This is a genomic window from Petroclostridium xylanilyticum (assembly GCF_002252565.1).
Classification (GTDB): domain Bacteria; phylum Bacillota; class Clostridia; order SK-Y3; family SK-Y3; genus Petroclostridium; species Petroclostridium xylanilyticum.
The window spans coordinates 1-57,671 of record NZ_NPML01000022.1 but is presented as its reverse complement, the minus strand read 5'-3'; the positions used below and the strand labels follow the sequence as shown (position 1 = coordinate 57,671).

56 protein-coding genes, 2 pseudogenes and 1 other annotated feature are annotated in these 57,671 nt (G+C 36.6%); of the genes and pseudogenes, 39 read left to right on the top strand and 19 right to left on the bottom strand.

Annotated features, from left to right (window positions below):
* Positions 1-273: 273 nt before the first annotated feature.
* Positions 274-1,638 carry a DDE-type integrase/transposase/recombinase gene (locus tag CIB29_RS15450; protein ID WP_207653086.1) on the bottom strand — a complete coding sequence of 455 codons (1,365 nt, stop codon included), beginning with the start codon at positions 1,636-1,638 and terminating at the stop codon, positions 274-276.
* Between the two features lie 282 nt (positions 1,639-1,920).
* Here CIB29_RS15450 and CIB29_RS15445 point away from each other — a divergent pair, with 282 nt between their 5' ends.
* The 17 genes and pseudogenes from CIB29_RS15445 to CIB29_RS18645 all read left to right on the top strand — a co-directional run bounded on the left by CIB29_RS15445 (position 1,921) and on the right by CIB29_RS18645 (position 10,076).
* Positions 1,921-2,130, top strand: coding sequence for a hypothetical protein (locus tag CIB29_RS15445; protein ID WP_094551260.1), 210 nt, complete (start codon positions 1,921-1,923; stop codon positions 2,128-2,130).
* 319 nt (positions 2,131-2,449) lie between these two features.
* Positions 2,450-2,761 carry a TIGR04104 family putative zinc finger protein gene (locus CIB29_RS15440; RefSeq protein ID WP_094551258.1) on the top strand — a complete coding sequence of 104 codons (312 nt, stop codon included), beginning with the start codon at positions 2,450-2,452 and terminating at the stop codon, positions 2,759-2,761.
* Between the two features lie 40 nt (positions 2,762-2,801).
* Positions 2,802-2,954, top strand: a complete 153-nt coding sequence (locus CIB29_RS18990; protein ID WP_198543923.1) for a hypothetical protein — start codon at positions 2,802-2,804, stop codon at positions 2,952-2,954.
* 30 nt (positions 2,955-2,984) lie between these two features.
* The gene (locus CIB29_RS18985) at positions 2,985-3,134 is read left to right on the top strand and encodes a hypothetical protein (protein ID WP_198543922.1); all 150 of its coding nucleotides are present in this window, start codon (positions 2,985-2,987) and stop codon (positions 3,132-3,134) included.
* Positions 3,109-3,537 carry a toprim domain-containing protein gene (locus CIB29_RS15430; RefSeq protein WP_094551256.1) on the top strand — a complete coding sequence of 143 codons (429 nt, stop codon included), beginning with the start codon at positions 3,109-3,111 and terminating at the stop codon, positions 3,535-3,537. Before CIB29_RS18985 ends, CIB29_RS15430 begins: the two co-directional genes overlap by 26 nt.
* Positions 3,538-3,685: 148 nt before the next feature.
* On the top strand, positions 3,686-4,450 hold the full coding sequence (locus CIB29_RS15425; protein WP_094551254.1) for a type IV toxin-antitoxin system AbiEi family antitoxin domain-containing protein: 765 nt from the start codon (positions 3,686-3,688) through the stop codon (positions 4,448-4,450).
* Positions 4,443-5,387, top strand: coding sequence for a nucleotidyl transferase AbiEii/AbiGii toxin family protein (locus CIB29_RS15420; protein ID WP_094551252.1), 945 nt, complete (start codon positions 4,443-4,445; stop codon positions 5,385-5,387). The genes CIB29_RS15425 and CIB29_RS15420 overlap by 8 nt, the downstream gene beginning before the upstream one ends.
* 108 nt (positions 5,388-5,495) lie before the next feature.
* Positions 5,496-5,786, top strand: a complete 291-nt coding sequence (locus CIB29_RS15415) for a type II toxin-antitoxin system prevent-host-death family antitoxin (protein ID WP_094551250.1) — start codon at positions 5,496-5,498, stop codon at positions 5,784-5,786.
* Positions 5,764-6,081 (top strand): annotated as a pseudogene (locus CIB29_RS15410) (type II toxin-antitoxin system RelE/ParE family toxin). Before CIB29_RS15415 ends, CIB29_RS15410 begins: the two are co-directional and overlap by 23 nt.
* Positions 6,082-6,369: 288 nt before the next feature.
* The gene (locus CIB29_RS18650; RefSeq protein ID WP_157910329.1) at positions 6,370-6,519 is read left to right on the top strand and encodes a hypothetical protein; all 150 of its coding nucleotides are present in this window, start codon (positions 6,370-6,372) and stop codon (positions 6,517-6,519) included.
* Positions 6,520-6,821: 302 nt separating this feature from the next.
* On the top strand, positions 6,822-7,043 hold the full coding sequence (locus CIB29_RS15400; protein WP_094551249.1) for a Blp family class II bacteriocin: 222 nt from the start codon (positions 6,822-6,824) through the stop codon (positions 7,041-7,043).
* A 16-nt stretch (positions 7,044-7,059) separates the two neighbouring features.
* Positions 7,060-7,281 carry a hypothetical protein gene (locus CIB29_RS15395; RefSeq protein ID WP_094551247.1) on the top strand — a complete coding sequence of 74 codons (222 nt, stop codon included), beginning with the start codon at positions 7,060-7,062 and terminating at the stop codon, positions 7,279-7,281.
* 107 nt (positions 7,282-7,388) lie between these two features.
* Positions 7,389-7,811 carry a hypothetical protein gene (locus tag CIB29_RS15390; RefSeq protein WP_094551245.1) on the top strand — a complete coding sequence of 141 codons (423 nt, stop codon included), beginning with the start codon at positions 7,389-7,391 and terminating at the stop codon, positions 7,809-7,811.
* A gap of 313 nt (positions 7,812-8,124) precedes the next feature.
* Positions 8,125-8,370: a hypothetical protein gene (locus CIB29_RS15385; RefSeq protein WP_094551243.1), complete on the top strand. Its 246-nt coding sequence runs from the start codon at positions 8,125-8,127 to the stop codon at positions 8,368-8,370.
* Positions 8,371-8,512: 142 nt separating this feature from the next.
* Positions 8,513-8,728 carry a Blp family class II bacteriocin gene (locus CIB29_RS15380; protein ID WP_094551241.1) on the top strand — a complete coding sequence of 72 codons (216 nt, stop codon included), beginning with the start codon at positions 8,513-8,515 and terminating at the stop codon, positions 8,726-8,728.
* A gap of 423 nt (positions 8,729-9,151) precedes the next feature.
* Complete coding sequence (locus CIB29_RS15375; protein WP_094551239.1) at positions 9,152-9,739, top strand: hypothetical protein; 588 nt, start codon at positions 9,152-9,154, stop codon at positions 9,737-9,739.
* A 172-nt stretch (positions 9,740-9,911) separates the two neighbouring features.
* Positions 9,912-10,076, top strand: a complete 165-nt coding sequence (locus tag CIB29_RS18645; protein ID WP_157910328.1) for a hypothetical protein — start codon at positions 9,912-9,914, stop codon at positions 10,074-10,076.
* Between the two features lie 92 nt (positions 10,077-10,168).
* On the opposite strand, the gene CIB29_RS15365 is transcribed toward CIB29_RS18645, so the two are convergent.
* A complete protein-coding gene (locus CIB29_RS15365; protein ID WP_094551237.1) occupies positions 10,169-10,666 on the bottom strand; it encodes a general stress protein in 498 nt (165 codons plus the stop codon).
* Between the two features lie 158 nt (positions 10,667-10,824).
* On the opposite strand from CIB29_RS15365, the gene CIB29_RS15360 reads away from it, so the two are divergent.
* The 12 genes from CIB29_RS15360 to cimA all read left to right on the top strand — a co-directional run bounded on the left by CIB29_RS15360 (position 10,825) and on the right by cimA (position 25,942).
* The gene (locus tag CIB29_RS15360) at positions 10,825-11,409 is read left to right on the top strand and encodes an S-layer homology domain-containing protein (RefSeq protein ID WP_094551235.1); all 585 of its coding nucleotides are present in this window, start codon (positions 10,825-10,827) and stop codon (positions 11,407-11,409) included.
* Positions 11,410-11,424: 15 nt separating this feature from the next.
* The gene (locus CIB29_RS15355; protein WP_094551233.1) at positions 11,425-11,973 is read left to right on the top strand and encodes a hypothetical protein; all 549 of its coding nucleotides are present in this window, start codon (positions 11,425-11,427) and stop codon (positions 11,971-11,973) included.
* Between the two features lie 208 nt (positions 11,974-12,181).
* Positions 12,182-13,054 (top strand): mechanosensitive ion channel family protein, encoded by an 873-nt coding sequence (locus tag CIB29_RS15350; RefSeq protein WP_094551231.1) that lies wholly within the window; start codon positions 12,182-12,184, stop codon positions 13,052-13,054.
* Positions 13,055-13,082: 28 nt separating this feature from the next.
* Positions 13,083-13,283 (top strand): DUF951 domain-containing protein, encoded by a 201-nt coding sequence (locus tag CIB29_RS15345; protein ID WP_094551229.1) that lies wholly within the window; start codon positions 13,083-13,085, stop codon positions 13,281-13,283.
* 179 nt (positions 13,284-13,462) lie between these two features.
* Positions 13,463-14,485, top strand: coding sequence for a LacI family DNA-binding transcriptional regulator (locus tag CIB29_RS15340; protein ID WP_094551227.1), 1,023 nt, complete (start codon positions 13,463-13,465; stop codon positions 14,483-14,485).
* Positions 14,486-14,553: 68 nt separating this feature from the next.
* Positions 14,554-16,236, top strand: a complete 1,683-nt coding sequence (locus CIB29_RS15335) for a glycoside hydrolase family 13 protein (protein WP_094551225.1) — start codon at positions 14,554-14,556, stop codon at positions 16,234-16,236.
* 24 nt (positions 16,237-16,260) lie between these two features.
* A complete protein-coding gene (locus CIB29_RS15330) occupies positions 16,261-18,648 on the top strand; it encodes a glycoside hydrolase family 31 protein (RefSeq protein ID WP_094551223.1) in 2,388 nt (795 codons plus the stop codon).
* 136 nt (positions 18,649-18,784) lie between these two features.
* Positions 18,785-19,021, top strand: a binding site (T-box leader).
* A 106-nt stretch (positions 19,022-19,127) separates the two neighbouring features.
* Positions 19,128-20,762 carry a biosynthetic-type acetolactate synthase large subunit gene (gene ilvB, locus CIB29_RS15325; protein WP_094551221.1) on the top strand — a complete coding sequence of 545 codons (1,635 nt, stop codon included), beginning with the start codon at positions 19,128-19,130 and terminating at the stop codon, positions 20,760-20,762.
* Positions 20,763-20,779: 17 nt separating this feature from the next.
* Positions 20,780-21,310 carry an acetolactate synthase small subunit gene (ilvN, locus tag CIB29_RS15320; RefSeq protein WP_094551219.1) on the top strand — a complete coding sequence of 177 codons (531 nt, stop codon included), beginning with the start codon at positions 20,780-20,782 and terminating at the stop codon, positions 21,308-21,310.
* Positions 21,311-21,448: 138 nt separating this feature from the next.
* Positions 21,449-22,441, top strand: a complete 993-nt coding sequence (ilvC, locus tag CIB29_RS15315; RefSeq protein WP_094551218.1) for a ketol-acid reductoisomerase — start codon at positions 21,449-21,451, stop codon at positions 22,439-22,441.
* Between the two features lie 396 nt (positions 22,442-22,837).
* Entirely contained in the window at positions 22,838-24,352 is a 1,515-nt protein-coding gene (locus CIB29_RS15310) for a 2-isopropylmalate synthase (RefSeq protein WP_094551216.1), read from the top strand.
* Between the two features lie 24 nt (positions 24,353-24,376).
* Positions 24,377-25,942: a citramalate synthase gene (cimA, locus tag CIB29_RS15305; RefSeq protein WP_094551214.1), complete on the top strand. Its 1,566-nt coding sequence runs from the start codon at positions 24,377-24,379 to the stop codon at positions 25,940-25,942.
* Between the two features lie 59 nt (positions 25,943-26,001).
* On the opposite strand, the gene CIB29_RS15300 is transcribed toward cimA, so the two are convergent.
* The 4 genes from CIB29_RS15300 to CIB29_RS15285 all read right to left on the bottom strand — a co-directional run bounded on the left by CIB29_RS15300 (position 26,002) and on the right by CIB29_RS15285 (position 31,388).
* The gene (locus CIB29_RS15300) at positions 26,002-26,823 is read right to left on the bottom strand and encodes a carbohydrate ABC transporter permease (RefSeq protein WP_094551212.1); all 822 of its coding nucleotides are present in this window, start codon (positions 26,821-26,823) and stop codon (positions 26,002-26,004) included.
* A 14-nt stretch (positions 26,824-26,837) separates the two neighbouring features.
* Positions 26,838-28,166, bottom strand: a complete 1,329-nt coding sequence (locus CIB29_RS15295; RefSeq protein WP_094551210.1) for a carbohydrate ABC transporter permease — start codon at positions 28,164-28,166, stop codon at positions 26,838-26,840.
* A 70-nt stretch (positions 28,167-28,236) separates the two neighbouring features.
* Positions 28,237-29,583, bottom strand: a complete 1,347-nt coding sequence (locus CIB29_RS15290) for an ABC transporter substrate-binding protein (protein WP_094551208.1) — start codon at positions 29,581-29,583, stop codon at positions 28,237-28,239.
* 161 nt (positions 29,584-29,744) lie between these two features.
* The gene (locus tag CIB29_RS15285) at positions 29,745-31,388 is read right to left on the bottom strand and encodes a response regulator (RefSeq protein ID WP_094551206.1); all 1,644 of its coding nucleotides are present in this window, start codon (positions 31,386-31,388) and stop codon (positions 29,745-29,747) included.
* Between the two features lie 205 nt (positions 31,389-31,593).
* On the opposite strand from CIB29_RS15285, the gene CIB29_RS15280 reads away from it, so the two are divergent.
* From CIB29_RS15280 to CIB29_RS15245, 8 genes are all read left to right on the top strand, one after another.
* On the top strand, positions 31,594-32,916 hold the full coding sequence (locus CIB29_RS15280; RefSeq protein WP_094551204.1) for an ABC transporter substrate-binding protein: 1,323 nt from the start codon (positions 31,594-31,596) through the stop codon (positions 32,914-32,916).
* A gap of 31 nt (positions 32,917-32,947) precedes the next feature.
* Positions 32,948-34,864 (top strand): sensor histidine kinase, encoded by a 1,917-nt coding sequence (locus tag CIB29_RS15275; protein WP_198543921.1) that lies wholly within the window; start codon positions 32,948-32,950, stop codon positions 34,862-34,864.
* A 95-nt stretch (positions 34,865-34,959) separates the two neighbouring features.
* Positions 34,960-35,394 carry a Fur family transcriptional regulator gene (locus CIB29_RS15270; RefSeq protein WP_094551200.1) on the top strand — a complete coding sequence of 145 codons (435 nt, stop codon included), beginning with the start codon at positions 34,960-34,962 and terminating at the stop codon, positions 35,392-35,394.
* 145 nt (positions 35,395-35,539) lie between these two features.
* A complete protein-coding gene (locus CIB29_RS15265; RefSeq protein ID WP_094551198.1) occupies positions 35,540-36,277 on the top strand; it encodes an energy-coupling factor ABC transporter permease in 738 nt (245 codons plus the stop codon).
* Between the two features lie 14 nt (positions 36,278-36,291).
* Positions 36,292-36,996 carry an energy-coupling factor transporter transmembrane component T family protein gene (locus CIB29_RS15260; protein WP_157910326.1) on the top strand — a complete coding sequence of 235 codons (705 nt, stop codon included), beginning with the start codon at positions 36,292-36,294 and terminating at the stop codon, positions 36,994-36,996.
* Complete coding sequence (locus tag CIB29_RS15255) at positions 36,993-37,829, top strand: energy-coupling factor ABC transporter ATP-binding protein (protein ID WP_094551194.1); 837 nt, start codon at positions 36,993-36,995, stop codon at positions 37,827-37,829. Before CIB29_RS15260 ends, CIB29_RS15255 begins: the two co-directional genes overlap by 4 nt.
* A gap of 87 nt (positions 37,830-37,916) precedes the next feature.
* Complete coding sequence (gene zupT / locus CIB29_RS15250) at positions 37,917-38,729, top strand: zinc transporter ZupT (protein ID WP_094551192.1); 813 nt, start codon at positions 37,917-37,919, stop codon at positions 38,727-38,729.
* Positions 38,730-39,035: 306 nt separating this feature from the next.
* The gene (locus CIB29_RS15245) at positions 39,036-40,151 is read left to right on the top strand and encodes a YibE/F family protein (protein ID WP_094551190.1); all 1,116 of its coding nucleotides are present in this window, start codon (positions 39,036-39,038) and stop codon (positions 40,149-40,151) included.
* A 36-nt stretch (positions 40,152-40,187) separates the two neighbouring features.
* On the opposite strand, the gene CIB29_RS15240 is transcribed toward CIB29_RS15245, so the two are convergent.
* From CIB29_RS15240 to CIB29_RS15195, 11 genes are all read right to left on the bottom strand, one after another.
* Positions 40,188-40,895 carry a rhamnogalacturonan acetylesterase gene (locus CIB29_RS15240; RefSeq protein WP_094551188.1) on the bottom strand — a complete coding sequence of 236 codons (708 nt, stop codon included), beginning with the start codon at positions 40,893-40,895 and terminating at the stop codon, positions 40,188-40,190.
* 2 nt (positions 40,896-40,897) lie between these two features.
* Complete coding sequence (locus CIB29_RS18640) at positions 40,898-41,050, bottom strand: hypothetical protein (protein WP_157910325.1); 153 nt, start codon at positions 41,048-41,050, stop codon at positions 40,898-40,900.
* 102 nt (positions 41,051-41,152) lie between these two features.
* A complete protein-coding gene (locus CIB29_RS15235; RefSeq protein ID WP_278335868.1) occupies positions 41,153-41,440 on the bottom strand; it encodes a beta-xylosidase family glycoside hydrolase in 288 nt (95 codons plus the stop codon).
* A 35-nt stretch (positions 41,441-41,475) separates the two neighbouring features.
* On the bottom strand, positions 41,476-43,701 hold the full coding sequence (locus CIB29_RS15230) for an exo-rhamnogalacturonan lyase family protein (RefSeq protein WP_094551184.1): 2,226 nt from the start codon (positions 43,699-43,701) through the stop codon (positions 41,476-41,478).
* A gap of 11 nt (positions 43,702-43,712) precedes the next feature.
* A complete protein-coding gene (locus CIB29_RS15225) occupies positions 43,713-44,687 on the bottom strand; it encodes a pectinesterase family protein (protein WP_094551182.1) in 975 nt (324 codons plus the stop codon).
* Between the two features lie 69 nt (positions 44,688-44,756).
* Positions 44,757-45,842 (bottom strand): alpha/beta hydrolase family protein, encoded by a 1,086-nt coding sequence (locus CIB29_RS15220; protein WP_094551180.1) that lies wholly within the window; start codon positions 45,840-45,842, stop codon positions 44,757-44,759.
* 102 nt (positions 45,843-45,944) lie between these two features.
* Positions 45,945-47,078: a glycoside hydrolase family 88/105 protein gene (locus CIB29_RS15215; protein ID WP_242965259.1), complete on the bottom strand. Its 1,134-nt coding sequence runs from the start codon at positions 47,076-47,078 to the stop codon at positions 45,945-45,947.
* Between the two features lie 40 nt (positions 47,079-47,118).
* Entirely contained in the window at positions 47,119-48,468 is a 1,350-nt protein-coding gene (locus CIB29_RS15210) for a glycoside hydrolase family 28 protein (protein ID WP_094551176.1), read from the bottom strand.
* Positions 48,469-48,520: 52 nt separating this feature from the next.
* On the bottom strand, positions 48,521-49,387 hold the full coding sequence (locus CIB29_RS15205; protein ID WP_094551174.1) for a carbohydrate ABC transporter permease: 867 nt from the start codon (positions 49,385-49,387) through the stop codon (positions 48,521-48,523).
* 18 nt (positions 49,388-49,405) lie between these two features.
* Positions 49,406-50,356 carry an ABC transporter permease gene (locus CIB29_RS15200; RefSeq protein WP_242965257.1) on the bottom strand — a complete coding sequence of 317 codons (951 nt, stop codon included), beginning with the start codon at positions 50,354-50,356 and terminating at the stop codon, positions 49,406-49,408.
* Between the two features lie 94 nt (positions 50,357-50,450).
* On the bottom strand, positions 50,451-51,941 hold the full coding sequence (locus CIB29_RS15195) for an extracellular solute-binding protein (RefSeq protein WP_094551170.1): 1,491 nt from the start codon (positions 51,939-51,941) through the stop codon (positions 50,451-50,453).
* A gap of 475 nt (positions 51,942-52,416) precedes the next feature.
* Here CIB29_RS15195 and CIB29_RS15190 point away from each other — a divergent pair, with 475 nt between their 5' ends.
* A complete protein-coding gene (locus CIB29_RS15190) occupies positions 52,417-54,732 on the top strand; it encodes a helix-turn-helix domain-containing protein (protein ID WP_094551168.1) in 2,316 nt (771 codons plus the stop codon).
* 23 nt (positions 54,733-54,755) lie between these two features.
* On the opposite strand, the gene CIB29_RS15185 is transcribed toward CIB29_RS15190, so the two are convergent.
* Positions 54,756-55,400 (bottom strand): HAD family hydrolase, encoded by a 645-nt coding sequence (locus tag CIB29_RS15185; RefSeq protein WP_094551076.1) that lies wholly within the window; start codon positions 55,398-55,400, stop codon positions 54,756-54,758.
* Positions 55,401-55,775: 375 nt separating this feature from the next.
* Positions 55,776-55,889, bottom strand: a pseudogene (locus CIB29_RS15180) (SDR family oxidoreductase); the annotation flags it as partial.
* Positions 55,890-56,037: 148 nt separating this feature from the next.
* Here CIB29_RS15180 and CIB29_RS15175 point away from each other — a divergent pair.
* Positions 56,038-57,671, top strand: a 1,634-nt coding sequence (locus tag CIB29_RS15175; protein ID WP_094551166.1) for an IS1634 family transposase, incomplete at its 3' end; no start/stop codon positions are given.

Genomic DNA, 57,671 nt, shown 5'->3' with positions numbered 1-57,671 from the left:
GAGATTTAAATACTGAAGATTTGCACGAAGAAGGAATGTGCCATGGCATGTTCCTGAATGGCGAGGTACTATCTAATAGACCTATGGAGTTTATGGATAACCCGCCCGGGGCATGGATAACCTGTGCACAAAGCATTGACAACGAAAAGCATGTTGCCAACACTTTGCACACAGGTTACCCACACCCCTAAAAGCAGCGGGTTACCCACAAACTCCACAGGTCCGGTGACTACTGCTATATCATTTTTTGATTTATTTATATAGAGAAAATGATTAAGCTGATTGTTGTGTTTTAATATAGGCCTGTGACATCTTAATAAGTATCTGCCATCTGGCAGGCATATTGGGAAGTGCAGATAGTTCTTCCAATACTACTGGAACTTTACCTTCCAATGTTGAGTGTGGCCTTAGAAAATTAAAATAGGCAACAAATAGGGTTAAGAACGACACAGAACCATCAAAACTATTGAAACCATTGGTAGGCCTGTAATCACGTTTGAAGGTGCGGTTGAGTCTCTCAATAATTTGTTTGAGAGGGCGGTATTCCTCAGAGACAGGATCATCATTAGAAAGGCCGATAACCTGCTTGATATCAAAGTGAATACCGTATTGGGCGAAGTAATGCTGAGCTAGTATATAGATGGGGTTACCATCAAAGATTAGAGTAAGATCATCAGGTATGTTTTCAAATTTGGATAGGGTATCGTCCAATGCCTTGATAGCAGTAACAGTATCTCGATTAGGAGATACCGGATAAGAGAGAATAATCTTTTTTACCGCATCAAAGATGAAGAACACATAATGCCATTTACCATTAACCTTGATATACGTCTCGTCGCCACAGATGGAGCCAGACGGGCTATACTTGTAGTTGTCGATAAAAGGCTTAATATTACGGGCAACAGCATCTGCGTAGTTTAGTACCGATTGGTGGGAAACACTTACACCATGGACTTCACGCATCAATGCAGCAGTCTGCCTTGAAGACATACCGAAGTTTACGTAGTAGGTAAGGATAAGACCAAGAATGTGAGGAGAAACAGATAATCTTGATAAATTCACAGTATTGGGCTGCGAGGCTTTCTTTGCAAGAGGTTCAAAATCAATATTAAACTCTCTATAGATGTAGTGCAGCTTAAAGTCATGGGGATTAGCTTCATAACGTAGCTTTTCTTCAGCAGACATTGAGTTAAGTTTGTTAAGGTAATATGGACATTTAGGATTCTTACACTTATGGATATTAAAGTCCTTACGCTGCTTTTGTTGAGTAAGAACCTTACCACAGTGAGGGCAGCAGAATAAAAGGTTTTTGAGATAGTAGTTCTTCTTATTGAAGGTACACTCACAAACCTTGCATAAATACTGACCTCTGCCACCTGTATTATCGTACAGGTAATCATGAGGGGCATTACATCTGGGGCAGGTTATAGTTTCAGGGACAGTAGAAGGTTTCCTTCTCTTCACTGGGGTAATGAGTTTGCCAGTAGCTTTAAGCTGATCAGCAATAAGCTTTTTGTAATCAAGTTTCTCAAGGGTTTTAATAATAGGCATTTCATCTACCACAAGCTTACGGTAGGGTTTTTTAACAGGCTCATCGTAATACTTGCGGGGAGAGTGTTTGCCAAGAACGCAACACATAAGATATATAATAATTTGATATTGTAATTGAATGTATAGTAGTAAAACTGATATAATGTTGTTCAAAGGTACTTATCTCCTTTCTGGGGTGTTAGTCTTCACAACAACATTATACCAGATAAAAGGGGGAAAGTACCTTTCTCTTTTCAAATCTATACATTCTCAATTTCCAATTTTATAGGGGTAAGATAAATTTTAAATAAAAGTCAATAAAATCAAAGGGTACAGGTCAAAAGTTGATAAAATTTTTGACACTACCGTATACGGAGGTATAGTTGAATTATGATAGCAAATAATTCTATGGTAGAATTAAATGATGTAGAATTGATGTCACTTAACGGTGGTAGTATTAATGATGTGGATTGGGTAGAGTATGGCGTGGGGATCGCTGTAACAGTTGCTGCAATAAGTGTTAATCCAGTTTTTGGAGCAGTGGCAGGTATAGCAGTAGCTACTGCTATAGTAATTGATACTGTTTATGACAATAATTAAGTTTCTAAATTTCTAAAATAATAAATGCTGATTGTTTTTAATATTGTAAGATAGATTAGAAATGGTGATATCAAGATTCTTGATGATATTTCACCATTTCTAATACCTGTTTTGTAAACCATAATGTTATGAGCTAGGAGAGGACAGAGTGTATAAAAATTCAATAATGGAAAGATTAGTAGTATTTTAGTTAATTGTAACCTTCTATAGATAAAAAAGGACAAATTCTTACACGACCTGTTGTCCTCAAATCCGTGTTACATGTTAATATTTTTTATTGAAATTGTTTATTCTGAGATAAAAACCGAGGTGGTATCCTATGTGTATTCAAAAATGTGAAAAATGTTTTGCTAAATTTAAATGGTCTCAAATTGAAATTTCATTATTAAAAAGTTATTCACCTATTGTATGTCATTATTGTGGTAGTAAATATATTATTAAAAGAACATCACGAGTATTAGTGCTGCTAAGTTTAGCTTTTCCCTTTCCCTTAACTTTATTTATACACCAATATTTTGATTTAGGACTTATTTCAATTGGTATTTATTTATTATTATCAGGCTTTATATTTTGTGTAGCACCTTTTTTTGTAAGATATAATTCTGACCCATATTCAGCAGGTGTAAGATAGGGAAAAATTGTTTATTACTTCTCACTTAAGGCATACTATAATGAAAGCATCTCTTAAGGGAGGTAAGGATATCAAGGGGACGGGGTTGTTGACACCTTTATTTCGAGATGATATTCTTCGAAATGGAGGTGTTTTGGCATGGCAAGACATGCATGAGAAAAAAGCAGCAGTGGGATATATCATATTATGCTAAAAGGGATCAATCAACAAGACATTTTTGAAGATGATAGGGATAGACGCATCGGACATACAAAGATTAGATAGCGAAAAAAGAAATAGTATTTTGAAGAAAGCCGCAGGGTGTTCCCAAATATGCGACACTTCAGGGTACAACCAACAAGCGGTATATGGGAGAAGTCAACGGAAGCAATAAGCACTTCTCCTTCTCCATACCGGCACGGCAGGAAAGCCACAAGCTCCATCTGTTTGAAAGCGCCATTGACCTGCTTTCCTACGGCACGTTGGAACTGCTTTCTGGCAGGGACTGGCTGCGGGAAAACTGCCTGTCCCTTGCGGGAATTTACAAGCCGAAAAAGAATGTAGAGGAAAGCACCCCGCCTGCCGCACTCATGCAATACTTAAAAGATTTCCCGCAAATCAATGAAATTGCTTTGCATCTGGATAACGACACGGCCGGACGGCTGGCAGCAAAAACCATCCAGACCATCCTCCCGCCCTCCTACGCCGTGTCCGATGAGCCACCCGAACGCGGAAAGGATTATAACGACTATCTGAAAATTGTATTAAGAATACGGCAGCCGCGGGAGCGCGAATAAGCTGAAAGTAAAGTTTTATTTACGGCATGTTATCGTTGAAATAAAGGTGATAGCAAGAATAAAATAAAAAATATTTTATTTTGCACTCTGCATGGTTGATTTTTCAGCGACATCATACTAAAATTAAAACAATGGAGGTGGTAAAGCCATGAAATACTACGAACAACTTCTGGAAAAAGGTTGTTTTACATGGGATGATGTTACTGAAATGGTCGGCAATAGAAACAGTGCAAGCAGTCTGATACAGAACTACCTGAAAAAAGGTTATATAAAAAGCGTAAAAAGAAATTTGTATGTTGCCATAAACCTTGCGGACGGCGAGCCGGTTGTCAACCGATATGTGATAGCCAGCAATTTGACGGAAAGCGCATATATATCCCACCATACCGCTTTAGAATATTACGGATGCACCAATCAAGTGTTTTATGATGTGTATGTATCCTCAAAGACAAAGTTTAATACGTTTGAATTCAACGGTTTAACCTATCGTTATCAAATGTCCCGTATCAACGAGGGTATTGTAAAAAAACCGGACGGCACCCGTGTAACTGATTTGGAACGCACTGTCATAGACAGCATTAATGATTTTGAGAAAATCGGTGGGTTGGAAGAACTGCTTCGAAGCCTTGAAATGATGCCGTATACGGATGAAACAAAGCTACTTTGCTATCTGAAAAGCTACGATAAACAAATCCTGTTTCAGAAAACAGGATATATCCTGGAGCACTTCAAGGATTCCCTGAAAATATCGGATACGTTTTTTAAAGCCTGCGAAGCCGAAATATCAAAAAGTGTACGATACCTGTACCATGGTTTGGAAAAGGAAAAATCCATATATAACAAAAAGTGGAGGCTGTTTGTGCCGGAGAAGCTTTTAGCCCTCACATCGGAAGGAGGCAATGAATTTGTCTGATTATGATAAGCGCAAGCTTGGAAAACAGGCGCGGGAATTAGGGTTTATCCGCGATACATTAGAAAAAGTGTTCCGGTTGTCGGAAATACTGAAATATATAAACAACGATCCGTTACTGCGTGAAAGCCTTGCTTTAAAAGGCGGAACGGCAATCAATATGACTATTTTCAACCTGCCGAGGTTATCTGTAGACATTGACCTTGATTACACGCACAATGGTTCACGGGAAGAAATGTTTGAGGAACGCCGAAAAATCTCGGACAGCATCATCAAATATATGGCGATGAGCGGATACGAAGTAAGCCCTAAATCAAAATCCTCCCACAGTCTTGATTCTTATGTGTTTTCCTATGTAAATGCTGCGGGCATGAAAGATAATATCAAGGTGGAAATCAATTATTCCCTGCGTTCCCATATTCTTCCCCTGGAACAAAAGTCAATTGAAACGCTTGGCATACTGGATTCTTTTAAGGTGAATTCTTTGGCTTCCATTGAGATATTTGCAAGCAAGATTGTTGCTCTGCTCACAAGAGCAGCAGCTCGTGATTTGTATGATATCAACAATATGATCTACTTTGGATTGTTTGATGAATCGGAGCTCCCTCTGCTGAAAAAATGTGCCATATTCTATTATGTTATCAGCGGTGAAGCGGTTTCTGAAACCTTCAATTTAGAAAAGATTGATGAGTTGACGGAGCATAAGATCCGGACAGATTTATACCCTGTAATCCGAAAAAAAGAGCGGTTTGATCTGACAGCGGCAAAGCAGCGGGTTATTGACTTTCTATCCATGTTTTCTGAACTCGATGATAACGAAGCAGAGTTTTTAAGAACATTTAAAAACGGTGAATATCATCCAGAATTGCTTTTTCAGGACGCACAGATTTTAGAACGCATCCGTAATCATCCGATGGCAATATGGAAAACACGAGGATAAACAGTGAAACCACAGGAACAGGAACTGCTGTAATGAGAAGTATTCATTGATTTAATAGCATGAAAAAAGTATAATATGGTCAGAATGTTGCTACAAGGAGCTGATACCGTGCAAATTAAGCCGTCCGCAAGCATCCGGCAGAATTACAACGAGATTGCGGCGTTGTGCAAGTCCACCGGGGAGCCTGTGTATCTCACCAAAAATGGTGAGGGCGATCTTGTGGTCATGGATATAGAGGCGTTTACTCGCCGCGAAAAAATGCTGAAGCTGCGCGAAGAACTGCTGGCCGTTGAGGAAGACCGTTTGGCTGGACGCACCGGAGTGACACCGGATGAACTGGACAGCTATCTGGAAAGCATTATTGACGAGGTGGAGCATGGAAAAGATGCCTCAAAATAAGGTGATTGTTTCCGACCGTACCCGTCAAATGTTGGCGGGCCATGTTCGGTTTCTGGTACAGAAAAATCCATCTGCTGCCCGCAAGGTGAAAAACGACCTGATGGATGCTATCTGTTCCCTGCATCAAATGCCGGAGCGTTTTCCATTTCAGGAGGCAGAATTTATCCCTCCGAATAAATATCACAAGATGTGCGTAGAGAAATGATATTTGATTTTGTATCAGATTAAGGATCAGACGGTATATGTTGATTATATCGTGGATTGCAGGCAGGATTATGGGTGGTTGATACGATAGATTATCATATATCACAAGTAAGTAATAGCGAAAATTTAAATAAACAAAGGTAAGAGGGTGTATAGTGTATGGAAATACTGATGCTGGTTTTAACTGTTATTGGAACCATTGGAACTGTAATATCTACTATGGACGTATCAAGGGGACGGGGTTGTTGACACCTTTATTTCGAGATGATATTCTTCGAAATGGAGGTGTTTGGCATGGCAAGACATGCATGAGAAAAAAGCAGCAGTGGGATATATCATATTATGCTAAAAGGGATCAATCAACAAGACATTTTTGAAGATGATAGGGATAGACGCATCGGACATACAAAGATTAGATAGCGAAAAAAGAAGTAGTATTTTGAAGAAATCCAAGGAAATAGAGGAATTTTCTGTTCTACAGATATCAAGAGTAACGGGTATTAATAGGATTGCTGTCAGTAAAGCTTGACAGTGAGAACCGTCCCCGTTGCTACCCGTTAAATAGAGGAATAACAACTATTAACCAAACAATGAAATGCATTGCATACAATACCTGATAAAATAAATGTCAATGTAAAGGAACCCAGGTCTGCACAGGAACTTGACGATATATAAGTTTATGTATATGTTGGAGTTAATCCGTCTGTTCTGTGATATTAACCATAAAGGCTTCATTTGCGGCATAAAACAGTCTTTATGGTTGATATATATTCTGAAGTTACCCGGGGAATGGAAGAGAAATAAAAACAAATGAATTGGAGGTTGATTTTGATGACAAATGCAATGGCTTTACACAATATAAATTTTGTAGAATTGACAAGTGATGAGTTGATGGTAATTGATGGTGGAGTTGGTTGGGATGACTTGGGATTGTGGACAGCAACAGGCGGAGGAGCACTTATTGGAACTGCAGTTGGTGGTCCAATAGGTGGATTTATAGGTGGAGGTATAGCTTGTGTAGGCTATATATTAATAGATAAGGCATTTAAGTAATAGGAAGGTGAAGTTTATGAATGACAATTTTATTGAACTAGAAGATTTAGATTCTGTTAATGGTGGAGGCTTAGCTGGTGCTATAATTGGTGGAATTGCAGGTGCTGCTGTTGGAGTTGTAGGTGGAACAATTGCTTCTATAGCTACTAGAGAATACTCTGGTGAAACTCTTGTGAAATGGACTTATTCTTGCACTCTAGGGGGAGCAGGAATAGGAGCAATGATACCTACACCCTAAAAAATAATAAATTATTTTTTGAATTGTAAACTTTTGATAGCTTTACCTATTCTATAGTTGTAGAGTGTGTAAAGTTATCCGAACGAATATTTTAAAATGGTGATTTTATGTTTAACAATACGTTTATTAGGTTTTTTTTGTATTCACTTACATTTTCTTTAGGGATAGCGTTAACTATTTTAATTATTTCACGATTCTTAAAATTAGAGTTAAAATTAATTTTTATACCTACGGTAATAGGAATGTGTTTATTTTATAGTTTGATTATGGGTTTTTTTGGCAGCTTATATGCATCACCTTTAACTATTTCAATTGAACCCAAGAATATTGATAATACTCTCCAGAATATTTCAAGTAGCTTAAAAAAAGCAAAATATGAAAAAATTGAAAGTAGTAATCAACAGATTGTTTTTTCAACTAACAAATTTTCAGAATGGTTTTATGGTAAAGTGTTTATTAATATAAATAATGATAGAATCACAATCAGTGCTTCTCGATATTTGATTGACAAGTATTTAAAAAATTATTAGCAGTTTATTTTACTATACTATAGTTTTGCACTTTTGGCTGAAAGTCTTGAAAATAGCCATTTTTACATTAAGACACAAATGGCTTAAAATCAACACAGATAGGGGCACAGGTACGTTGTCTACTATCTCTATAAATTTTAGGGGAAGATTGGCAGATAATTCACCTGTCCTTCTGTCTACGCGTTTGTTCTGTGATATTAACCATAAAGGCTTCATTTGCCGGCATAAAACAGTCTTTATGGTTGATACATATTCTGAAGTTACCCGGGGAATGGAAGAAAAATAAAAACAAATGAATTGGAGGTTGATTGAAATGACAAATATAATGATTTTGAAAAACATGAATTTTATTGAGTTAACAAAGGATGAGTTGTTTTTGGTTGATGGTGGGGGTAAAAATAGCATTGATAATGCTATGGATGCTTTTGTGGGTATAGTTGCAGCCGGAGGTGCATTTGTTGCTGTTGCTTCAATACCTTTAACAGGTCCAGCAGGTGTTTACACAGCTATAGGGTTAGCCGGTACAGCTATATATAATCTTTCCTCTGCTTTAGAATAGTAATTTAATTCATTGTGTTACTATGCATTTAGTTTTTAGAGTAGTAAAAAAGATTAGGTTTAACGATGAATTTTGTGGTTTTATGGTAATTCCATAAAGTACCTTGGAAAACTGCTATTAATATTTTAGGGGGTTAAAAGTAATGGCTATTTATGCATATAATAACATGAACTCTTTAACTTTAGATGAATTAATGTACATTGAAGGTGGAGTACATTGGGGCAAAGTTACTGGTGGAGTATTAACCTTTGTAGGTTCTATTGGTGTTGCTTCTACTACTGGTGGAATAGGAGTGGTAGCGGGAATTGTTGGTGCTATATCAGGAACAGCAATGATAATTGATGGATTAAATGATTAAAAATAATTTTTTATACTAAAAGAGTGCATGTAATTTAGTTGAAGAATATTATGGAAAGGAAATTGCGGAAAGTTTAGAACCTGTTAGCGCAGCGGAGGAGAAGCCGCATCACTTGTTTGAGTATTAGCGAATTTGATACGGCTCGCAGCAAGTTTACAGGCTCTAAGCCTTGTAGCTCAGTCATTAGAATAATATTCTTCAACTAAAAATATACACCCATACTACAATATGTGTTTACATTATGTGAATTGATTAATTTGGCATAATACTTTGATTGTTATAAACCTTATATCTAAAATAGGTAAAGATAGCCAATGTTAAAACTATAATAATGTTTTGAATTTTTGTTTAAATTTGAGCTTAAATTCGATTGTATAATGAAGTAATCTATATATGCAAATATTTTTTAAAGGGATGATTTGTATGCGAAATTCAATACGAAAAAAAACGACAATAATAATTTTATCCTTTTTAGTTTTTATACTTCCTTACTTTATACGTATTTTAGGTTTAAAGCAACTTGGTAATATTTTTGCTTTTATTTGCTTTGGGACTATTCTTTTGTTGTTTATAAATGAAATTTTACTTAGATTATATGCTAAACAATTTGATAATGCGCAAGAAATTTACTATTGTTTTTCAAAATTTCTCAACTTGCTTATGCCCTCATTAGCACTAATAATATATATTGCTTTTATTTTTTTTATAGATATAACTTTTTTTTGGAATCGTATTTTAGGCATAATTGTTATTCTATCTATGAGTGTTTCTCTACTTATGTCCAATACTCTCTTGATAGGAGAACATTATATTGTTTATAAAGACAAAATATATAAGATAAAATCTATAGCATCCTATAAGATACAAGATGAGAAAATATCGTATCAATCAATAAAAAGGATTATTATTAAATTCAAACACCATGAACAAATAGAAATAAGAAGAGATCCTAAAAATGCAGATATTTTCATTAAATTGTTAAATGAAAAAATGGATGAATTCAAATTCTAGAAATGTCAGCCTGAGACGTATCAAGGGGACGGGGTTGTTGACACCTTTATTTCGAGATGATATTCTTCGAAATGGAGGTGTTTTGGCATGGCAAGACATGCATGAGAAAAAAGCAGCAGTGGGATATATCATATTATGCTAAAAGGGATCAATCAACAAGACATTTTTGAAGATGATAGGGATAGACGCATCGGACATACAAAGATTAGATAGCGAAAAAAGAAATAGTATTTTGAAGAAAGCCAAGGAAATAGAGGAATTTTCTGTTCTACAGATATCAAGAGTAACGGGTATTAATAGGGTTGCTGTCAGGAGAACCGTCCCCGTTGCTCCGTGAGAACCGTCCCCGTTGCTCTATTCCCGTTGCTCTATGAGGAGCGGTCAACTGCCGCTCCTCTCCATTTTCATGCTACTATCTACTGACCGCTGTTAATGTACTTCTACATTCCTGGCCCCACAGTTTCTTAAAATATTAGAAACTTTGTCAACGTTAGCTTCTTCTGTCCTCATACTCCAGAGAACTCTTCCCTGCCTTACTTCCCTTTCATATTCGCGTCCTGCTTCTTCAGGAATGCCAAGGTCAACCAAGCCACCTACAATACCGCCTGTAAGTGCTCCGGATAATAAGCCTGCAATAGGGCCGGCAGCTGCGATTACACCTAATCCCGGGATTACCATAGTCCCCATTCCGAGAAGCAATCCTGCTAACCCGCCTAATACTCCTCCGGTAACTGTTCCATCCGAAACATTATCGTTTATTCCACGGTTTTCATTGGTGAAAGTTCCGGTTTCTTGTGCACCTTGTTGGTTGTTATCCCTGGCGACAATAGAGATGTCATCTGTCCTCAACCCATTGTCTTTTATCTGTCTTGCCGCCTTTTCAGCAAGGTCATAGGAATCAAAAATACCTACAATTGTTTTTGCCATTGATTTTCCTCCTCTCTATAACATTCAAACTTAATATTTCAAATTTATTAAATTTTTATTCAAAAATGCCGATACACTTTTGTGGTTTACAAAAAAGTAGTATAATGATAACATATTTATGATATTTAGAGCGTATTTTGATAAAGGAGAGAAATATTTTGAAAAGCTTTAGAATAAAAATATTGGTAGCAGGTATAATTTGTATAATACTAATATTTTCAAGTACATTTGCCCAATCTGTTGAAAACAGCGGTATGGTTGCTTTACAGGAGGAAGCTGCCAAAAAACTGATAGCACTAAATCTGTTAAAAGGATATGATGATGGAAGTTTGGGATTGGAAAGACCTATCAGAAGAGTGGAATTTTGTGCTATTGTTTCAAGAATGCTGGGGTATGAAGAAAATCCTGTGCTGCCTTCAACCTTTCCTTTTAAAGATGTTAAGCGGGATTACTGGGGATATAAGTATATTGCTACGGCTTATGGGTTAAACCTGGTGATTGGTTTTGATGACGGGACTTTCAAACCGGACGAACAAATTACATATGCACAGGCAGTAACGATGCTTGTAAGGACTTTGGGCTATGCCGGAGATGTAAAAGGAATGAAATGGCCGGATAATTTTATGGAAATAGGCAATAACCTAGGCATTACAAGATATTTGCAGATTGATTACAACAAACCTGTTACAAGAGGCGAGATAGCGGTTATGGTAAGTAATTCCCTGGGCATTGAGCTTAAGTAGATTGGATGTGAGGTTATGTCGGTTAAAAATCTATTTATGATGATTTTTATGGTAATAGTTTTTCCAATAATTATTCTTTGCTATGATGCTAATGCTTTTTTTCTGATTATGTCAGGTATACTGATTTTTCTTTCTATAGGAGGCCTGAACAATTTGGTGGCACCTGCAGCAGAGGTATATGATGAAGATGAGATGGAACCAGAGGAAGTGGAAGAGGCTTTCTCAGAAATAGGAGAAGTGCTTGGCATTAATACCCGTAGATTAGGATATGGGTTTATTATCGCGATGGATTTGATGATCATTACTTATTTTGTATATTCATTTTTTATCGTCAATATACTTTTTCTAAAAGCAATTGCTATTATCCTTATTGCTGATTGGATGTATGATATTATTGGTGTTATTGACAATATGATAAATGCTAATGATAATGTGAATTTTGATGCCGGGGAAGATGATGAATTTACATGGAAGGATAGACTGTACGAACTGTATCTCTGGGTGCATAATATCGGGACAATAGGATTTATCGTTATTACGTTTTTCTTTAAATACTTTGGGTAAAAAGTTTACGGTTTACAGTTGCAGTATGAAAATAGTGGGGAGTGGACGGTGGGGAGTGGGGAGTAAAACTCACGCAACCGCTGCTCAAGCTATTTTCATCATAATTTGTGACCTGTAGAGGCAGGTCGTGGCGGTTAACAAGAATGAGCTAAGAATTTGATTTATAACAGTGAACCGTGACTGCAAACTATTAATGGGAGTTGATAAAATGAGAAATATTGACTGGACAAAAGTGAAAGCACTGGTTACATCATTTGTAAAAAACCACCAGGATCAAGTACTTGAGGTTATCGGAAAAGCTGCACAAACCATACTTATAGTAATACTATCTCTAATAGTTATAAAATTTGGTACAATTGCGATTAAAAAGTTTTTTGATAAACAAAGGGAATTCAAATACAAATTGGATGCTAAAAGGACGGATACACTTGCAACGCTTTGTATCAGTATACTTCGATATTCTGTGTATTTTATTGCATTAATCACCATATTAGATAATGTCTTTGGTATTACGCCCACTACCATTATTACTGCTGCCGGGGTTGGAGGCCTGGCAATAGGATTTGGGGCCCAAAATCTTGTAAAGGATGTAATTACGGGATTTTTTATATTACTTGAGGACCAATTTTCTGTAGGAGACATGATTACGATAGACGGCATGATGGGAACTGTAGAGGAAATGGGCTTGCGTATTACCAAAATAAGGAATTATACCGGAGATTTATATATTATTCCTAACAGTGAAATCAAAAAGGTAACCAATCATACCAGGGGAGACAAGGCAGCGATTGTAGATGTCTCCGTAGCTTATGAAGAAAATATGGACCTGGTGATAAATGTATTAAATAAAGTCTGTGAAACCGCAGCAAAAGAATTGACATCTATCGTAGAAGGTCCAACAGTGCTTGGGGTTGTAAATCTTGGAGATTCCGGAGTGGTAATACGGGTATTTGCCAAGACAATTGCCGGAGCGCATTGGGAAGTAGAGCGTCAGCTGAGAAAAAGGATTAAGGACGCGTTTGATAGAGAAGGAATTGAAATACCCTATAACCGCTTGGTAGTAATTAATAAAAAAGATTAGATAAAGATATAGATAAAAGGTGATGTACATGCCGATGAAATTAAATGTTGGAGATGTAGTGGAATTGAAAAAGCAGCACCCATGTGGAAGTAAACAATGGGAGATTTTGCGGGCAGGAATGGATTTCCGGATTAAGTGTCTTGGATGCGGACATCAGGTAATGATTCCACGTCCTAAATTTGAAAAAAGCATAAAAAAAATAATAAAAATGGCACAACCTTCATCCTAAACTCTCACTCTAATTCAGTGGAGGAGCTATAATTCATCAAGCATGGATTACCTTGAACCAATTTTGGGAGAAAGGGTTAGGGATGAGGGTTAAATGTTTGTTAAATTACCACTTTACATTATTCATAAAAAACAGTATAATATAACTAACGATATGCAAGCGTGTGCAAGAGGTGTGAAATGTCAGTTACCATTAAAGATATTGCCAAGATAGCAGGGGTAAGCCATTCAACGGTATCCCGCAGCTTGAATGACAGTCCGTTGATTTCAACAGAAACCAAGCAGAGGATACAGCAAATAGCAAAAGAGTTAGGGTTTGAATTTAATGCCAACGCACGGGGACTGAGTATCAGAAAAACGGGAACGATAGGTTTGATTTATCCTGAAGCTTTTGAGGACTTTAACGTTAATCTATTTTTTAGTCCACTGCATAACCATATCCGGAGGACACTAGAAAGAGAAGCTCTGGATCTTATCGTCGGATTCCCTAAGAACAGGTTTACCGGTGAAAGTAATATCCAGAAACTCATTAACCGAAAAAAGGTTGATGGGCTCATTATTGTGCATTCCAAAGTAGACTATTATGACTTGAACTATATAAAAAGTTCAAGAATTCCCTTCGTGTTTTTACATCAAAAACCTGCGCATATTGATGATGAAGTGGATTTTTTTTGCACCGACCATTTTAAAGGTGGCTATTTAGCCACAGACCATCTATTGAAGCTAGGATGTCGAAATATAATATGCCTATCTGCCGACGGAGAGGAATTTGAAATGAGAACAGAGGGATATAAAGCCGCACTTAACGATGCTGCTATACCTTTTAATGACAGCCTGGTGTTAAAAGGTGATTGTTCTTTTGATTCCGGATATAAAGCGATAAAACAAACTTCCGGAATATTAAAGAAAATTGACGGCATATTTGCCCAGAGTGACTTAATGGCATTAGGAGCAATACAGGCATTGCAGCAGTTAAATATTAAGGTTCCGCAGGATATAGCAGTTGTGGGATATGACGACATTGAATTGGGGACATATTTCTCACCTAAATTGACCACCGTACACCAACCAAGAGAAGAAATAGCAACACTGGCATGTGAACGCTTGATTGAGCTGCTAAGCGATAAAGCTAAAAAAAGAAAAGCAAAAAAGATTATCCAGCCCACACTGGTGATAAGAGAGTCTTGCGGATATGGACAATAAAAACTTTTATTACAAATGCACACGTATGCATAAAAGAAAAGATTTAAACAGGAAAGGGGTATCAATGAATGGAAAGAAAATGGTGGAAAGAAGCAGTGGTATATCAGATTTATCCAAGGAGCTTTTATGATTCCAATGGAGATGGCATAGGAGATTTAAGGGGGATTATCTCAAAGCTTGATTATATAAAGGATTTAGGAGTAGATGTTATATGGCTTAATCCTGTCTATAAGTCGCCTAATGATGACAATGGGTATGATATCTCGGATTACTATAATATTATGGATGAATTTGGAACCATTGCAGACTGGGAAGAATTACTGGAAGAGATGCATAAGAGAGGCTTAAAGCTAATTATGGACCTGGTAGTCAATCATACTTCTGATGAACATTCCTGGTTTATAGAGTCGAGATCATCTAAAGATAATGAAAAAAGAGACTATTATATATGGAGAAAAGGCAAAGATGGAAAAGAACCCAACAATTGGCGGTCATGTTTTTCACCATCAGCCTGGGAATATGATGAAAAAACTGGTGAATACTATTTGCATTTATTCTCCAAAAAACAGCCGGACCTCAACTGGGAGAACCCTAATGTCCGAAAAGAAGTATATGATATGATGACCTGGTGGTTAGATAAGGGTATTGATGGATTCCGAATGGATGTTATCAATATGATTTCCAAAGTAGAAGGATTACCCGATGCTCCTCGGAAAAATAATGATCCGTATCAAGATGGAGGACAATATTATTTAAATGGTCCCAGAGTCCATGAATTTTTACAAGAGATGAATAAAACAGTGCTTTCAAAGTACGATATCATGACGGTTGGAGAAACACCAGGTGTGACACCGGAAGAAGCGTTACTTTACGTTGGTGATGACCGTGAAGAACTTAATATGGTATTTCAATTTGAATTAATGGATATAGATGCTGGAGTAGATGGAAAATGGGATGTTGTTCCCTGGAAGCTGACTGATTTCAAAAGGATCATGACCAAATGGCAAAAAGAATTGCACAATAAAGGCTGGAATAGCCTGTATTTAAATAATCATGATCAGCCAAGAATGGTTTCTCGTTTTGGAAATGATACAGTTTATAGGACAGAATCGGCAAAGATGTTAGCAACGATGTTGCATACATTGCAAGGGACTCCTTATATTTATCAGGGAGAAGAAATTGGAATGACCAATGTTAAATTTGATTCCATTGATGAATATAAGGATATTGAAACATTAAATTACTATAATGAAACTGTGGTTAAAAGAAATGCAGATGTCCAGAAAATTCTGAATGCAATTTATATAAAAGGAAGAGACAATGCAAGGACGCCTATGCAGTGGAACAATGAGAAAAACGCAGGCTTTACAACGGGTACTCCATGGATTAAAGTGAACCCAAATTATAAAGAAATTAATGTAAAGCAGGCGCAGGAGGACCCAAATTCCATACTGCATTATTATAAGAAATTAATTCAATTAAGAAAACAAAATCTTACCATAGTATACGGAAATTATGTGCAAATATTAGAAGAACATCCCGAAATATATTCATATTTAAGATGTTTAGATGATGACAGATTACTTGTAATATTGAACTTTTCTGGTGAAATGCCAGTATTCAATTTGCCTGAAGAAATTATCTGTAAGGATAAAGAACTATTAATTTCAAATTATGATGTCGATGTTAAAGAAGAATTAAAAGGTTTAAAGTTAAGGCCCTATGAAGCAAGGGTTTACCGTTTAAAATAAAATTAAAATAAGGAGAAGTTTATAATGGGATTTTGGGAGACTCAAGAAAATGTGAGAGTTCAATGCACCGGTAAGATAGACAAGTTTTATCGTGAAGGAAATACGCTATTATTTTATAGCGAAAAGGCGGTACAGAGAGTAAAAGTACTTTCATCTAACTGTATCAGAATTACTTTTAGCTCCAAAAAAACTTTCTTAGATATCCCATCCTTTGCTGTAGTCAATGAACCTATAGAAGAGAGTTTCTCCGTCCAGGAAAAGGATGAGGCAATATTTATACGTACAAAGGAAATCACCGCAAGTATTGATAAACAAAATGGAAGAATTATTATATCCGATTCAAAAGGAAACATCATATCTGAAGATATTGACTACGGGTTTAGCTGGACAAAGGATACCGTAAAATGTAAAAAGAAAATGAGCAGCAGTGATCATTTCTATGGACTGGGTGAAAAAACGGGATACCTGGATAAAAAAGGCAGAAAATATGTGATGTGGAATACCGATGAACCTACACATACTCCTACAAAAGACCCTTTGTATAAGACAATTCCGCTGCTGATTACATTTAACGGACATTATGCGTCGGGGATATTTGTGGATAAGACGTGTAAGTTGTGGTTTGACCTGGGAGAAGAAAATAATGAATATTTTACTTTTGAAGCAGAAGATTTTGAGATGGATTACTACTTTATCTATGGTCCGGGTATAAAAAGGGTCATAAGCACGTATTGTGACCTCACAGGCAAAATGAGTTTACCACCCATGTGGGCACTGGGATACCAGCAATGCCGTTTTAGCTATTATCCCGAAGAGATGGTCAAAAGTTTGGCAGATTCCTTTAGGCAGAAGGATATTCCCTGTGATGTAATTTATCTGGATATTGACTATATGAATAAGTATCGTGTATTTACATGGAACAGCAATCGCTTTCCAGATCCCGAGAAGATGTTAAAGGAACTGAGGGAAAAAGGGTTTAAAGTGGTTACAATTGTTGACCCCGGTGTTAAAAAGGATGCTGAATATGATGTATATGTCGAAGGAGTAAAAAAAGATTTATTCTGTAAGCAGGTTACAGGAGAAATCTATCACGGTAAGGTATGGCCGGGGGTTGCTGCTTTTCCTGATTTCTCAAAAGAGGAGACACGCCAATGGTGGGGAGAAAAACATCAGGAATTATTGGGTAAAGGAGTTGCGGGTATCTGGAATGATATGAATGAACCCAGCGATTTTTCAATAGAATCCCAAGATAGGACGCTTTGTACCGTTCCAAATGATGTAATCATGGATAATGATGGACACCCAAGAACTTTTGCCAAGTACCATAATAGCTATGGATTTAATATGTGCAGAGGCACTTATGAAGGATTTAAGAAGATAAAGCCGAATGAAAGACCTTTTATGGTGACCAGGTCAGCCTATGCAGGCATCCAGCGGTATTCTTCTGTTTGGACAGGAGATAATCACAGTTGGTGGGAGCATCTGGCAGCATCCATGCCTATGCATATGAATATCGGTCTTTCCGGGGTGCCCTTTGTTGGAGGAGATGTAGGAGGATTTCAAGATAATGCTACTCCCGAATTGTTTGCCCGATGGATGCAGCTTGGGGCATTCACTCCCTTTTTTAGAGCACATTCATGTATAGATACAAAGCCTCATGAACCATGGGAATTTGGAGAAGAAGTAGAGGATATCTGTAGAAAATATATCAAGTTAAGATATAAACTGCTTCCCTACAATTATAACGAATTTTACAAAGCCAGTCAAACCGGGCTGCCCATCATGAGACCTCTGGTACTTGAATATGCAGATGATGAAGATGTGCATAACTTATGTGACCAGTTCCTGTACGGAGAAAGCATCATGATTGCCCCTGTATATCGACCATCAACAGATAAGAGATGCGTATATCTTCCTGAGGGGGGTTGGTATGACTACTGGACAGATAAGGTATATGAAGGAAAACAATATATATTGGTAGATGCACCGCTGGATACGCTGCCAATCTTTATCAAGTGTGGCTCCATTATTCCTATGGCTCCAGAAATGAATTATGTGGGCGAGAAGGTAGTGGATGTTTTAACACTGGAAATTTATCCTGACAAAGAAACCACATATTCACTGTATGAGGATGATGGACTAAGCAACAGGTATAAAGAGGGTGAATATCGTATTACGAATTTTGAACTGATGGTGAATCAGGATGGACTCTCTTTTAACATTACTCCAGTGCACAAAGGCTATGACGTCAAAAGGGAAAAATATGTGTTGAATTTTCATGATATAAATAAAGAGCCGGTAAAGATACAATGCACAGATGAATTTTCTTATTACTATGATGTGCACAAAAGGATATTAAGTATAACTTTAAAAGATGCAAAAACACAGCAGGTTATTACAGTTAATTACTAATACCTTTTAGTAAATAATCATCAAATATGTTAACGGACAAAGTCTTTTTAACACGAATTTAACAGTTTGCATTAAAAAACTCTGTTGACAAATATAAATCAGGCTGGTAAAATGTTAGACAATTATACTTAAATAGTAAAAAGCGATGAAAGAGGTAAAAAATATACTGTACTCTTAAGAGAGCCGGTGGTTGGTGCAAATCGGTGGGAGGTATATATAATAATCTCACTCTTGAGCTATACATCTGAAATTACAGTAGGATGTATCGGAATACTCCGTTATAGTATGAGTAACTTTATACTCACTGAGGCTACTGTTGTGAAACAGTAGTGAAGTAGGGTGGTAACGCGAAGAAGCATTCCTCGCCCCTGTACATGTGCATGTACAGGGTGCGGGGTTTTTTATTTATAAATTCGCTCAATATTTTGTTACTTGTGAACCGTAAACTGTGAACTATGAACTGCTTGGAGGTGATAAACTTGAAAATGACAGGAGCCGAGGCTTTAATCAAAGCATTGGAAAATGAAGGTGTTACAACAATATTCGGATATCCCGGGGCTGCTAACGCACCTATATATGACGTATTAAGCAGATCGAGTATAAGGCATATACTTACACGACATGAACAGGGAGCAGCCCATGCAGCCAGTGGTTATGCAAGGGTGACTAGAAAAACGGGCGTATGTATGGCGACTTCCGGGCCTGGAGCGACAAACCTTATTACAGGAATTGCAACCGCATATATGGATTCCATACCCATCATAGCCATTACCGGTCAGGTATCCTCGGAAATGATTGGCCGTGATGTTTTTCAGGAAGTAGACATTACAGGAGCTACAGCACCGTTTTGTAAGCACAATTATCTGGTAAAAAATGTAGAAGACCTGACGAGAGTAGTTAGCGAGGCATTCCATATTGCCTCTACCGGGAGGCCAGGACCGGTGCTAATTGACATACCTATAGATATACAGCTGGATGAAGTGGAATATCAACCTTTTAAAGTACCCGAAATAAGGGGTTATAAGCCAACCTATAAGGGTCATGCCCTCCAATTAAAGAAAATTGCTGAAGCAATTAAGGAAGCATCCAGCCCTGTGATATGCGCAGGAGGTGGTGTAATTACATCCGGCGCAACCAGTGAATTGATAGAACTTATAGAGTTAGTGGGTATTCCTGTAACAACAACTTTAATGGGAATAGGAGCTATACCGGCAGATCATCCGCTCTATCTTGGCATGTTAGGTTCCCATGGAGTTCATGCAGCTAACCAGGCTGTAACAAAGGCAGATCTATTAATTGTCATGGGAGCAAGAGCCGCGGATAGGGCTATTGGTAAAACTGATAAATTCGCAAGGCAAGCTAAGATCGTGCACATAGATATTGACCCCGCAGAAATAGGTAAAAACCTTGGGACACATATACCTATCGTAGGGGATGTTAAAACCATACTGCAGCAGCTGACAAAATATATTCAGACTGGCTACAAAGAACAGTGGGTAGCTACCGTATCCCGATGGAAGAATGCAAGATTGGCAAATGATAGTAAGGATAGTCTTGAAGATAACAGGTATGTAAATCCTAAATATGTATTAAAAGTATTGTCTGAAATTACCAGGGGTGAAGCTATTGTCGCCACTGAAGTAGGGCAGAACCAGATATGGGCTGCCAACCACTATTGCACTATCCATCCGGGAAATTTTCTGACTTCCGGAGGACTGGGGACAATGGGCTATGGCCTTCCGGCTGCAGTCGGTGCAAAGGTCGGGAGACCGGACAAAACGGTAATCGCAATTTCAGGAGACGGAAGCTTTCAGATGTCCATGCAGGAATTAGGGACAATGAGGCAGTGGGGCATTGAAATTAAAATAATTCTTTTCAATAATAACCGCCTGGGAATGGTGCGTGAGTTACAAAAATTAAAATACAAGTCAAATTATTTTTCAGTAACGCTGGAAGGAAGTCCTGATTTTATAAAACTAGCTTCAGCTTATGAGATACCGGGAGAAAAAATTACACAAAATAGCAAAGTAAGAGAAGCGCTCGAAAGGGCATTAAACTATAAAGGGTCCTACCTATTAGAATTTCAAGTGGATCCTGAGGAAAACACACTATGATGGGGAGGTATTTTAAAATGGCGAAACATACTTTAGCTGTTCTCGTAGAAAACCATCCAGGGGTACTATCAAGAGTAGCCGGATTGTTCAGCCGGAGAGGTTTTAATATAGACAGTCTCGCGGTTGGAGTTACTGAAGATCCTAATGTATCCAGAATGACAATAGTAGTTGACGGAGATGATTATACTGTAGAGCAGGTGACAAAACAGCTCAATAAACTTATAGATGTAATTAAAATAAGACAGTTGGATACAGCGGATTCTGTAAGCAGGGAACTTGCACTCATAAAAGTAAATGCAAATTCAACGACGCGTTCAGAAATTATCCAGATCGTTGACATTTTTAGAGCGAAGATTGTAGATGTATCCAAAAATACCCTTACCATAGAAATGACAGGCTCAGGAGATAAGATAGCCGCTTTTGAAGAAATGCTTAAACAATTCGGAATTAAGGAAATGGTAAGGACAGGAACCATTGCGATTGAAAGAGGGAATCAGGTAATTAAAGCGGAAGGCAGTGGTGAGACAGGAGTAGGGAGTGGGGAGTAAAATCCCGGCATAAAAAATGATGAAAATACAATAATATTTAAAAATATAGATGGGGAATGCGGATAGATTTGAGAAACAGAGGAATACTTTTCACTACGCACTATCCACTCCCCACTCAATAAACGGGAGGTTAATAATATGGCAAAAATGTATTATGAGAGTGATTGTAATCTGGATCTATTAAGTGGAAAAACTGTAGCAGTAATTGGTTATGGAAGTCAGGGTCATGCACATGCCCTTAATCTACATGAAAGCGGAGTAGATGTGATTGTAGGGCTGTATGTAGGAAGCAAGTCCTGGAAACTGGCGGAAGAAGCAGGATTAAAAGTAGCTACTGCATATGATGCAGCAGCTCAGGCAGATATTATTATGATACTCATTAATGATGAGAAGCAGCCAAAGCTTTATAAGGAAAGCATTGAGCCTAATTTAAAAGCTGGTAAGGCACTTGTTTTTGCCCATGGCTTCAATATTCATTTTGGTCAGATTGTACCGCCTGCTGACGTAGATGTATTTATGGTGGCGCCAAAGGGACCCGGGCATACTGTAAGAAGCCAGTACCAGGAAGGCAGAGGGGTTCCGTGTCTTATTGCAGTATACCAGGATGCTACTGGAAGGGCAAAAGACCTCGCTTTAGCATATGCAAAAGGCATAGGTGGTGCAAGGGCAGGAATTCTTGAAACTACATTTAAGGAAGAAACAGAAACAGACTTATTTGGAGAGCAGGCCGTACTCTGTGGTGGAGTTTCTGAGTTGATGAAGGCAGGTTTTGAAGTTCTTGTGGAAGCCGGATATCAGCCGGAAAGTGCATACTTTGAATGTTTGCATGAGATGAAGCTCATTATAGATCTTGTAAATCAAGGCGGATTAAGTTACATGAGATATTCCATCAGCGATACTGCTGAATATGGGGATTATTCTGTTGGAAAGAGGATCATCACCGAACAAACCAAGAATGAAATGAGAAAAGTACTAAGAGAAATACAGGATGGAACTTTTGCAAAGAACTGGATTCTTGAAAATCAGGCAAACAGGCCATCCTTCAATGCAAGAAGAAAAATGGAGCAAGAGCATCAGATAGAAGTTGTAGGAAGAGAATTGAGAAAGATGATGAGCTGGTTGAAAAAATAATTTAATGAAAGTTAGTGTGGGAGCGCGCACCATTCTACCTTTCAATTAGTTCGGGATTCCCAATATATTACATGCATTGTGACGGGTGAATAGTATCATGCATGAAATGTTGCAGCCGGAAAATCACCATAGAGGGTGATTTTAGGCTTATCCCGGCATGAATGCCGGTACAAGTCGGTGGGAAAATATAGAATGCATGATGCTACTTACTGCAATGTAACGTACTAAGTGTATTTTATATATTATTTTCTGTACAGAATAAAGTCATAAAGCGTAGTATGGAAAGATACTGAAGAATGGTTCGGGGTTGGGGACTGGAGGCTTTATAGCGTTAATATAAACTCCAAGCTCCTGACTCCGAGCTCCGAACTATATTATTAGTGAAAGGGGATTAATATGTCTAAGAGGATTAAAATTTTTGATACGACATTAAGGGATGGGGAGCAAACTCCCGGTGTAAATCTGAATATTCAAGAAAAGTTAGAGATTGCAAAACAATTAGAAAAGCTTGGTGTAGATGTAATGGAAGCAGGGTTTGCCATTGCATCTCCCGGGGATTTTGAAGCAATAAAAGCTGTTGCTGCTGAGATTAAAAATGTTACGGTAGCCAGTCTCTGCAGGGCTGTAGAAAAGGATATTGACAGGGCATGGGAAGCTGTTAAAAATGCTGTAAGTCCTAGAATTCACACATTTATAGCTACTTCTGACATTCATATGAAGTATAAGCTTAAAATGAGCGAAGATGAGGTGCTGGAACGGGCTGCAGCAATGGTAAAGTATGCAAAGAAATACTGCAGTGATATTGAATTTTCTGCTGAAGATGCCGGAAGGTCAAGGCCCGAATTTTTATACAGGATTTTTGAAGCGGTGATTGCTGCAGGGGCTACCTGTATCAATATTCCCGATACAGTAGGATATACTACTCCATTTGAATTTGGTAACCTGGTTAAAGGTATCAAAGAAAATGTTAAAGGAATAGAGAAGGTAGATATTAGCGTACATTGCCATAATGACCTTGGAATGGCGGTAGCGAATACGTTGGCTGCTGTAGAAAACGGGGCAACTCAAATTGAGTGTACCATCAACGGACTGGGAGAAAGAGCCGGAAATGCGTCACTTGAAGAAGTAGTGATGGCATTGACCACACGAAAAAATTACTACAACATCACTCATAACATAGATACTACCCAGATCTATAGGACCAGTAAACTGGTCAGCAGTCTTACTGGTGTATTGGTACAGCCGAATAAGGCTGTTGTAGGAGCAAATGCCTTTGCCCATGAATCAGGTATCCATCAGCATGGCATCTTAAATGAAAAGAGCACTTATGAAATAATGACGCCGGAGTCCATAGGGTTATCCCAGAATAAGATGGTGTTAGGCAAACTTTCAGGACGGCATGCCTTTGAGGATAGATTAAAGGAAATGGGATATACTCTTGATCAAGAGGCAATCAATAAAGCCTTTGAAAAATTTAAAGAGCTTGCCGACAAGAAAAAAGTAGTACTTGACGATGACATCCAAGCCCTGGTGGAAGAAAGAGTTTCTCAAATTCCTGAAATGTATCAACTGGTAAGCTTTCAAATTAACAGCGGTAATAAGGTAATCTCTACGGCAGTGATTGAATTAAATAGAGAAAATAGTGTGATTACAGAAGCGGCTACAGGAGATGGTCCCGTAGATGCAGCGTTTAATGCAATCGAACGGGCAATAGGCATGGAGCTTAAGCTGGTTGATTATAATTTAAGAGCCGTTACCGGTGGCAAAGATGCTTTGGGTGAAGTTACCGTAAAAGTTGCAAAAAATGGTGGGAAGCCTTTCATAGGAAGAGGGATCAGTACCGATATTATTGAAGCCAGCGTAAAGGCATATCTTAATGCAATAAACAGGATGTTAAGCGAAATTAGTTGAGACTGGAATTAGGGAGGCAACATAATGAATAAAGTATATATCTTTGACTCCACTTTACGCGACGGTGCCCAGGCAGAGGGAATATCCTTTTCAGTAGAGGATAAACTTAAAATAGTAGAAAGGCTGGATAAGCTAGGTATATCTTATATTGAAGCAGGAAATCCCGGCTCAAATCCGAAGGATTTGGAGTTCTTTGAGCGGGTAAAAAAGATGAAACTAAATAACATTAGGCTTACTGCTTTTGGGAGCACACGCAGGGTTGGAATCAAGGCTGAAGATGATAATAATGTACAGTCCTTACTCAAGGCAGATACTCCTGCAGTAGCAATATTCGGCAAAAGCTGGGACTTACATGTTACAGATATATTAAAAACTACTCTCGAAGAAAATTTAAACATGATAAGGGATACGTTAAATTTCTTCAAACAGAAGGGTAAAGAGATAATCTTTGACGCAGAACATTTCTTTGATGGGTATAAAGCTAACAGCAGTTATGCATTTGAGGCTCTGCAGGCTGCCGTTGAGGGGGGGGCCGATTGTCTTGTATTATGTGATACCAACGGAGGAAGCTTTCCATTGGAAATATACGAGATAACAAAAAAAGTATGTGAAAAGTTCAATGTGCCGATAGGAATTCACTGTCACAATGATACCGGAATGGCGGTGGCAAATTCCATACTTGCGGTACAGGCAGGAGCAGTTCATATACAGGGTACATTCAATGGTTTTGGGGAAAGATGCGGCAATGCCAACTTGTGTACTATTATCCCGGATTTACAGCTTAAGATGGGAATTGAGTGTATCCCGGCAGACAATATGTCGAAACTTACTTCTACCGCAAGGTTCGTCAGTGAAATTGCTAATGTAGCCCACGACGAAAGGGCACCCTATGTAGGTAATTCTGCCTTTGCTCATAAAGGCGGTATGCACATTGATGGTGTAAACAAAAATCCAAAAACTTTTGAACATATCAATCCTGGACTGGTGGGTAATGAAAGAAGATTCCTAATGTCGGAGGTTGCGGGAAGAGCAACTATACTTTCCAGAATTAATGAGGTTGCTCCCGAGCTTACCAAAGATTCTCCCGAAACCAAGCAGATTATTGACAAATTAAAGGCATTGGAGCATGAGGGTTACCAGTTTGAGGGTGCAGAAAGCTCTTTTGAATTAGTGATAAGAAAAGAATTAGGAAAATATAAACCTTTCTTTGAGTTGGAGCACTTTAAGGCAATTGTAAGTGAACCCAGTGGCGCCAGTCACAGTTCTTCGGCAATGATCAAGATACGTGTAGATGGGGAAGAGGAAATTACAGCCGCAGAGGGCGATGGTCCGGTTAACGCACTTGACAAGGCGCTCAGAAAAGCACTGGAGCGTTTTTATCCGCAGCTTAAAGAGATGCACCTTACTGATTTTAAGGTTAGGGTGCTGGATTCCAAGACTGCAACAGCTGCAAAGGTTAGGGTACTGATAGAATCTACCGATGGTGAACATGTATGGAGTACCGTAGGGGTTTCCACCGACATTATTGAAGCCAGCTGGAGAGCGCTGGTAGATTCAGTTGAATATAAACTTCAAAAGGATCAAGAATAAATAGATAAAAAAACCTCCCAATATTAAGTAGAGTGGGAGGTTTTTCTTATATAACATTTTTATCCTTTTACTGCTCCGGAAGTAAGACCCGAAATAATACGCTTTTGGAATATCAAAACCATTATAATCAGCGGGACTGTCACAACAACTGCGGCAGCTGCTATTTCTCCCCATGGAATGGTATATTGCCCTACATACATGGTGATTCCTACCGGCACCGTCTTCATTTCCTCTTTGGGATTGATGGTTAACGCAAATAAATATTCATTCCATGCCGCAATAAACACAAGAATAGCGGTTGTAAATACTCCCGGCATTGCCAGCGGTGCAATGATTTTAATAAAAGCCTGGAATGGACTTGCCCCGTCAATTTTTGCTGCTTCTTCCAATGAAAAGGGAATTTCCTTAAAAAACGTAGTTAGATACCATACAGATAATGGCAGTGTAAAGGTAGTATACGGGATAATCAAACCTAAATAAGTGTTTCTAAGCCCCATTGTTTTCATAAACAAATAAACCGGCGAGATGATAGCAATTTGCGGAAACATTGATACCGCCAGGACAATTCCTAAAATAATTGACTTTCCTTTAAATTTCAAGCGGGCTATTGCATAGGCTGTAAAGGAAGCAATAATAATGGAAAACACTGTTGTCACACTGCCTACTATAAAACTATTGTACAGATATCTTGCAAAAGGTCTTACTGAAAAAATGGTTACATAGGAATTAATGGATGGCCTGGTTGTATATAACTTAAAGGATGTAAAAATTTCATCCGGCGTTTTTATGGATGTTAGAAATTCCCAATAAAATGGAAACATGATAATAAATATAAATACTGTCAAAAATATATAAAATCCTGGTCCTGCTTTTTTTTGCATCTTCAAACCTCCTCTCACTTATCCTGGCCTCTTAAGATATCTGCCCCCAAGAGTTTGATATACCCGATACTAATCAATGAAATACAAATAAACACTACAATGGAAAGGGTAGAACCTCTTCCAAAATCCATCTGGGCAAACATTGTTTTGTATGCATATACCGAGATGGTCTCGGTAGAATTTGCCGGTCCGCCGCCTGTTAATACATACACCAGGTCAAATATTCTGAAAGCATCAAGCGTCCTGAATAATAATGCAACAAGTATGGTTGGCTTTAAAAGCGGAAGGGTAATTTTAAAGAATTGCTGGATCTTTGTTGCCCCGTCCACCTGTCCTGCTTCATATAATTCGGCAGAAATTGTCTGTAGTCCTGCCAGCAGCAGTAAAGCCATATACGGTGTTGTTTTCCATACGTCTGCAAAAACGATGGAAAAGAATGCCCCGCCTTTAGTAGTTAGAAGGATTCCCGGATTTTTTACCAGTCCGAGCTTGGCAAAAAAAGCGGAAACTATTCCCGTTTGTCCATCGTATAAGAACTGCCACATCATTGCAGATACAACGGTTGGAATAGCCCAAGGTACCAGTATGGCAGCACGTACCAGACCCCGTCCTTTGAAAGATTTATTAATTAATAAAGCTATTCCAAGTCCTAAGATTAATTCAAGAAATACAGAGACAAATGTAAAGCTAAATGTATTTATAAGTGCTTTACCTAACCTGCCTAATTCACCATTACGGATTTTTAATTCATCCAAATAGTATAAATAATTATCAAACCCAACAAAGTTTGGTTTCAAAATGGAAACTCTTAAATCTTCCATGATACTGGCGGTTTCTTTTGCCGGGTCATCGCTTTTTTCACTTAACTTTTGTAACTGTTCTGTCACTTCAGCAATAGTATTCAGATATTGCTGGGCAGTTTTTTTGGAAATACTGAAATATCTTATTTTTTCATCATTTACCGGCTTAAAGCTATCTAATAAGTCTTTTACTGTTTCATAACGAGAGGAGAAACCATCCAGTTTCATCAGATTATTATGGAGCGTATCCAGTTGTGCTTTAATTGCTGTTACCTCATTGGCTTTACTTTCTTCTACACTTTTGGCTAATGTTTTGAATGAACTGTTGATGTAAAATTGTGTATCTACATATCTCTCCACATCTAATTGGTACTTTAAATGTACGGCATTTTTAGTAGGATGATTTAGCTGTAATTCAAACATACTGTACCAAAAAGATCGAATAACCGGCCATAGTGCGATCATAAAAATAATAATCATAGCTGGTAATACCATCAGATATGCCAGACCATTTTCCGACAACTGCATTTTTCGATTTCCCATACTTTTACCCCCTTTTGGACAAAAGCCATTAAGTGGTCACACTTAATGGCTTTTAAACCTAGTGCTGTTATTATTTTGCTGCAGCCACTGCCGCCTTCATCTGTTCATCCATCTTTTTTACCGCATCTTCAACAGATTGCTGTCCTGCTAAAGCTTTGGATATTTCAATCTGCATAATTTCAGACAATTTGGGATAGATTGGAGAAACTGGTCTAGGTACAGCGGCTTTTAAACCTTCAACAAATCCCGGATCTCCCATATGTGGATTCTTTGCAATTACATCTGCATCTTTGTAAAGCGGCAGATAAGTAGGAGAAAGACCGCCATCGATTGCTGAAATTTTCTGCCCTTCAGGTCCGCACATGAACTTTACAAATTCCCATGCAGCTTCAGGATGCTTTGTATTCTTGTTAATCATGGTCATCCAACCGCCTAGAGTAGCTGCTGCTCTTGCATCACCCTTTGGCAGTGGAGCCATAGCAAGCTTACCAACAATCTTGGACTGTTTTTCATCGTTTCCTAATGCCCACTGATATGGCCAGTTACGGATAAACACCGACTGCCCTTCAATAAATGCTGTGTGAGATTCTGGTTCAGCAAATGTAGTAATGTTGTTAGGCACGAAGTCAGAATTTACGATTTCCTTCATTACTTTTAAACCTTTGATAGTTTGAGGACTGTTAATGATGATGTTGCCATCGCCATCGACAACTGAACCGCCATAAGCACTGATAAACTCTACAGCATTACATACAAGACCTTCATACTGTTTTGCCTGCATTAAGTATCCGAATTTTGTACCATTTTTGCCTTTATTTGCTTTTGCTGCTGCAATTAATTCTTCCCAGGTTGCCGGTGCTTTATCAACAATATCTTTTCTATAGAATAAGAGTCCGGCGTCAATGAATTTAGGGAATGCCCATAGTTTTCCTTTGAAGGTACCTGCAGCTACCTGACCTTTCATATAGTCATCCATATTGATGCCATCTTTTTCAATCAATTTGTCAAGCGGAAGCGAGTAACCTGCTTGTGCAAATTCCGCCGGCCAGATAACGTCGACGTCAAATACATCATATTCGGTACCGCCTGCTGAGAAACTGGTAACATACTGGTCGTGTTGTTTACCAGTATCTGAAGGCATTTCTACGAATTCAACCTTGATTTTGCCTTCGTATTTCTTGTTGAATGCCTCGATAATATTGATGTTTGCTTTTGTTGCGTCCATACCTCTTGCATAGACAATCTTTACCGGCTCAGCTTTAGTTTCATTTGCCGGAGCTTTTTCTTCAGTCTTAGGTGCTGTTTCCTGTTTTTGTGCAGGTTCTTGCTTCCCTGTTTGTTTTTGACCACATGCTGCCAAAGATACAGACAAGGTCAATGCAAGTAATACCGCTATTACTTTTTTCAAATTTTTCATTAAACTTTGCCTCCCTTATTTTTTAGATTTTTTAGATTTACTAACTTACATTTACTATTTTAAAATTTTCATTATCAATTTTTAATAGAATATCTAATGATTTTGTTTGATATTTTTATGAATTTAGACAATAAAAAATGATGCTTAATCTACATTAAGCATCATTCATCATTAAAAATGTCGTTTGTGAGCATATCCCTGTAATCGGTAGGAGGGACGCCTACATATTTCTTAAAGCAGGTGCTGAAATACTGAGGGTCGCTGTAGCCAACCTTATATGCAATCTCATAGGTTTTCAGGTTGGTTTCTTTTAATAACTTCTTTGCCTGGTTTATTCTGACCTTGGAAAGATATTCAATGCATGATTCCCCTACAATTTGTTTAAACAGCTGGCTTAAATATCCCGGACTTATATGGACACTATCAGCGATCATACTGAGATTTAAGCCTTCTATCATATAGTTGTTATTGATAAATTCTTTTGCCTTTTCAATAAAGTTTCTATTGACAGTTTTTCGCTTTGAATGAATAAATTCAATAGCAATATTTACCAATTCCTGTAATTTGGATTGAATATCTTCCAGTGTATCAATGTTCAATAAAGTGAGAGGCGTGAATTTATGGTCATACACTTCCCTAATATCACCGTTAAATTCCAAGATTATTGTTATGAATTTATTGATAACCTCTATCATAAAAAGATGCATATAGTCTTTAGTCAGAGTATTTTCTGACTTAAGTATTTCAAATATTTCATGTAAAGTAGCGAAAGAAAGCTGAGTATCTCCACTTTTTACAGCTTTCATCAGTCCATTTAACTTTTCAAAAGCGCTAATGGGAATAGTACGCTTTGATGGGGGTTCAATATCACCAATATATATGATACTGTTTTTACCAAAAGTCGTCCTGTACTCCAGCGCATCCTCGGCTTCTTTATAGGACATACAAATTTTTGTCATAGTGTCATAACTCCTGCCAATGCCAATAGATACTGTTGTGTCTAAATATCTTCTAACAGAATCCTGAATCTTTTGCAGTACTGGATGTATTATTGACAGGTAACTTGGACAGGTATCATTTTTATAGCAAAATAATATTCCAATTTCATTAGGTTTTTCTTCAAATACAAAAAAAGAATTTTCCAACTCTGATAGTATTTCTTCAGACATATTTTGGACAGCAAATTTCAGTAAGTTGATATCATCCTCATTTTGTTTTTCGATCAGACTAAAATAGTCATCTAGACTTATGATCAAGCAAAAAAATCGGTCAGCATGAATGTCAATATTTAAGTACTTCAGTTTATTTATGATTTCAGTTTCTTGAAACTTACCTTTGACAAGACTAAGAAAGAACCTTTCTTTTAAAAGCGGTAAACTATCCTGTATTAATAATTTTAATTTATTAATCTGTGCTTGTTCAAGTTCTTTATGTTCCAAATCCTTACATGCTTCCTCCAATACCAGCAGCAGCTCTTCTTCATCGATAGGCTTGGTAAGATATCTAAAGACACCTAGCTCTATTGCTCTTTGAGCATAAGTGAATTCATTGTAGCCGCTTAGAAAAATAATTACAGTTTCGGGTAATACTTGCTTGATTCCTTTTGCAAATTCTATTCCATCCAAGATGGGCATATAGATATCTGTCAAAATGATATGAGGCTTAACCTCTTGTGCAATCTCCAGTGCTTTTTTTCCATTCTCAGCTTGTGCAACCACATTATATCCGTATTTATTCCAATCAATAGAATTTACGAGACCTTCTCTAATGATAGTTTCGTCATCCACCACCATGATATTATACATTTACATCCCCCTCATATTTTATGCACTCTGCATAAAACAACCAGTTATAGCTATGACTGTATAGTTGAATTATATCATACTTTCATATAAAATATAAATATATTCCATATACTTATTAATAGAAGAAAAAACTGGGAGAATAAACTTTAAAAGATTTGGATTTCCAATTGCATATTATTTTTAAAGGGGGGGGTAGTAAACTTTCATGAAAAATATTACAAGGATAAAGCTGTTATTTATATTTCTAGTCGTTGTTTTGACCTTTTCTATACCGGGATGCATATCTAAGTATAATAATACCGATATATCCGGCCAGTCCACCGAAAAAAAGCAGGACAATTCTATAACAGTTGATAAAAAGACCATCATCTACTCCTATGGAGGAAATGACCATGGAGGGAGCATGAAAAGAAATATTGAGCTTTTCCAAAAAGCAAATCCGGATATACAGGTTAAGCTGCAGCAACTGCCCGATTCTACGGATTATCAGTTCAATGCCTACCAGGTTGCTCTGTCGGCAGGGGATAGCAGCTTTGACGTATTCAATGCCGATATTATATGGATTGCCGGACTGGCTTCTGCAAACTGGATACTACCCTTGGACAGGTTTTTTGACGAAGCCAAGCAGCAGGAGTTCTTTGCAAATGCTATTGAAGCATGCACGTACAATGGGAGGATCTATGCAGTTCCCAGCAGGACTGATGCACCTTTTTTGTATTATAGGAGTGACATTATTTCTCAACCGCCAAAAACTTATGAAGAGTTAATGGCGTTAGTCAGGAAAAATAAAAATTTTCCTGGAATAAAGTATGGATATATATTTCAGGGGGTGTCCTATGAGGGATTAGTGTGCAACGTTCTGGAGTTTATATGGAATAACGGAGGAGAAGTTTTTGAAAATGGGAAGGTAGTGATCAACACCCCTGAATCTATTGAAGGGCTTCAACTCTTTATCGATATTATCAATTCGGATGTATCTTCTCATGATGTATTAGGCTTTCAGGAGGAAGATGCCCGTATAGCATTTCAGGACGGGACGGCCATATTCATGCGAAATTGGCCTTATGCATATAAACGGTTAAATGGAGAAGATTCCAAAGTAAAAGGAAAGGTAGGGGTAGCACCACTACCTGTCGGGCCGAAAGGGAAAATGAGCAGGGGAACCCTTGGAGGTTGGAATTATACAATTAACCGGCACTCAAAGAACCCTGAACTGGCGTGGAAATTCATTGAATGGATGAGCAGTTATGATGCACAGGTATTGGATAACACGGTAGGGGGATACGTACCAGCAAGAAAGGCTGTATATCATAACGAACAGGTGAAAAAGGCAAATCCATGGGTAACTGATTTTACAGGCATTTTTGAATCTGCAAAACCCAGACCTGTTTCTCCCTACTATGCTTCTATTTCTGAATCAATGCAAGTAAATTTTACGAATGCTGTTTTAGGTAAAATCAGTGCCAGGACAGCCATAGAAAATATTGAAAAAGATTTGAAAGAAATACTTTTAAGAAATAATAATTGACTGGTGGCTTGTATTAATGATGGAGGTCCATATGTTTAATGTAAAGATAAGTAATTTTTATGAACACTGCAAACAAAAATATTATGACTATCCTCTAAACTTGCAAATTAATGTTATCATTGGTTTTATTATATTGGCAACAATAGCAATCATTACAGCGATCACATATATTAAATCCTTTAACTATATAAAGGAAAGCTTCAAAGAAACAGGGTTGCTTATCCTTCAGGAAACAACGGATAAAATCAATGCCAGGCTTAAGCTGGTTGAAAATACAGCCCTTATGATTTCTACTGATTCCAGGATTCAGGATTATTTGGATTCATCGAAAAGCGTAAGCGAAAGTGAGGTAGGTAAATATTTAAACAGCTGCATTGACTTTAATAAGTATGATATACATGATAAGGGGCTCACATATATACAAAATTTAATAGATGATATTATATTTGTCACACACGAAAGTACTGTTATTGCGCGAAGGCTTCATTTCACAGCTTATAACTTTCGAAACCATCTAGGGAATGAATGGTTTCAGAATGCATACCAAGCTAAAGGGAAACTGGTATGGACTAATTGTTTTTATAACAATTCTGCAGAACAGATTTTAAAAAATAGCAATACGGATATCAATGCACAGCTAAATCAATTTATGTTAATAAGATATATTGTTAATGAAAAAAACTTTAAAGACATTGGATATATAGCGATAAGCATTAATCTCGAGAATATGTCCAGACTTATTGATAATATTAGATTTGGTAAACATGGCAACCTATATATCATTAATGAAAGCGGGAATATTTTAGCCAGTGAAAACCGGGGACAGCTTTTAAAGACAATAGAATTTGATAAAAATACCATGAACAGGGTTATGAGTTACAACGGCAGTCAAAGCTTTTTTGAGGGAACGGTTGGAAAGGAGCAAAGCTTTATTTTTTCTGCACCTCTTTCAATAAACAACTGGAAGCTTATTATTACCATTCCGGTGAGTGAGCTGAAGAATTCTGTTTCAAGTACTCTGCTATCGATTATTTCCATAGGGATACTGTCTTTTTTTGTTATAGCATCAATCAGCACTTTTATACTCAATAATGTATCCCACCCTCTCAAAAAAATAGTTACTTCTATTAAAGAGATTAGAAATGGTAATTTATCACAAAAAGTTAATGTAAAAGGATGTCTTGAAGTAAATCAGTTAAGCACAGAATTTAATTTTATGATAGATAAAATTAACAGCTTGCTGGATAAAATTGTTGATGAGCAGAAGGCTTTAAGAAAGTCAGAGCTAAAAGCACTTAGAGCCCAGATCAATCCTCATTTTTTGTACAATACACTGGATTCCATAAAATGGCTGGTGCTTTCAGGGAATGCCCATAAAGCTTCAAAGCTTATAGCTTCTCTTTCAACATTTTTTAGGATAGGGTTGAGCGGGGGCAGCGAAGAAATTCTAATTAAGGAAGAGGTCGAACATGCCAAACATTATTTGTTTATCCAAAAGCTGCGGTGTGGGGAAATGATGGATTACCTAATAGATGTAGAACCGGAAATCGAACAGTTAAAGACCCCGAAATTAATTCTTCAACCCATTGTAGAAAATGCAATCATTCATGGTTTAAATAAAAAAGAGGGAAACGGATTTATAAAAATAATTGTAAAAAAACGTGATGACCGCACGATCGCATATGAAATTACTGATAACGGTATAGGAATGAAACCGGAAGAGTTGGAAGAACTAAATGTAAAAATAAATGATCCACTGCTCCAAAGCACTGCGGGCAACCATGGTTATGCTATCAGAAATGTAAACCAGAGAATAAAATTATGCTATGGGGATGGATACGGGATAACATACAAAAGCAAATATAATGTGGGGACTAAGGTAACGGTAACTATTCCAATTGCCTCATGTGATCAAAGAACTTCCATGGAGCAAAATTTTACTGCATGAAAATAAAATTCGATGATTTTTTAAATTTTTTTATTGACGGAATTTTGAAAAAAGAATATAATGCTAAATGGAAATGCAAATGATTTGCAAATAGGATGGGGAGAGACATGGACAATCGATTGAAAAACTTTTTTACAGATCGGAAATGTAAGATAACAAAGCAGAGAAAAGCGATTCTGAATATACTTTCACAGAGTAATACATGTCTGTCGGCAGAGGAAATATACCTGGAAGCAAAAAAACTTAATCCGGGCACATGTCTTACGACTGTATATAGAACCATTGAGTTATTATCTTCAAATAACATGTTAAACAAAATAAATTTTGGTGATAATAAATATAGATATGAAATAAATTCCAATTTGCATCATCATCATATTATCTGTGTGGGTTGCAAAAAAATGATAGAGATAGAAGGATGTCCGGTTGCTGATTTTGAGAAAAGCATTAAAAACCAAACCCAGTTTAAAATAACCGGACACCGTTTGGAAATGTACGGTTATTGTCCCGACTGCCAGCAAGCAATTTAATATGAAAATAGTGGGAAGTGAACAGTGGGGAGTAAAACTGAAACCACAGAAAAAGTCCGGTTTAGCATATTTTCATCATTATTTGTGCCGGATGCGCCCGGCGTGGCAGTTAATTTAAAATAAAAAGCAAAGGTGAGAGAATTTTATGAGTCATTTACATCTTGTGGACGGAGTGATCGCGCCGGTATGGTGGATACTGGGGTATGTATTGGCCCTGGGTGTTTTAGGGTTTGCAGTGACAAAAGTAAAAAAAGAAGAGTTATCTAAAAAAGTACCGTTTATTGGAGTTATAGGTGCATTAATGCTTATAACCATGTCAGTACCTTTAGGTTTTTTACCTTTTCACCTGAACCTTACCGTACTAGCAGGAATTCTGGCAGGACCGTGGTTAGGATTTATAGCAGTCTTTATTGTCAATATTATACTGGCTTTCATAGGGCATGGCGGTATTACGGTTATAGGGCTAAACACCTTAATCATTGGAACAGAAGTTATAGTGGGGTACTTTTTATTTAAAGCGATAGCAAAACACATCAAACCGGTTACAGCGGTAGCTGTTACGGTTATTGTTACTTTATTGATATCTACTACACTAATGGCAGGCATTGTAATTGGGACCAGTGCAGGACTGGAGCATGCGCTGCCCCATGAGGAAGAAGCTCATCAAGATGAGCAGCTTAACGCTGAGGCTGAGCATGAAGAACTCGAAGAACTTCTATCCGAGATACATATCTTTGTATTTTCAGGATGGGGTGCAGTAGCTGTCATATTGCTGCTGGGAATTGCCATTGAAACCCTGGTAACGTCCTTGGTGGTTGGCTTCTTCATGAAGGTAAGGCCGGATTTAATAATGCAGAATGCAGAATGCACAATGCAGAATTGATTTTGGAGGAACTTATGGATATAGCCTATATTGATCAATTATCAAACAATGGAGATGGCTGCCTGCACAGGGCTTCGGTCATCTCTAAAATTTTCTTAACAGGTAGTATCATAGTATCTATTGTTATATCTAACCATTTAATTCCATTATTGTTGATTTTGATAATTTTAATCTTATTAAATGCAATAAGCAAGCTACCTATAGGAGGAATAATGCACTTTGCTTTATATCCTGCTTTTTTCAGCCTGGTGTTTGCACTGACCCGGTTTACTTATTCAGCAGAAGCAGGATTTGTAGTAATATTAAAGGCGGTAGATGCGGCTATGGCAATGATTCTTTTAATAACTACCACGCCCTATACCCGGATATTTTCCTTCTTCCGCTTGTTTTTACCGGGGGTAGTGGTGGACGGGATGTTTTTTACTTACAGGATATTCTTTATATTGCTGGAAAAATTACACAAGGCTTTAACGATTATAAAGCTTAGAGGGGGTTTTAGACCTTCCAACATACTCTTTAATGTAAAAAATCTGGCAGGTGTGATAGGTGTATTGTTTATCCACGCCTTTGACATGTCAGAAAGAATGTATAACATATATTCTTTGAGAGGGTATGAAGGAAAGCTTTCTCAAGAAAATAACTGGTACAAGTTTAAGAAATCAGATTATATTCCTATTGGAGTTAGCATAATTATAATAGCAGTGGCGGTGATATTTTGAGTGAAATTATAAAGGTAAGGTGTATTAAGCACGTTTATCCGGATAAAACGGAGGTCAGTATTTGCGGACTGGATTTTGTAGTACATAAAGGGGAGAGGGTTGTAATATTAGGGCCAAACGGCACGGGAAAAACTACACTGCTATCCCATATATTAGGACTTTTAAAGCCGGTAGATGGGGAGATTTCTGTTTTTGGTGTGAGTCCCTCCAAAGAATTTAAACAGATACGTAAAAAGATTGGTGTAGTTTTTCAAAATGTCGATGAACAGATTATCGGGCCTACAGTATATGATGATATAGCTTTTTCACTGCGAAATGGAGGGGTGGACAAAGGAACAGTGAAAGAAAAGGTAGAGCAAATTGCAGGAATACTGGGAATTACCCATATTCTAGATAAGATCCCTCATTACTTAAGCGGAGGACAAAAGAAAAAGGTGGCACTGGCCGGTGCTATGGCTATGTCTCCTGAGCTTTTAATCATGGATGAACCTTTTGACGGGCTGGACCCAAGGGCGAAGAGGGAGATGATAGAACTTATTAATTCTCTTAATAGGGATATGGGCGTAACTACCATTATTACTACTCATGACATCAATATCGTTCCGCATATTGCAGATATTATATACATTATAAATAAGGGGCATATTGTAAGCAGTGGTACACCGGAAGAAATATTTAAACAAATAGATGTTTTAACAGAAGCCAACCTGGAGCCGCCTATATTGATACAATTATTTAGTAAACTAAGACAAAGGGGCCTTGAAGTCAATATTCCTGTCAATATTGACCAGGCAGAAATGGAGATATGCAAGTTAGCGGGGATGAATAGGTGAGCTTAATTATCCAATGTTTATGAATATTTTTGAAGGGTAAATATTATCCTGATAGTATTTGATAGTTCATAAAAGGAGGAGCTAAATATGGAATTAAGCAATATTCTTTTTGCTTTCGGCATTACTCTCTTTGCAGGATTATCTACAGGAATAGGTAGTATTCTTGCATTTTTTACAAAAAAAACAAATACGAAATTCCTTTCAGTGACACTGGGCTTTTCTGCTGGGGTTATGATTTACGTTTCGATGATAGAAATATTTTTTAAGGCAAAAGATTCGCTGGTAAAAGAAATGGGGGAAATAGGCGGATCGTGGACAACAGTTGCAGCATTTTTTGCAGGAATGTTTTTAATTGGTGCAATAGATAAATTTATTCCTACCAGTGAAAATCCTCATGAAGTACGTAAAGTAGAGGAGATGAAGGAATACAATGAAAAAAGCACCGATGAAAAACTTTTAAGAATGGGTGCGTTTACAGCTCTTGCGATTGCTATTCATAATTTTCCTGAGGGTCTGGCTACCTTCACATCAGCAATTAAAGACCCGTCGCTTGGTATTGCAATTGCAGTAGCGATAGCAATTCACAACATTCCTGAAGGAATCGCTGTTTCCGTACCTGTTTTTTATGCCACGGGAGACAAAAAGAAAGCATTTCTATTGTCATTTCTTTCTGGATTTTCCGAGCCTGTAGGAGCATTAATCGGGTATTTAATCTTACTTCCCTTTTTCAATAATATTGTTTTCGGCATATTATTCGCTTTAGTAGCAGGGATTATGGTATTTATTTCTCTGGATGAACTTTTACCTACTGCAAGAGAGTACGGGGAACATCACCTTTCTATTTATGGTCTTGTTGCAGGGATGATGGTAATGGCTGTAAGTCTACTTTTGTTTATTTAAAATTTGAAGAATGAAGCCTTATTTACAAAACAAAATAATAATAATAATCATTATCAATATTGTCGACAACTAATATTATATTAAGCATAATAAGAGTATGAAAATTGTGGGAAATATTATTTATACCTTTAAGAAATATTAAGCTATAATGACTATCATGGTGCGGCTAGAAGGAATTAATAGAAGAATTGAATGATAGATAATGAGATTATAGTCCTTCATCCAAAAAAATATTAAAGTATGAAGGATTTTTTTATGCGTATGGAGAATAAAGCATATATTCAGGAAAATCGAGGAGGAGAGTAAGTGCGTAAGCTGTTCATATTTATAAGTGTCGTTGTAATGATATCGTTTTCAATGAGTATATGCTTTGCCGCCGATGAATCGGTAAATACAAATAATGATGTAAAAATATACAGAGCTAAAGTTGTAAAGATAAAGGAAGTTAAGGAAGAAAAGTTTGAAGAAGGGAACATTACTGTCATCACTCAGGTGGCAGATGTTCAAATTCTTAATAAAGAGCTGAAAGGAAAGATCATAGAAGTTCAAAATAACCTCTCGGGAAATCCTGCTTATGATATAGAATTAAAGCAGGGTGATGTTGTTGCCTTGCACGTGGAGAAGACAGAAGGCGGAGAAGAGACTTACTATGTAGCAGGATATGAAAGGGTAAGCTACGTATTTCAGGTAATAGGTATTTTTCTTATATTGCTTGTGCTTATTGGAGGATGGAAGGGTGTAAAATCCGTAGTTTCCCTGGGAATTACAGTTTTTCTTGTGTTATACGTTATGATCCCGCTATTATTAAAAGGAACTAATCCTATATTGCTCTCCATTGTTGTATGTGCTGTATCTACCATTGTTACAATGATCATTATAGCTGGATGGAATAGAAAATCTATATCTGCCGTGTTTGGTACCGTAGGAGGTATTTCGGTTGGAGGCGCTATAGCCTATTTATATGGAGTATTGGCACGGCTTACAGGACTAGGCACGGAAGAAGCCCAGATGCTAATGTATATACCGCAGGGGACGCAGTTGGATTTCCGTGGGTTACTCTTTGCAGGAATATTGATAGGCGCATTAGGAGCAGCCATGGATGTGTCTATTTCGATAGCGTCGGCGTTAACAGAGCTGGATAAAAAAGATAGTCATATGTCTTTTAAACAAATTATACATCACGGAATGAATATAGGTAAGGATATTATGGGTACAATGTCCAATACGTTGATACTGGCTTACACCGGAGGCGCATTATCAATGATTATGCTTTTTGCTGCTTACCAGAGGCCGGTAAACGAAATTTTGAACCTTGACTTTGTTGCAACAGAAATTATGCGGTCGGTAACAGGAAGTATCGGCTTGTTATTTGCCATACCTATAACAGCAATAAGTTTTGCTTTCATAAAAATAAAAAATTAAAAGCTCAGGCATTAATGTCTGAGCTTAAGTTTTAACTTATAAATTTAAGTTATATTCTTTCACTTTTACGAATTCACAAAGAGGCTTTATTTGTTTCTCTATTATTCCTTCAACTACAAGCCTAGCTATTTCTTTTGCACCAAGTTCAGAAAAATGAGTATTATCTTGAATACCTTCCGGATAATTTACAGATTCGCCAGGCTGAAGCCATAAAAATATTTTTTTAGTTTTTTCAGGACCTAGTTTCTCAAAAAACAGCTTACTCTTTTTGCTCATATCAATTAATGGTACATTTAGTTCAGAAGAGAGTTCTCTCATAGCAATTAAATAATTACCATGAGTATTTTGAATTTTTCCATTTTCATCAAAAAACCTCCTATGAATAGAAGTTAATAACACAGGATGTGCCCCTGCAGTCCTGGCTCCTTCAATATACTTGGTCAAATATGACTTATATGTCGTAAAGGGGTCTGTATGCCTTTCCATTTCTGTTTTGGCATCATTGTGACCAAATTGTATAAAGAGAAAATCGCCCGCTCCTATTAAATCCAATATCTTTTGCAAGTGCCCTTCATCAATAAAACTTTTAGAACTTCTTCCGTTTACTGCAAAATTAAGAAATTCCACATTCTCTGGAAAAAATTCCGGAATCACTTGTCCCCAGCCTGTTTCTGGCCGCTTTTCGGGTAATTTTGTTGCAGCAGTAGAATCTCCTGCAATAAAAACTTTTATTTTTTTATTCAATGTTAATACCCCACCCTCGTAATAAGTATCTTATTTAGATTGAATACTGGTTTTATCATTGTTCCAGTAAATTTCTTCTTTTCAACAGAGCCTTCGTTATTTAGGAATGTAGCATTTTCAATAATTCCACCGTTTTCCACAAGTTTTATTATCATAACAGCAGAAAAATTCTCTTCTTTGCTTATTTGCAGACACTTTTAGGTAAATTATATTTTGTTTTACATCATTTATTTCTAAAATTACATTAGATTTATACATTATTTTGTAATTCTTACCCAATCAAAGTCTGCATATCCTGCACTTTTTTCATTCGTTGAATTTATACAGAATATACCAACCTTAGCACCTATCCATCTGCCTTGTGTAGCTTTAAACTTTTCTCCTATAGCTTCATATCGCACATCATCTTTGCTATAACTGAATCGGCAAACTGCTCCTTTTTTAACAGTAACTTTTAAGAATATTTCTTGATCTTTTTCAAGTGATAAGTGAACGCTTTCCATTTCAGCTTCTTCTCTGCTTTCAAGATCTCCAAAGCCTTTTATAGCTGAAAGTTTAAAGCATTCTTCACTCCTACCATTTATAGAATGCCTGCTTTTGTAGCGGCAGTATAAAAAGCAGTTATAGGATAAAAGGATTGAGCAAACATTTTAGGTCCAGGACCCTGTAAAATCAAAGCATCACCAGAAATTTGCTTTGAAAAGCCAAAGCTCATGCGGCTGCTGTTTATTGTGTTTTTAAAGGTTGGCAGGCCGGCTTTTAGATACTTGGTATTTCCTGTCAACTCATAAGCATTTGTAAGTGTTTCAAGAGTTAAAGTATTATTTCCCATTCTTCTTAAACTGGGAAGTTCTTTATAGTAGAATAAACCATTTTCTAACATACAGTTTTCTATCATATCGTCAACGGCATCAATAATCATATTTTTAATTGTCGCTTGAGGTCTTATGCGATAGTATCTCATTAAACTGCCTACAGCAATTGATATCATAAAAGGTACTCGAATGGATGTGTGGTCCGTATAGGGAGAAAGCCATGCACCATATTCTTCTTTCCACGCCTCAAAGTGCTTTATAATTTTCTCCGCTGGTTCTAACCACTTTTCATCGTATGTCTCTTTATACAGGGCTACAAGTGCTCTTAATGCCCAACCTGTTTCTCTCGCATTTATTTTACCCTTTTGTTGATACTTGGGTTGTGCTAATTGACGCAATATATTTTCTCCAATTCCTAAAGCGGTGTCATAGGCAAATTGCTCCCCTGTCTGATGATAATAATCAAATAATCCTTCTACCCATTCATGACTGACCTCTACTTCACCAGTTGCATGACGGGTTGAATGGATAATTTGTGCTTGATGCCTTAAAGGGTCGTTACTGTAATGGCATACGTCAACATCCATCCAATGTTCTGCTGCTACCAGCATATAGTCCAACATTCTTCTCTCTCCGCTTTTTGCATACATAAGCATGGCAGCATGAGGGAAGTCATATTCATTATTAGTCCATACAGGTTCACCGTTACCTCTTCCTTGCTGCGTATAACCCGGGTCGGGTGCATCTCCCCAGTGAAGTATGCCATAAGCCTTTGCTCTTGAGTCTGCCAGGTTAATTAAAAATATCTCTACACTATCTATTTTTTGTTTAACAAAAATATCATCAAACACTTTTGCCCTTTCATATACTTCCGGTTCCAGTACAGGTCTGTCTGGCAGTTGGAACTGCAGACTTCTTATATTTAACTCTTCAATAGCCTCATCAGCACTATGAAAATGTAAAAATATACGGTGAGTCTTTCCCATTCCTTGTATGAACTTCACACCGCCAGCTTCACAAGGTACAATTCTGATACTAATACCTGACTTATCTACTTCCATAGCTTTAGGAAAGTTTTGATGTGCCTGAAATATGGTAGCACAAACTCCGCCTTTTTTATCATCTCTCCAGTCTGCCCAAAATGTTCCATAGAAAGTTTCTGGGAAATGTTCATTCGCTTCATAAATAAGCTCTTTTGCATCAATTAAATGATATAACTTTTCATACCCGGTTCCTTTGACAATTTTGCTTTTATAATTAGATGTGGCAATTGCAGTTTGTATATCGTTTACAGAACTTTCACAACTGTTTAACCTAAGCTCAATTCCTTTTATTTCTTGTTCCTTGCCGTCCTCACGATTAATTATTTGATAATCTAATCTAATCCAAGGTTTTCCAGCATAAGCATAAATACGTAAGGTGTAATCAATCCAATCTTTCCCTGAAGCATTTAAATGTTTTCCTTTTGTTTGTATAATTGCACGAACGGGACCATCCTCAATTATTTCCCAGCCCTGCTCTCCGACATGAGCTTTCCATATTTTTCCCACATTATCATAAATGATAGGTCCTATGATCTCACCTTTTTCATAAGTAGCGGTTTCATGAGTGATACTATGAAAAATACCTGATTCTCCATTTTTACAAAATTCAATCTGAAGTTTGCCGGTGTTTATATTTACTCTTTCATTTTTAATACTAACTTCAAGTATTTCTGTTGTTGATATTATTCCTGTGTTATTAAAACTAAAATAATAATCCTTGCTTTTATTACCCGGTAAATCTGCTAAAAAATTTGCTAAAAGCCACTTTACTGAATCATCAGCCCATCTAGCAGTTATCCTGAATTGTGAGGGTACTATTTTACTGCCGTCGGTAATTGCTATATTGGATAAGTCTTTAAGTTCTCCTTGCGGAAATGGGATAGCAACGTTGCAAGGTTCATTAATTCGTTCAAATCTGGATAGCTTTTCAAAGTGCAGTTTAATCATTATTTTCACTCCTATATATCTAAACATGGATTCCAATTATCTTTACCTGATAATACATTATGTATTGAATATTCTTTTGCCTCTTCTTTCGTTAATATTTTGGCCCATTTCACTCTTTTATCCATTTGTGCCCCTGGCCCATAGCTGTTATATTCTGCATAAAATACATTCTTCTCAGCATTTTCCTTATTCCAATTATGCCAACCTTCATTTTTTATATGTTCGCCCATCCAAGTATTAATAAAAACAGTCTTTGCAAAATCCCTCCAAGGTCTGCCAAGATAAACAGTGTTAGGTTTAGCATTACTGATTAATTTGCAATCTATAAATACATATCCATATTTTTCGCATTCTGGAGTTGATGCCGCTGTTATATATCCATTAACTTCATCATCTCTGTCGTTGGAAAATATTTCGCACTTATGAAAGACAGCAGTGGCAGAACCAAAAATAAAATCTACATCACCTTTGATATAACAGCTTTCAAAATACTGTCGCAGCTTTCTTTTTTCTTTTCCTTCTCCCGGCCCTCCGAAAGTATTTCCGATTAACGGACGGGGAGGCAGCGGGGCAGTAAAAATGGTATCCTGGCACCCTAAAAATCTGCAATTCCTAAATATAACCCTATCAGCATCAACATAGGCTGCCAAAGCCTGACCGACAATTCGCCCGTCTCCAGCTGAATTCTCAAAAGTAATATTCTCAGCAATGAAATCATCAGCGCTTATAAGGGAAGTATATGAATTAAAAGTTCCGTACTTCTCGCCATTAGGAAACAATTTATTAGCATAATCATCAAAGGTTATAATTGTTTTTTCTGCAATTTCGCCAATTAATGTTATAAAGGGCTTATTAATAATTAACTTTTCCTTATATATTCCATTTTTAACGTGAATGGTCACTCTGTTTGAATTATTCTCAGGTACAGTATCTATTGCCTCTTGAATAGTTTTAAAACCTCCACTTCCGTCTTGCGATACGATCATCTTATCCACTCCCTAAAATCTCTTGTTATTAACTTGATATCCTAATATCTTCGGATTGACAATTAAAAATTATCTAAATAAGCCTTTAGCCCAATTATTTATAAACTCATAAGACTTTTCACCATTCCATACATGTCCGCCTTCAAAGATATGGTGATAAAGGACACTTTCTCTATTATATAACTTATATGCTTTTCTTGTAATTTCCAGCTGTTCTTTAACATCCACCAGACCACGTTCACCATTCAGGTGATCTTGACTTCCGCTTTCAATTAATAGTGGCCTTGGAGCAATAAGCGCTCCTAAATCACCTATATCGACCAGTTTCCATAGGCCTGGAACAAAGTTACAACCGCATAGGTTTGTTCTAAGCAGTGTATCTCTGTATCCATGGAAATAACCGCTGATGATGCTGCATTTAACTCTATCATCCATTGCTGAAATCCAGAGTGTTTGAAGTCCTCCGCCCGAAAAACCTGCACAAGCAATTTGAGTATTGTCGCAATAATCAAGCGTCTGGATATAATCGATTAATCTCATAAGGTCCCACGTCATCATACCTATTAATGACTGACCGAGACTTATTGCAGCATTATTAAGAGTATCACAGGAACAGCTTAATATTGCTTTCTGTTCATCTCCCTGCTGTAATAATTCTCTTCTTTCACCAGCACCGCGAGCATCACTGCAGAAAACGATATATCCCTTTTTTACAAATTTCAAGCCATAATCATAGTTATATTTTTCAATTTGTTCTCTAATTCCGGGGATATCCGTATTGCCTGCAATTGCATATTTACCTCCGCTGGCATGTCCATGAGGCGCAATGATGCAAGGTCTTTTTTCATTTTCTTTCAAGTGATCAGGAATTAAAATATATACGGGCATCCATATTTCAGGTTCTGTTTGAATGATAACTTTATCTCTCCTGTATCCTTCTAATTGTACGCTTTCCAAAAGCTGCGGGAGCAGGGGACAAGTGTTCATGGTGTTGATACCGGTGATTTCTTTGAGTATTTCTCTTAAATGCCTTTTCCATGTTTTATATTCCTCTATATTTTTAGATTTTAATGCCAATTTTCTCGAATTTCGGTCATAAAGATTTAATAAGTATCTACTTGAAGTATAATATTCTTTAAGTTCTACATCATTCATACCGTTTTATCCCCCATTTAGTGAAAAACGGTGAATATAAAAATATTCACCGCAATATTTATTGCATAGGAAAGTGTATTAAAAACAAATGCGCCTTTGTTTTTATTGATTTATGGGTAATTGTTTTGAGCAAAGTCTGTCCATTTCGGCACTTGCAAGAATAAATGCGCCTACACCCTTAGGGTCATTGGTGATGATGGGCTCACTGATATAGTATTCAAAAGATCCGTCCCTCTTATCTGCGCCACCCAGTCCTGCAACTTGGCAGTTTTTATTCAAATTTACCAATCCCTCGGCTGTGATGGTTATAAATTCTTCAAGAATACCTTTATAAGTCTTCTTTGCTTCTTCAAACCATTTTTCTTCTAAATAGCCTTTTCTAAAGCCTTTAGCCATAGCATAAAGAATCATACAGGTAGCAGAAGCTTCCAGGTAATTTCCTTTTCTTGTCCCCTGGTCTAAAACTTGATACCAAGTATAAGTTCCTTTATCTTGAACTCTTAGTAAGGCTTCTAAAACTTCATTCAATATTTCTATTATTTTATTTCTGTCCCTGTGGTCTTCAGGGATATAATCTAATACATCAACAAGAGCCATTACAAACCATCCCATGGACCTTCCCCAGAAATTCTTTGAACATCCTGTTGTCTTGTTACACCAAAACATTTCCCTGGTTTCATCCCAAGCATGGTATAAAAGACCTGTTACCTTATCCTTAGTATGTTTTTCACATATTAAAAATTGCCTTGTAACATCATCAAATTGGTCTGGAGTACCAAATTCCTTGATAAACTCTGCATAAAATGGCGAGCCCATATATAATCCGTCCAACCATATTTGGTACGGATAAATTTTCTTATGCCAGAATGCCCCTTCATTTGTACGGGGATGATTTCTTAACTGTTCTCTTAAAAGAAAAGCAGCTTTTTTATATCTCTCATCACCGGTTTCTTTATAGAGAGGGAAGAGGAGCTTGCCATTGTTAATATGGTCAATGTTATATTCATCAACACGATATCTATTGATGTTTCCATCGGGTTCTACAAAAAAATCAAGGTTTTTCTTAATATAATCAAAATATTTCTTGTCGCCGGTATTTTGCCATACCAGTTCAAACCCTTTTAAAATTACGCCATAATCATAGGTCCATTTATCATTAAGCTCAGGATTTCTTTTCATAACCGATTCGGCCATTTTGACAGACCAGTTGTCACATATTTTTTTTCCCATCATCATACACCTCACAACTAAAAAATATACACCCCAATTTGTCTGTTTATTTTACATTCTTAAGCACTATCATATCGCTTTCAGATTTAGTATTTAAGGATTTACATCTATTAAATTCAACATTAGTTGAATCTATAACTTCAAAAGCTGGACCTTCATGCCCGCTTACTGTTACATTATTAAAATAGACATCTTTTACATTACAGACAAAGAATCCTTTTTGCTTTACAGGTTCGATACCGGCCATCATTGCAGGGAAGCCCGGTTGGGCATTTTCAGCCATGGATATTGATATATTATCAAAGGTGATATCTTCTATTGGCTGTTCAGCCAGACCATATAAAAATCCTGCACATGCACCTGTTTCTCTGGCAGTTATGTTACTAAAATGAATTCTTCTGAAAGCAGGTGTTTCATCAGTGACAGGATAGGGGTTCTTATCCCATACATACTTTTCCTTGCCTCCAGGTCCGCAGAAATAATAAAGGTTCATGATAAAAGGGCAAATGACATTTTTCATAATAATGTTAGTCACTCGGATATCCTCTACCACTCCGCCGCGGCCACGCCGGGACTTTATTCTTATTCCACGGTCTGTACCTTCAAAAACACAATTGCTGATTACAACATTTCGCACATCTCCGCTCATTTCACTTCCAATAACTACTCCACCGTGTCCGTGAACCATGGTGCAGTTTGTTACTGTTATATTTTCACACGGTACTCTTGGTGAAGTAGCCTCAGTACCGGATTTAATAGTTATACAGTCATCTCCCACATCCACATGGCAATTAGATATGTGGACATTTTTACAAGATTCTGGATTGATACCATCTGTATTTGGAGAATCTGCCGGATTTAAAATTGTAACCTTATCCACCGTTATGTTTTCACAGCAGATAGGATTTATGGTCCAGCTGGGAGAATTTTTAAGTGTTAGTCCTTCAATAAGAACTTTCTTGCATCCATGGAAACTTATAAGCTTTGGTCGTGGATATTTATTTTTCTTTTCTCTATGCAGCTTCCACCAAAACTCGCCCTGTCCATCAAGTGTTCCATAACCGGTTATTGAGACATTTTCTATATTCTCTCCATATATGCAGGAGGCATATACTTCCCGCTGGACACCTTCCCATCGAGAGTTGACGAGGGGATATTCATTGATATCATTAATAAATGTTAGTATTGCGCCTGCTTCCAAGCAAAGATTGATATTGCTTTCCAACCGGATAGAGCCAGTCAAAAAATTGCCGGATGGTACATAGATGGTCCCACCTCCGGCTTTTACACATGTTTGGACTGCAGCTTCAAAAGCTTTTGTACAAATTGTTACTCCATCAGCCACAGCGCCAAATTCTGCAATATTAAAAACTGTTGAAAATTTGTTGGTATTCATTTTATTCCTTCCTTTATGCTTGTGTATATATTTTATATTGGAACAATTTTTATTATTCTTTTACAGCGCCCATTGTTACGCCCTGTACAAAATACTTTTGACAGAAAGGATAGACAATCATTGGAGGAAGCATTGAAACTAAAACAGCCGCATATTGTATGGTCCTTCCGTAAATTGCTTCAGCACCCGGAGCTAGGTTTTGACTGTCCAATACTAGTTCTCTCAATTTAATCTGAAAATTGTATTTTGAAGTATCAGTAATATACATTACAAAGTTAAAAAAGTGATTCCAATATTCAACTGCAAAGAATAATCCAATAGAAGCCAGTGCAGGCTTGGATAATGGCAATACGATGGTCCAGAATATTCTCATTGGAGAACATCCGTCTATCTCTGCTGCTTCAAACAAACTTTCCGGAATTTGCTCAAAAAAGTTTTTCATCAGAACCATATTATAAACATTTAGTGCAAGTGGCAGTATAACAGCCCACAATGTATTAATAAGCTTTATATTTCTAATTAATAAATAGGTAGGCACAAGCCCTCCGTTAAATATCATTGTAAAGAAAATCATCCAAACGAAAAATTTTCTGCCCGGCATGTCTTTTTGTATTAAAACATATGCTCCGAAAGTAGTCAATAATAAGGCAATAGCAGTCCCAACAACAGTTGTATAGATTGAAATTAAAAACGGCCGATAGAGCGCAGTGGTTGTAAAAATTGTTTTATACGCTAAAAAAGAAGGGTTTTTAGGTATAATATTAAGCCCGTAAGTCCCGGCTGTATCAAGAGAGTCACTTAATATTTTCAATATTGGCACTATCATTAAGATCATTACAAAAATTAAAAAAACAACATTTACAATTCTGAAGATGGTTCTTCCTCTATAGCCTTTCTTAAAACTTAATTTTTCTTGCATTTTTTCATCTCCTGCCTATTACAGTATCCCTGAACCTTTAATTTTCTGGCTGGCTTTATCTGCAATAATCACCAATACCATTGATATTACAGAATTAAAAAGACCTACAGCTGTAGAATAACCATAGTCACTTTGAAGCAAACCAACCTTATAGTTATATGTCCTGATAACTTCCGATACATTGAGTACCATCGGGTTTTGCAAAACAAATACTGACTCAAATATATTCATAACTTTAGCTAAATTAAGTATAAATACTACAAGTATCGTGCTCATGATACCAGGTATTGTAACATACCAGGTCTGCTTTAATCTCCCGGCGCCATCTATCACCGCAGCTTCGTATAACTCCGGATTAATTCCGGATAATGCCGCTAAATAGATAATAGTTCCCCAACCTGTTTCCTTCCATCTGTTAATAAAATAGTAAATAGGAGTCCACCATTTTTCCTCAATCATAAAATAGATTGGTTCAATACCAAAGAAACCTAATATTTGATTTATAAAGCCGTCGGTTGGCGACAAAATCAAATAAAATATAGATGCGGTAACCACCCAAGAAATAAAATGGGGTAAATATAATACAGTTTGTACAAAACTCTTAAAATATTTATTATAAAGTTCATTCAAAAGCAATGCAAATATAATAGAAACAAGCATACCTAGTACAAGATTTACAATACTTAATGTTATTGTATTTTTAAAGGCCGCAATAAATTTCGGATTTACAAGCAGGGTTTTAAAATTTTCCCATCCAATAAACTTTGGCGGAGCAAAAGGATTATACTTATAAAATGCAAATCGGATACCTGCCATAGGAATATAATTAAAAACTATTGTAAAAATAAAAACAGGTAAAAACATAAGATAAAAATACTTGTATTGTATTATCCTGCGCACAAGATCTTTCTTTTTAGGAACAACTGCTGTACCTTGTGTTAGGTTATTGCGTTGGGTTTTAGCAAACAATTCCATACCCCTCCTGAATAAATTTTTTATATTTCACGTAGATATACAAGCTGAATTGTTATTCAGCTTGTATATCTAATGATATTAAGAAATATTATTTAGCTGCATTAAAGTCTTTAAGAATTAAATCTGTAATAGCTTTAGTATCTTTTTCATATTTTGCCAAACCTTCTTCAATTGTCATTTGTCCTAGTACTATTTTAGATATTGTTTCTTTTCTTGCAGTTAAAATGTCTGCACTGTTCTTTGTATAATTTTCGGATACAGGAAGCAAAGTTGATACTATTGAATTTGCATTAAATACTTTTAAAGATTCAGTTATTCTTGGGTCCGGTGTTATTGGGTCATTAAATGGCACTATCTGTAGACCGTTATCAATAAATGCCTTGTTGGCAGGCTTTTTAGGATCCTGCAAGCTTGGGAGTTTCTCATATTTTCCATCGGTTACTTTGTAGTGTACTCCTTCAACACCATGAGAGAATAATAATGTTCCCTTATCACCATCATGCATAAATTCAAAGAAATATTTAAAAATTCCTTCTGGATTTGCGGCTTTACTTGTAATTGCCATTGTAGCCGGAACTCTCTCAAGATATTTCGTTTCTTTAATAGCAGGGATGGCCACTATTGAGGCATCACGTACGGCTTTCTTCAGCTCATTTTCAAGATTCATGTTCCATGTACCTGCCCAATAAGTAAATACGCCAACCTTACCGGCATTAAACTTATCTCTGCATGTTGATGTCTTATTGGTTACTATTTCTTTATCAATTAAACCTAATGAATATGCTTCTCTCATTCTTTCAAGAGCTGCTTTCATTTCAGGTTCAAGCATTCCATCTACCCATTTACCATCTTTCTTTATGAAATCAGGGCTTGCATCCTGATAGAAATCTACCATATAGTTTTGAAGAGTTGTTGGGTCATCACTTACAAGGCCCGGTGCTGTAAAAGCAATAGTATCTTGTTTTCCGTTTTGATCTGGATCATTGGCAAAAACCTTTAAAACTTCCAAGTATTCAGCGTAGGTTGTAGGTACTTTTAAATTGTTCTTTTCCAACCAATCTTTTCTCATATAGGTAATCGGACCATTACCTGCCTGTGTTGGAAATGCGTATAGTCTGCCATTTATCTTGACAGCATCTTTGTACTTTTGACCAACCTTTTGCATAATTGGAGATTTATCAACTAAATCAGTCATATCATATAATGCACCGTTTATAGCATAGTTGACCATTGTAGTACCGCTGATTATTAGTACATCCGGGATGTCTTGAGACGCAAAAGCAAGATTTACTTTTTCATAGTATTGGTTGTGCGCCGGCTGGTTGATAATAAGGTCGACGCCGGTCATTTTTTTATACTCTGCTACAAATTGGTCCTGACCTGCTTCTTTAGTAATGAAAGTACCGTCTACCATCAATTTAATTGAAGCTGGCTTTTCTGGTTCTTTTGATGCTTCTGATTTTTCTGATTTTTCTGGAGCAGCAGGTTGTTCAGCTTTTTTTGTGCATGCTGCAACACTTAATGCAAGAACGATGGCGATAAAAATCGACAATGTTCTTTTGACTAGCGGTTTTCCCATAAAAAATCCTCCTTTTAAGTGATAAGTATTATGATATAATATAAAGTTTAGTTATTAACAGATTTCCCGATCAACAAACTAAATAACTGGAGTTTGGCAAATAAAAAATAAATTATTCATTATGCACAACCAGCTTTTAAGTTTTGTAGTTTCGGAAAACCGGTTAAAACCGTTTTTGTATTATGGAATTAATATTAACGGATAGAGCTGTTGGTGTAAAGAAACACTTCATTGTATGACATACATTTTTTTATAAAAAACAATGCAGTTTTTCAGTTTCTCATACATTCTTTTATTGAAATGATAATACATTTTTTTATATAATGATGATACAATTTTTAAAATTTTATCTTGTAAGCACCACGATTTTTGTGCAAAAGGATCAATTTGTTAAAATGTTTATAACGCTTACCATGTTAATATTCATTTTTTTATGTTATAATAGTAAAAAATTCAATGGTTAGGGGGAGCACTATTGGTTAGATTTTACAATCAACGTAATCCTAAACTTCTTATGCACTTCGTGCTTTCTTATATATGTATATTATTGTTGCCTTTATTTGTTGGGCTTCAGAGTTATCAAGTTGCGCTATCCATTGTTAAAGAAGACATTAGAAAATCCAATCTTTCTATGTTAAATCAAACTAAGGAGATTGTAGACCATCAACTTCAGCAAGTTGAAACATTGTCTATGCAAATAGCAACAAATTCTAGAATTAATGCGCTGTTAAATTTAAAACAGCCATTAAATCATTCAGCATACTATGATTTCAGTGTTGCAATACGTGATCTTTCACGTTACATGATTAATAGAGATTTTATAAGCAGTGTATATATCTATTTAAAAAATACCAATTATGTCGTTACGCACGAAACACTATATCCAGGAGATATTTACTATGACAGCGTTTTAAAGTATAATAAAAATGAATATGAAAAATGGAAGGAAATATTGACAAACCGCTATTATATAGGCGAATATATTCCCGATACCCTGGTTGATTCAGAAACAAATGATTCACCTGTCATCACATATATTCAGTCATTGCCTCTGAGCTATCTGCAAAAATCTCAAGGAGCCTTGGCAATATCCTTTAACAAGGAGTACCTGACCAAACTATTTTCTTCATTAGATTTATCAAAAGGTGGCTGGGCATATATACTGGATAGCAATGGGACAATAATGGCCGGGATATTAAATCCTGATATTATTGATAATGTTGCTATACAGGGATTGGAAAATGATGAAGGGTTTGTCAAAAAGCATATTGCTGATAAAGAGATGATTATTACCTATACAACTTCAAGCTATAATCACTGGAAATATGTCATCGTTCTCCCCTCAGAGATAGTATTTGAAAGGTTGAACTATTTTAAACGTATTAACTGGACGATATTTTTTTTCACACTGATATTTGGTGTAGCAATAGCCATTTTTTTAGCATATAAAAACAGCAAGCCGTTGGTGAATATTGTAAGGCAACTTAAAGAATTTTTAGGTGATGATATACCTAAAGAACATGATGCTTTTTCTGTGATTAATGGGAGTGTTTTGCAGTTGATTGCAAGTAATAAATCCCTTCAGGAAGATATGAAAAACCAGAAGCCTCTTATCCAAGCGGGCTTTCTTGATAAGCTTTTTAAAGGACAAATATATAATGAGGAAGAATTAAACGCTTTTTCCTCCTATATTGGTTTAAATATTAATGGAAATAAATTTATAGTATTGCTGCTAAGAATATATAATAATGATTCTATGGATATAAGCATAAACAGGGAAATAATTCAAGAACTCAATGCGACAAAAGCTATTTTGAGGAGCACATTACTTAAATATTTGGATGACAAAATGATTTTTCATGACGTAGATAATCGTACGATAGCCATTTTACTAACTGCAAACAATGTGAATAATACCTATTTTTTTAATTATAACCAAAAAATTATCAATGACATAAAAAATGAACTGTTTTCTGTTTATAATATGAAAATATCTGTTGGAATAGGTGAGCCCTGTGATGGGCCGATGGATATTTGGCATTCTTTTGAACAGGCTGAACAGGCTCTTAATTATGTTACTGATACAAATGACGCAATTGTGTGGTATCAGAATATACCAAAGGAAAGTGATATCTACTACTATCCATTAGATTTTGAACAAAGACTTATTAATTATGTAAAAGCAGGTGATTTAATACAAGTACAAAAACTATTGTCTATAATTTATGAAGAAAACTTTATATCAAGAAGTTTATCAATTTATATGTCAAAAGAACTGATTTATGAACTGAAAAGTACTATTATCAAGCTAATGTCTCAGTTTGCAGATCAGGATGCCATAAAAAAAATAGTTAAAAGTATAGATGTTTCTAATACGATAGAGCAAAATTTTAAATTAGTAGAAACTATCTTTAGCAAAATGTGTGAATTGGTCCAACAGCAAAAGAGCAATAATAATTTAGAGCTTATGAATAATATAAAAAAATATATTGATACTAACTATATGCATCAGGACCTTGGACTTTATAAAGTATCTTCCCAATTTAATTTATCAGAGGGATACTTCTCTCATTTATTCAAAGAGCAAACTGGAATAAACTTTACCGATTATCTTGAAAAGGTTAGATTAGACCATGCTTGCAAGCTTCTAAAAAATACGGAGCTTAACATCAATGATATTGCTGAAATGGTAGGTTACAACAGTGCCCAATCCTTTAGACGCGCATTTAAGCGAATATATGGCATAAGTCCAACTGCATTAAGAAAGGGCAACTCAACAACCACCTCTTAAAAAAAGGTGGTTGTTTTATTATATTATGCAATTTCTTTGAAACTTTCAACATATTTATCTGCCAAACCCGCAATTTCCTCCTTGTAAGGAAAAGAGAACCTATCAGCTACGGCAAAAACTTTCATCCCGGCTCTTTTGGCAGCCAGCACCCCTGCATAAGTATCCTCGAAAACCAGGCATTCTTCAGGCTTTACCTCTAAAAGCTCAGCCACTTTTAAAAACACATCCGGGTGCGGTTTGCCTTTTTTTACTTCACAGGAAGTTACAACAGCATCAAAATAGTGGAGAAGACCATGTTTTTTTAATACTTCCAGGGTGAGTTCCCTGGAATTACTTGTACCAATCCCCATTTTAATATTTTTGCTTCTTAAAAATTCAATGAACTCTCTAGCACCTTCTTTTAAGGGTACTTTATCTTTATAGTAATGATTGGCCATTGTATTCCATTCTTCTTTAATTTCCTCTATACTTTCCTGTAAGTTAAATCTTTCTTTAAAATATACAGCTGTTTCAGTAAAACTCATTCCTTCAACAATTTTTTGCAAATCATCCGGTAAAGTGATACCTCTATTACCCAGAAACTGAATGTCAATCTCGTCCCAGATCCATAGGGAATCTATCAATGTTCCGTCCAGATCAAATATGACTGCATTTAAATTTGTAAACATTTAAGACCTCCATCAAAATACATCAATTATGTATATCTTAGCATTGTTAGAAGCATAGGTCAATGCGGTTTGATATTTGAGTTTTTACAAAGCAAAAAAGACACGTAATTCAAACTACATTGAATGATTCTAATGCTGTGTGAATGTCAAGTACTTTTTTACAATTTTTGATCAATAACTTTTCACACCTAATCTTTTCCAAATATGGATTTGCGATATTTCAATTTTCACTTGACAAATACAAGTATCAGATATAGTGTTGCTGCCTTATGGAAAGGAAAACATTGCTCATAACTGTTTAAGGGATGAAACAGAGATAGAAAATAGTACAGGCATTCCTGGAGTAGGAACGCCTGTACAGAAACAAAAGAATTATTATCTTCCTAAATAACCACCATCAACAGGGATAATCGCACCATTTAAGTAGTCAGATGCAGGAGCTGATAAGAAAAGAGCAACACCCTTCATATCGTTAGGGGTTCCCCATCTCGGGTCTTTGACAGTTGAATAAAGTACAAGTTTTCTGAAAGCCTTAGTAATAGGGCTTTTTTTATTGTTTTTTTGTCAATTTTTTGTGTTTTAACTTGCGTAGTTTTGCGTTATTTGATATAATATAGGTGTTTGGAGGAATATTGCCATGAGATTACAGATATCTAGATCAAAAAATGCAGCTTCATTTTATGTTATAAAAACTATATATACCAATGGAAAAGAGCATACACAAATTGTTGAAAAACTCGGGACTTATAATGAACTTCTTAAGAAACTAAACGGCCAAGACCCCATCGAATGGGCAAAGAAATATATTGAAGAACTTAACAAGAAAGAAAAAGAAGAAAAACGTGAAGTACTTGTAAAGTATTCGCCTACAAAACTTGTCAACAAAGGAGAACAGCGTGCCTTTAATGGCGGGTACCTATTCCTGCAAAAAATATACCATGAACTCGGACTCCATAAGATTTGCAAAGAAATTTCACAGAAATATAAATTCGATTTTGACATGAATTCCATTCTTTCAAGATTGATTTACGCAAGAGTGATCTTCCCTTCTTCCAAACTTGCAACCTGTGAGCTTTCTAAAAAATTTTTAGAACAGCCGAATTTTGATTTGCATCAAATCTACAGGGCTCTTGAAATCCTTGCTAAAGAAACTGATTTTATTCAATCCTCATTATACGAAAACAGCCTGAAGGTTTCCAAAAGAAATACCGGTATTCTTTACTATGATTGCACCAATTACTTTTTTGAAATTGAACAGGAGGATGGCAACAAGCAATATGGTCCTTCTAAAGATCACAAACCCAATCCGATCATTCAAATGGGACTGTTTATGGACGGAGATGGAATCCCTCTGGCTTTCAGCATTAACAAAGGGAATATGAATGAACAACTGACTTTAAAGCCATTAGAAAAGAAAATTATTTCTGACTTTGAACTTTCTAAGTTTATTGTTTGCACAGATGCAGGCCTTGCTTCTGAAGATAATCGAAAGTTTAACGACAAGGATGGCCGGGCATTTATTACAACACAGTCTATCAAAAAATTAAAGGAACATTTAAAAAAATGGGCTCTTGCTCCAAATGGCTGGAAACTCCCGGGCAGCGATAAAACCTATGACATTTCCAAACTTGATGAAATGATAGATAAAGCTTCTCCTGAAGATAAAACGAAAATAAGGGCAAAAGTATTTTATAAGGAGCGCTGGATTAAAGAAAAAGATTTTGAACAAAGGCTGATTATAACGTATTCTATCAAATACAGGGATTATCAGCGTAAAATCCGCAACTCTCAAATAGAAAGAGCTCAAAAGGCAATAGAAAACAACCCGACAAAAATCAAGAAATGCAATGCTAACGATTACAAAAGGTTTATTACCAAAACAAGCTGTACTGCTGATGGAGAAGTTGCAGAAAACGAGATATACAGCATTGATTCTGCTCTAATCCAGAAGGAAGAAGCTTTTGATGGTTTTTATGGGGTTTGCACAAACCTTGAGGATGATGTATCTGAAATAATCAAGGTGAATCACAGAAGATGGGAGATTGAAGAATGCTTTAGAATTATGAAAAGCGAATTCAAAGCAAGACCTGTGTATTTAAGCAATGATGACAGGATTGAAGCACATTTTATTACTTGCTTTATATCTCTGATTATTTACAGGTTGCTTGAAAAGCGTCTGCATGAGGAGTTTACTTGTCATGAGATTATCTCCGGACTTCGAAATATAGAATTCTATAATACTCAATGTGAAGGCTATATTCCAACCTATAC

Coding starts and splice junctions, on each gene's coding strand:
- CIB29_RS18985 (WP_198543922.1), top strand. CDS start 2,985: ATGATAGGGATAGACGCATCGGACATACAAAGATTAGATAGCGAAAAA.
- CIB29_RS15395 (WP_094551247.1), top strand. CDS start 7,060: ATGAATGACAATTTTATTGAACTAGAAGATTTAGATTCTGTTAATGGT.
- CIB29_RS15275 (WP_198543921.1), top strand. CDS start 32,948: ATGTTTAATGTAAAGATAAGTAATTTTTATGAACACTGCAAACAAAAA.
- zupT (WP_094551192.1), top strand. CDS start 37,917: ATGGAATTAAGCAATATTCTTTTTGCTTTCGGCATTACTCTCTTTGCA.
- CIB29_RS15425 (WP_094551254.1), top strand. CDS start 3,686: ATGAAATACTACGAACAACTTCTGGAAAAAGGTTGTTTTACATGGGAT.
- CIB29_RS15375 (WP_094551239.1), top strand. CDS start 9,152: ATGCGAAATTCAATACGAAAAAAAACGACAATAATAATTTTATCCTTT.
- CIB29_RS15440 (WP_094551258.1), top strand. CDS start 2,450: ATGTGTATTCAAAAATGTGAAAAATGTTTTGCTAAATTTAAATGGTCT.
- CIB29_RS15210 (WP_094551176.1), bottom strand. CDS start 48,468: ATGAATACCAACAAATTTTCAACAGTTTTTAATATTGCAGAATTTGGC.
- CIB29_RS15295 (WP_094551210.1), bottom strand. CDS start 28,166: ATGGGAAATCGAAAAATGCAGTTGTCGGAAAATGGTCTGGCATATCTG.
- CIB29_RS15300 (WP_094551212.1), bottom strand. CDS start 26,823: ATGCAAAAAAAAGCAGGACCAGGATTTTATATATTTTTGACAGTATTT.
- ilvN (WP_094551219.1), top strand. CDS start 20,780: ATGGCGAAACATACTTTAGCTGTTCTCGTAGAAAACCATCCAGGGGTA.
- CIB29_RS15195 (WP_094551170.1), bottom strand. CDS start 51,941: ATGGGAAAACCGCTAGTCAAAAGAACATTGTCGATTTTTATCGCCATC.
- CIB29_RS15230 (WP_094551184.1), bottom strand. CDS start 43,701: ATGATTAAACTGCACTTTGAAAAGCTATCCAGATTTGAACGAATTAAT.
- CIB29_RS15340 (WP_094551227.1), top strand. CDS start 13,463: ATGTCAGTTACCATTAAAGATATTGCCAAGATAGCAGGGGTAAGCCAT.
- CIB29_RS15430 (WP_094551256.1), top strand. CDS start 3,109: ATGGGAGAAGTCAACGGAAGCAATAAGCACTTCTCCTTCTCCATACCG.
- CIB29_RS15450 (WP_207653086.1), bottom strand. CDS start 1,638: ATGTGTTGCGTTCTTGGCAAACACTCTCCCCGCAAGTATTACGATGAG.
- CIB29_RS18990 (WP_198543923.1), top strand. CDS start 2,802: ATGAAAGCATCTCTTAAGGGAGGTAAGGATATCAAGGGGACGGGGTTG.
- CIB29_RS15385 (WP_094551243.1), top strand. CDS start 8,125: ATGACAAATATAATGATTTTGAAAAACATGAATTTTATTGAGTTAACA.
- CIB29_RS18650 (WP_157910329.1), top strand. CDS start 6,370: ATGATAGGGATAGACGCATCGGACATACAAAGATTAGATAGCGAAAAA.
- CIB29_RS15220 (WP_094551180.1), bottom strand. CDS start 45,842: ATGAATGATGTAGAACTTAAAGAATATTATACTTCAAGTAGATACTTA.
- CIB29_RS18640 (WP_157910325.1), bottom strand. CDS start 41,050: ATGATAATAAAACTTGTGGAAAACGGTGGAATTATTGAAAATGCTACA.
- CIB29_RS15345 (WP_094551229.1), top strand. CDS start 13,083: ATGCCGATGAAATTAAATGTTGGAGATGTAGTGGAATTGAAAAAGCAG.
- CIB29_RS15260 (WP_157910326.1), top strand. CDS start 36,292: ATGGATATAGCCTATATTGATCAATTATCAAACAATGGAGATGGCTGC.
- CIB29_RS15400 (WP_094551249.1), top strand. CDS start 6,822: ATGACAAATGCAATGGCTTTACACAATATAAATTTTGTAGAATTGACA.
- CIB29_RS18645 (WP_157910328.1), top strand. CDS start 9,912: ATGATAGGGATAGACGCATCGGACATACAAAGATTAGATAGCGAAAAA.
- CIB29_RS15335 (WP_094551225.1), top strand. CDS start 14,554: ATGGAAAGAAAATGGTGGAAAGAAGCAGTGGTATATCAGATTTATCCA.
- CIB29_RS15355 (WP_094551233.1), top strand. CDS start 11,425: ATGTCGGTTAAAAATCTATTTATGATGATTTTTATGGTAATAGTTTTT.
- CIB29_RS15380 (WP_094551241.1), top strand. CDS start 8,513: ATGGCTATTTATGCATATAATAACATGAACTCTTTAACTTTAGATGAA.
- CIB29_RS15285 (WP_094551206.1), bottom strand. CDS start 31,388: ATGTATAATATCATGGTGGTGGATGACGAAACTATCATTAGAGAAGGT.
- CIB29_RS15280 (WP_094551204.1), top strand. CDS start 31,594: ATGAAAAATATTACAAGGATAAAGCTGTTATTTATATTTCTAGTCGTT.
- ilvC (WP_094551218.1), top strand. CDS start 21,449: ATGGCAAAAATGTATTATGAGAGTGATTGTAATCTGGATCTATTAAGT.
- CIB29_RS15270 (WP_094551200.1), top strand. CDS start 34,960: ATGGGGAGAGACATGGACAATCGATTGAAAAACTTTTTTACAGATCGG.
- CIB29_RS15185 (WP_094551076.1), bottom strand. CDS start 55,400: ATGTTTACAAATTTAAATGCAGTCATATTTGATCTGGACGGAACATTG.
- CIB29_RS15310 (WP_094551216.1), top strand. CDS start 22,838: ATGTCTAAGAGGATTAAAATTTTTGATACGACATTAAGGGATGGGGAG.
- CIB29_RS15350 (WP_094551231.1), top strand. CDS start 12,182: ATGAGAAATATTGACTGGACAAAAGTGAAAGCACTGGTTACATCATTT.
- CIB29_RS15290 (WP_094551208.1), bottom strand. CDS start 29,583: ATGAAAAATTTGAAAAAAGTAATAGCGGTATTACTTGCATTGACCTTG.
- CIB29_RS15330 (WP_094551223.1), top strand. CDS start 16,261: ATGGGATTTTGGGAGACTCAAGAAAATGTGAGAGTTCAATGCACCGGT.
- CIB29_RS15445 (WP_094551260.1), top strand. CDS start 1,921: ATGATAGCAAATAATTCTATGGTAGAATTAAATGATGTAGAATTGATG.
- CIB29_RS15390 (WP_094551245.1), top strand. CDS start 7,389: ATGTTTAACAATACGTTTATTAGGTTTTTTTTGTATTCACTTACATTT.
- CIB29_RS15215 (WP_242965259.1), bottom strand. CDS start 47,078: ATGATGATGGGAAAAAAAATATGTGACAACTGGTCTGTCAAAATGGCC.
- CIB29_RS15225 (WP_094551182.1), bottom strand. CDS start 44,687: ATGATCGTATCGCAAGACGGAAGTGGAGGTTTTAAAACTATTCAAGAG.
- CIB29_RS15205 (WP_094551174.1), bottom strand. CDS start 49,387: ATGCAAGAAAAATTAAGTTTTAAGAAAGGCTATAGAGGAAGAACCATC.
- CIB29_RS15365 (WP_094551237.1), bottom strand. CDS start 10,666: ATGGCAAAAACAATTGTAGGTATTTTTGATTCCTATGACCTTGCTGAA.
- CIB29_RS15265 (WP_094551198.1), top strand. CDS start 35,540: ATGAGTCATTTACATCTTGTGGACGGAGTGATCGCGCCGGTATGGTGG.
- cimA (WP_094551214.1), top strand. CDS start 24,377: ATGAATAAAGTATATATCTTTGACTCCACTTTACGCGACGGTGCCCAG.